The 52,963-nt window shown below is 31.5% G+C and carries 43 protein-coding genes, 2 tRNA genes, 6 pseudogenes and 1 riboswitch (1 of these 52 only partly in view); of the genes and pseudogenes, 41 read left to right on the plus strand and 10 right to left on the minus strand.

Features of this window, described 5'->3' with window-relative positions; all coding sequences use genetic code 11:
* The 8 genes and pseudogenes from B2G86_RS05865 to B2G86_RS05900 all read left to right on the plus strand — a co-directional run.
* Positions 1 to 322: the 3' portion of an AzlC family ABC transporter permease gene (locus tag B2G86_RS05865; RefSeq protein ID WP_078357203.1), read on the plus strand. Its footprint begins 374 nt before the window's first position; the window shows 322 of its 696 coding nt (coding positions 375-696); its start codon lies beyond the left edge, outside the window; its stop codon occupies positions 320 to 322.
* Positions 319 to 645: an AzlD domain-containing protein gene (locus B2G86_RS05870; protein ID WP_078357204.1), complete on the plus strand. Its 327-nt coding sequence runs from the start codon at positions 319 to 321 to the stop codon at positions 643 to 645. The genes B2G86_RS05865 and B2G86_RS05870 overlap by 4 nt, the downstream gene beginning before the upstream one ends.
* 66 nt (positions 646 to 711) lie before the next feature.
* A riboswitch (SAM riboswitch) is annotated at positions 712 to 813 on the plus strand.
* 67 nt (positions 814 to 880) lie between these two features.
* Positions 881 to 1,852, plus strand: a complete 972-nt coding sequence (gene metX, locus B2G86_RS05875) for a homoserine O-acetyltransferase MetX (RefSeq protein WP_078357205.1) — start codon at positions 881 to 883, stop codon at positions 1,850 to 1,852.
* An 81-nt stretch (positions 1,853 to 1,933) separates the two neighbouring features.
* Positions 1,934 to 2,851 carry a DUF2232 domain-containing protein gene (locus B2G86_RS05880; protein ID WP_241837736.1) on the plus strand — a complete coding sequence of 306 codons (918 nt, stop codon included), beginning with the start codon at positions 1,934 to 1,936 and terminating at the stop codon, positions 2,849 to 2,851.
* 14 nt (positions 2,852 to 2,865) lie between these two features.
* A pseudogene (locus B2G86_RS05885) lies at positions 2,866 to 4,829 on the plus strand (DHH family phosphoesterase).
* Complete coding sequence (gene rplI, locus B2G86_RS05890; protein ID WP_078357207.1) at positions 4,829 to 5,275, plus strand: 50S ribosomal protein L9; 447 nt, start codon at positions 4,829 to 4,831, stop codon at positions 5,273 to 5,275. Before B2G86_RS05885 ends, rplI begins: the two are co-directional and overlap by 1 nt.
* A 99-nt stretch (positions 5,276 to 5,374) precedes the next feature.
* Positions 5,375 to 6,775 carry a replicative DNA helicase gene (gene dnaB / locus B2G86_RS05895; protein WP_198931322.1) on the plus strand — a complete coding sequence of 467 codons (1,401 nt, stop codon included), beginning with the start codon at positions 5,375 to 5,377 and terminating at the stop codon, positions 6,773 to 6,775.
* A gap of 285 nt (positions 6,776 to 7,060) precedes the next feature.
* Positions 7,061 to 8,347 carry an adenylosuccinate synthase gene (locus tag B2G86_RS05900; protein WP_078357209.1) on the plus strand — a complete coding sequence of 429 codons (1,287 nt, stop codon included), beginning with the start codon at positions 7,061 to 7,063 and terminating at the stop codon, positions 8,345 to 8,347.
* 396 nt (positions 8,348 to 8,743) lie between these two features.
* On the opposite strand, the gene B2G86_RS05905 is transcribed toward B2G86_RS05900, so the two are convergent.
* Positions 8,744 to 9,628, minus strand: coding sequence for a YitT family protein (locus B2G86_RS05905; RefSeq protein ID WP_078357210.1), 885 nt, complete (start codon positions 9,626 to 9,628; stop codon positions 8,744 to 8,746).
* 108 nt (positions 9,629 to 9,736) lie between these two features.
* On the opposite strand from B2G86_RS05905, the gene B2G86_RS05910 reads away from it, so the two are divergent.
* From B2G86_RS05910 to rlmH, 8 genes are all read left to right on the plus strand, one after another.
* Positions 9,737 to 9,811, plus strand: a tRNA-Glu gene (locus B2G86_RS05910).
* A 20-nt stretch (positions 9,812 to 9,831) separates the two neighbouring features.
* Positions 9,832 to 9,904: transfer RNA gene (locus B2G86_RS05915), tRNA-Asp, on the plus strand.
* 168 nt (positions 9,905 to 10,072) lie between these two features.
* Positions 10,073 to 10,774, plus strand: coding sequence for a response regulator YycF (yycF, locus tag B2G86_RS05920; protein ID WP_078357211.1), 702 nt, complete (start codon positions 10,073 to 10,075; stop codon positions 10,772 to 10,774).
* Between the two features lie 9 nt (positions 10,775 to 10,783).
* Positions 10,784 to 12,625: a cell wall metabolism sensor histidine kinase WalK gene (gene walK / locus B2G86_RS05925; protein WP_078357212.1), complete on the plus strand. Its 1,842-nt coding sequence runs from the start codon at positions 10,784 to 10,786 to the stop codon at positions 12,623 to 12,625.
* Positions 12,618 to 13,940 (plus strand): YycH family regulatory protein, encoded by a 1,323-nt coding sequence (locus tag B2G86_RS05930; protein ID WP_078357213.1) that lies wholly within the window; start codon positions 12,618 to 12,620, stop codon positions 13,938 to 13,940. Before walK ends, B2G86_RS05930 begins: the two co-directional genes overlap by 8 nt.
* Positions 13,940 to 14,731 carry a two-component system regulatory protein YycI gene (locus B2G86_RS05935; RefSeq protein ID WP_078357214.1) on the plus strand — a complete coding sequence of 264 codons (792 nt, stop codon included), beginning with the start codon at positions 13,940 to 13,942 and terminating at the stop codon, positions 14,729 to 14,731. Before B2G86_RS05930 ends, B2G86_RS05935 begins: the two co-directional genes overlap by 1 nt.
* 40 nt (positions 14,732 to 14,771) lie before the next feature.
* Entirely contained in the window at positions 14,772 to 15,554 is a 783-nt protein-coding gene (locus tag B2G86_RS05940; RefSeq protein ID WP_078357250.1) for an MBL fold metallo-hydrolase, read from the plus strand.
* Between the two features lie 295 nt (positions 15,555 to 15,849).
* Positions 15,850 to 16,329, plus strand: a complete 480-nt coding sequence (rlmH, locus tag B2G86_RS05945; protein ID WP_078357215.1) for a 23S rRNA (pseudouridine(1915)-N(3))-methyltransferase RlmH — start codon at positions 15,850 to 15,852, stop codon at positions 16,327 to 16,329.
* 354 nt (positions 16,330 to 16,683) lie between these two features.
* Here the strand turns inward: rlmH and B2G86_RS13500 are convergent.
* Positions 16,684 to 17,640: pseudogene (locus tag B2G86_RS13500) on the minus strand (DUF3387 domain-containing protein); the annotation flags it as partial.
* A 115-nt stretch (positions 17,641 to 17,755) separates the two neighbouring features.
* Between B2G86_RS13500 and B2G86_RS05955 the strand changes: the two are divergent.
* The 5 genes from B2G86_RS05955 (at position 17,756) to B2G86_RS05975 (ending at position 22,623) form a co-directional block, all read left to right on the plus strand.
* On the plus strand, positions 17,756 to 18,352 hold the full coding sequence (locus B2G86_RS05955; RefSeq protein ID WP_078357216.1) for a class F sortase: 597 nt from the start codon (positions 17,756 to 17,758) through the stop codon (positions 18,350 to 18,352).
* Positions 18,353 to 18,407: 55 nt separating this feature from the next.
* Positions 18,408 to 18,965: an RNA polymerase sigma factor gene (locus tag B2G86_RS05960; RefSeq protein WP_078357217.1), complete on the plus strand. Its 558-nt coding sequence runs from the start codon at positions 18,408 to 18,410 to the stop codon at positions 18,963 to 18,965.
* A gap of 1 nt (position 18,966) precedes the next feature.
* Positions 18,967 to 19,713 carry an anti-sigma factor gene (locus B2G86_RS05965; protein ID WP_078357251.1) on the plus strand — a complete coding sequence of 249 codons (747 nt, stop codon included), beginning with the start codon at positions 18,967 to 18,969 and terminating at the stop codon, positions 19,711 to 19,713.
* A gap of 88 nt (positions 19,714 to 19,801) precedes the next feature.
* Positions 19,802 to 21,058, plus strand: coding sequence for a copper amine oxidase (locus B2G86_RS05970; RefSeq protein WP_078357218.1), 1,257 nt, complete (start codon positions 19,802 to 19,804; stop codon positions 21,056 to 21,058).
* A gap of 89 nt (positions 21,059 to 21,147) precedes the next feature.
* On the plus strand, positions 21,148 to 22,623 hold the full coding sequence (locus tag B2G86_RS05975; protein WP_078357219.1) for a Mur ligase family protein: 1,476 nt from the start codon (positions 21,148 to 21,150) through the stop codon (positions 22,621 to 22,623).
* 214 nt (positions 22,624 to 22,837) lie between these two features.
* On the opposite strand, the pseudogene B2G86_RS05980 reads toward B2G86_RS05975, so the two are convergent.
* A pseudogene (locus B2G86_RS05980) lies at positions 22,838 to 23,224 on the minus strand (recombinase family protein); the annotation flags it as partial.
* Between the two features lie 235 nt (positions 23,225 to 23,459).
* Between B2G86_RS05980 and B2G86_RS13605 the strand changes: the two are divergent.
* Both B2G86_RS13605 and B2G86_RS13610 read left to right on the plus strand, forming a co-directional pair.
* On the plus strand, positions 23,460 to 23,576 hold the full coding sequence (locus B2G86_RS13605; protein ID WP_411818377.1) for an IS3 family transposase: 117 nt from the start codon (positions 23,460 to 23,462) through the stop codon (positions 23,574 to 23,576).
* 70 nt (positions 23,577 to 23,646) lie between these two features.
* Positions 23,647 to 23,868 (plus strand): IS3 family transposase, encoded by a 222-nt coding sequence (locus tag B2G86_RS13610; protein WP_078357221.1) that lies wholly within the window; start codon positions 23,647 to 23,649, stop codon positions 23,866 to 23,868.
* Positions 23,869 to 24,397: 529 nt separating this feature from the next.
* Here the strand turns inward: B2G86_RS13610 and B2G86_RS06000 are convergent.
* Together B2G86_RS06000 and cstR are read right to left on the minus strand one after the other, a co-directional pair.
* Positions 24,398 to 24,724: pseudogene (locus tag B2G86_RS06000) on the minus strand (TSUP family transporter); the annotation flags it as partial.
* A gap of 32 nt (positions 24,725 to 24,756) precedes the next feature.
* On the minus strand, positions 24,757 to 25,017 hold the full coding sequence (cstR, locus tag B2G86_RS06005; protein WP_070373493.1) for a persulfide-sensing transcriptional repressor CstR: 261 nt from the start codon (positions 25,015 to 25,017) through the stop codon (positions 24,757 to 24,759).
* 94 nt (positions 25,018 to 25,111) lie between these two features.
* Between cstR and B2G86_RS06010 the strand changes: the two are divergent.
* The 8 genes and pseudogenes from B2G86_RS06010 to B2G86_RS06045 form a co-directional block, all read left to right on the plus strand.
* A pseudogene (locus tag B2G86_RS06010) lies at positions 25,112 to 25,675 on the plus strand (sulfurtransferase TusA family protein); the annotation flags it as partial.
* Between the two features lie 335 nt (positions 25,676 to 26,010).
* A complete protein-coding gene (locus B2G86_RS06015; RefSeq protein WP_078357224.1) occupies positions 26,011 to 27,405 on the plus strand; it encodes an NAD(P)H-binding protein in 1,395 nt (464 codons plus the stop codon).
* 642 nt (positions 27,406 to 28,047) lie between these two features.
* The gene (locus B2G86_RS06020; protein ID WP_078357225.1) at positions 28,048 to 28,548 is read left to right on the plus strand and encodes a TspO/MBR family protein; all 501 of its coding nucleotides are present in this window, start codon (positions 28,048 to 28,050) and stop codon (positions 28,546 to 28,548) included.
* A 4-nt stretch (positions 28,549 to 28,552) separates the two neighbouring features.
* Complete coding sequence (locus tag B2G86_RS06025) at positions 28,553 to 29,026, plus strand: glycosyl-4,4'-diaponeurosporenoate acyltransferase CrtO family protein (protein ID WP_078357226.1); 474 nt, start codon at positions 28,553 to 28,555, stop codon at positions 29,024 to 29,026.
* Entirely contained in the window at positions 29,027 to 30,523 is a 1,497-nt protein-coding gene (locus B2G86_RS06030) for a phytoene desaturase family protein (RefSeq protein ID WP_078357227.1), read from the plus strand. It abuts the gene before it with no gap.
* Positions 30,524 to 31,627, plus strand: coding sequence for a glycosyltransferase family 2 protein (locus B2G86_RS06035; RefSeq protein WP_198931320.1), 1,104 nt, complete (start codon positions 30,524 to 30,526; stop codon positions 31,625 to 31,627). It abuts the gene before it with no gap.
* A 57-nt stretch (positions 31,628 to 31,684) separates the two neighbouring features.
* On the plus strand, positions 31,685 to 32,566 hold the full coding sequence (locus B2G86_RS06040) for a phytoene/squalene synthase family protein (protein ID WP_078357228.1): 882 nt from the start codon (positions 31,685 to 31,687) through the stop codon (positions 32,564 to 32,566).
* Positions 32,563 to 34,068: a phytoene desaturase family protein gene (locus B2G86_RS06045; protein WP_078357229.1), complete on the plus strand. Its 1,506-nt coding sequence runs from the start codon at positions 32,563 to 32,565 to the stop codon at positions 34,066 to 34,068. Before B2G86_RS06040 ends, B2G86_RS06045 begins: the two co-directional genes overlap by 4 nt.
* A 47-nt stretch (positions 34,069 to 34,115) precedes the next feature.
* Here the strand turns inward: B2G86_RS06045 and B2G86_RS06050 are convergent, their stop codons facing one another.
* Positions 34,116 to 34,541 (minus strand): pyridoxamine 5'-phosphate oxidase family protein, encoded by a 426-nt coding sequence (locus tag B2G86_RS06050; protein WP_078357230.1) that lies wholly within the window; start codon positions 34,539 to 34,541, stop codon positions 34,116 to 34,118.
* Between the two features lie 225 nt (positions 34,542 to 34,766).
* Here B2G86_RS06050 and B2G86_RS06055 point away from each other — a divergent pair, with 225 nt between their 5' ends.
* The 5 genes from B2G86_RS06055 to B2G86_RS06075 all read left to right on the plus strand — a co-directional run bounded on the left by B2G86_RS06055 (position 34,767) and on the right by B2G86_RS06075 (position 40,776).
* Positions 34,767 to 36,140, plus strand: coding sequence for a cryptochrome/photolyase family protein (locus B2G86_RS06055; protein ID WP_078357231.1), 1,374 nt, complete (start codon positions 34,767 to 34,769; stop codon positions 36,138 to 36,140).
* Between the two features lie 30 nt (positions 36,141 to 36,170).
* A complete protein-coding gene (locus B2G86_RS06060) occupies positions 36,171 to 36,602 on the plus strand; it encodes an antibiotic biosynthesis monooxygenase family protein (protein WP_078357232.1) in 432 nt (143 codons plus the stop codon).
* A 683-nt stretch (positions 36,603 to 37,285) separates the two neighbouring features.
* A complete protein-coding gene (locus B2G86_RS06065; protein ID WP_198931321.1) occupies positions 37,286 to 38,020 on the plus strand; it encodes an FtsW/RodA/SpoVE family cell cycle protein in 735 nt (244 codons plus the stop codon).
* A 133-nt stretch (positions 38,021 to 38,153) separates the two neighbouring features.
* Complete coding sequence (locus B2G86_RS06070) at positions 38,154 to 39,710, plus strand: MFS transporter (RefSeq protein ID WP_078357233.1); 1,557 nt, start codon at positions 38,154 to 38,156, stop codon at positions 39,708 to 39,710.
* An 88-nt stretch (positions 39,711 to 39,798) separates the two neighbouring features.
* Entirely contained in the window at positions 39,799 to 40,776 is a 978-nt protein-coding gene (locus B2G86_RS06075; protein ID WP_078357234.1) for an alpha/beta hydrolase fold domain-containing protein, read from the plus strand.
* 172 nt (positions 40,777 to 40,948) lie between these two features.
* Here the strand turns inward: B2G86_RS06075 and B2G86_RS06080 are convergent, their stop codons facing one another.
* From B2G86_RS06080 to B2G86_RS06095, 4 genes and pseudogenes are all read right to left on the minus strand, one after another.
* Entirely contained in the window at positions 40,949 to 41,911 is a 963-nt protein-coding gene (locus tag B2G86_RS06080; protein ID WP_078357235.1) for a tRNA dihydrouridine synthase, read from the minus strand.
* A 211-nt stretch (positions 41,912 to 42,122) separates the two neighbouring features.
* The gene (locus B2G86_RS06085) at positions 42,123 to 43,163 is read right to left on the minus strand and encodes an NAD(P)-dependent alcohol dehydrogenase (RefSeq protein ID WP_078357236.1); all 1,041 of its coding nucleotides are present in this window, start codon (positions 43,161 to 43,163) and stop codon (positions 42,123 to 42,125) included.
* A 114-nt stretch (positions 43,164 to 43,277) separates the two neighbouring features.
* Positions 43,278 to 43,421 (minus strand): annotated as a pseudogene (locus B2G86_RS06090) (tRNA-dihydrouridine synthase); the annotation flags it as partial.
* A gap of 57 nt (positions 43,422 to 43,478) precedes the next feature.
* Entirely contained in the window at positions 43,479 to 43,955 is a 477-nt protein-coding gene (locus tag B2G86_RS06095; RefSeq protein ID WP_078357237.1) for a nucleoside deaminase, read from the minus strand.
* Between the two features lie 171 nt (positions 43,956 to 44,126).
* Here B2G86_RS06095 and licT point away from each other — a divergent pair, with 171 nt between their 5' ends.
* The 5 genes from licT to B2G86_RS13165 all read left to right on the plus strand — a co-directional run.
* A complete protein-coding gene (licT, locus tag B2G86_RS06100) occupies positions 44,127 to 44,969 on the plus strand; it encodes a BglG family transcription antiterminator LicT (protein WP_078357238.1) in 843 nt (280 codons plus the stop codon).
* A 177-nt stretch (positions 44,970 to 45,146) separates the two neighbouring features.
* Entirely contained in the window at positions 45,147 to 47,021 is a 1,875-nt protein-coding gene (ascF, locus tag B2G86_RS06105; protein ID WP_078357239.1) for a PTS cellobiose/arbutin/salicin transporter subunit IIBC, read from the plus strand.
* Entirely contained in the window at positions 47,018 to 48,445 is a 1,428-nt protein-coding gene (gene ascB / locus B2G86_RS06110) for a 6-phospho-beta-glucosidase (RefSeq protein ID WP_078357240.1), read from the plus strand. The genes ascF and ascB overlap by 4 nt, the downstream gene beginning before the upstream one ends.
* Positions 48,446 to 48,677: 232 nt before the next feature.
* Complete coding sequence (locus B2G86_RS06115; RefSeq protein WP_078357241.1) at positions 48,678 to 49,616, plus strand: TDT family transporter; 939 nt, start codon at positions 48,678 to 48,680, stop codon at positions 49,614 to 49,616.
* A gap of 323 nt (positions 49,617 to 49,939) precedes the next feature.
* The coding region (locus tag B2G86_RS13165) for an Ig-like domain-containing protein (RefSeq protein ID WP_158079024.1) at positions 49,940 to 52,963 on the plus strand (3,024 nt) is incomplete at its 3' end.

The raw sequence follows: 52,963 nt of genomic DNA on the forward strand, positions 1-52,963 counted from the left end.
TTTAAATGCTACGTGGATGCACGGTTTAAATATTTCTGCTTATTTATTGTGGATATTGACTTCAATAATAGGTGGTTTAGTAGGAAACTTGATTCCGAAGCCTGAAGCTTTTGGTTTAGATTACGCTTTAACAGCGATGTTTATATTTTTACTCGTCGCACAGTTTGAAACAATACATAAAACCAAAGTTTTCTTTTATATATTTTTAATTGTCTTAACAACCATTTGTATGATAATTCTTACATGTTTTATGCCGACTTATTTATCTATTATTTTAGCGACGATCATTGCTTCAGTCGCAGGGGTGGTGTTTGATAAATGAGTATTTCAATGTATTTAATGCTTATTATTTTGGGTTGTTTTATTTTAACGTGGGTTATAAGGGTATCGCCCTTTGCATTTTTATCAAAGGTTGAATTTCCTAAAAGTGTGATTAAATGGCTGCAATATGTGCCTGTATGTTTATTTACAGCATTGATTGTTGAAGGTATGTTAAATCAAGAAGGTCATTCTGGGTTCACATTCAACTACGAAAGTATTTTCGTTGCCATTCCAACATTGATGATAGCTTTAATTTCTAGAAGTTTAACGATATCAGTTATAGCAGGAATGTTCATCATGGCGATTGTTCGATTAGTCTTTTAATTTCATTCGTTAACTTATTGAAAGAAATGCACTTTTCTAGTATTCTTAATATAAATTATATAGCAAAGCTTATTCAGAGAAGTTAAGGGATTTGGCCCGATGACACTTCAGCAACCGGTCGTTTAAGATACGGTGCTACTACCAACGAGTTTACTCGCATAATAAGGATGATGAGGACTTCTTACTTCTTTAACGAGTAAGAAGTCTTTCTATTTAATAACAAGGAGGTTCTAATATGCTTATTTCTCGAGACACAGGTTTAGTTGAACTAGGACATTTCGAAACAGAATCTGGTGAAGTGATAGATAATTTAAAGCTTCAATATGAATATGTAGGTCACAAAGGACAGCCTTTAGTTGTTGTTTGTCATGCTTTAACAGGGAATCATCTTACTTATGGAGATGATGAAAATCCAGGTTGGTGGAGAGAAATTATTGATGGTGGTTATCTTTCAATCAATGATTATCAGTTTATAACATTCAATGTGATTGGTAGCCCTTATGGTTCAAGCTCTAAATTGAATACGCCCGACTTTCCTGAGAGATTGTCTATGAGAGATATTTCTAAAGCAAATATTTTAGCGTTAAAACATTTTGGCTACGAAAAAATAGATGTATTAATTGGTGGTTCTCTAGGTGGAATGCAAACTTTAGAAATGCTTTATGACGGATCTATTGAAGTTAAAAAAGCAGTTATATTAGCAGCTACAGAGAAGACTTCATCATATAGTAGAGCGTTTAATGAGATTGCTAGACAAGTTATAAATATGAATGGACAAGATGGCTTAAGTATCGCAAGACAGATAGGCTTCTTAACTTACCGTTCAAGTAAAGATTATGAATCGAGATTTTCAGCGGATGATGTAGTGAGTTACCAAAAATATCAAGGTAATAAATTTAAAGATGTCTTCAATAAAGATTGTTATTTAACATTGTTAGATGTATTAGATAGTCATGACATATTTAAAGGTCGTGATGATGTCGAAGAAAGGTTACAACAACTCGAAACGAAAGTATTAACTTTAGGGTTCGCTGATGATTTATTGTATCCAGATGATCAAGTTAGAGCTTTAGGTAGATTCTTTAAATATCATAGACATTTCTTCGTACCAGACAATGTTGGCCATGATGGATTTCTATTAAACTTTGGAGATTGGGCACCTTACGTATATCACTTCTTAAAATTACATAAATTTAAAGCGCGTTAATATCATCTGAAAAGTCACGTACGTTGTTTTAAGCGTTAAAAATCTGTAAAATAGAGAAAGATGTTTAAATTAGATTGGGAAGTGAAAAATTTGTCTTTTAAAGTCGATATAAAAGCGACAATTATTGCAACATTAGTACTTGTGCTTAGTGTGATTGTCATGAGTCTTGTACCATATTTAGCGATTATTATATTACCGTTCATTACGATACCCGGAACAATACTCTGGTATCGATCTAAACCGTCATTTTTTGTGACAGTCGTCGTGACCTTATGTGCGACCGTATTATTTAATAATGTATTTTTATTAACAGTCATGACGCTTATGATATTTATGAGTGTTTTCATAGGTCAATTGCTCGTTGAACGTACATCAAAAGAACGTATTCTATACTTAGTGACAACGTTTATGAGTATTTTAACAATAGGTAGTGTATTAATTTTACAAATTACGGGAAACCTACCTTTAACAAGCAAGTTTTTCAGTCAGTATCATGATGTTTTAATTTCTTACTTTGAAATGGGTGGAAATTTAACGACTGAAATTGAAGAAACATTACAAACTTCATTAGAAATATTACAAGCAAGTATTCCTGGGTATATAGTATTATGGGTATTTTTATTAGTATTTGTTAATTTACTTGTGACATTCCCTATACTAAGAAAATTCAAAGTAGCGACACCAGTATTTAGACCATTATTTATGTGGCAAATTAATAGAAGTGTAGCTTTTGTATTTGTGATAACCGTGCTGATAAGTTTGTTTGTAACGAAAGAAAATGTTGTGATGTATGGCATAGTCACTAACTTACAATTTGTGTTAGAATGGGTTATATTTATTCAAGCATTATCGTTGTTCCATTTATTTGTAAAAGTGAAAAAACTACCTGTTGTTGTGGGAGTTTTGATATTTGTATTGGCATTTGTGTTTAAACCATTTGCGTACTTATTTGGATTGATGGATATTTGGTTTAATTTAAAACAACGCATAAAAAAGTAAATTGAGGTGAGTTTATGAACCGTCAATCAGTTAAGAAAGCCCTAATATTTCCGTACATAATTATGATGATATTAGCTTTAGTGATACTTGTATTCAGTTTTTTTAATTCTATATATTGGGCGATTATTTCGACGGTTGTTACAGTAATTCTAATTGCAGTGAGCATATTTTTTATTAGAAAGAGCTTCTTAAAATTAGATTTATATATTGGGAGTTTAGCCGGAAGAATTACTAAAAGTAAAACGAGTGCTGTCAGTGACTTACCAATAGGTGTAATACTATTAGATAAAAAAGATCATATCGAATGGATTAATAATTTTATAAATAAACGTATAGAACGAGATGTTTTAGACGAACCAATTAATGAAGTTTTTCCAAATATTTTAAAAAGATTAGAAAACACACATGAAGTAGAGATTGAAGAAGGTTCTTATAAATATAAAGTTACATATACTGAAGATGAAAAAGCTATTTATCTGTTTGATATAACAGAGTCTTCACATGTATATGAATTATATGAAAATGAAAAACCGATCATAGCGACAATTTTCTTAGATAATTATGACGAAATTACTCAGAACATGAATGATTCTCAACGTTCTGAAGTCAATAGTATCATTACACGTGTTATAGACGATTGGTCATCACGTTATCAACTATTTATTAAACGATATAGTTCTGATCAATTTATAGCATTATTAAATAACAGCATTCTAGAAGATATTGAAACATTGAAGTTCAATTTATTAGATGACTTAAGAGATAGAACAAGAGAAATTGGACACCAGTTAACATTGAGTATCGGTATTGGTGAAGGTAGTGAGAACTTAATTGAATTAGGTGAGCTATCACAATCAAGTTTAGACTTAGCGCTCGGACGTGGTGGAGACCAAGTTGCAATTAAGAATAGTAATGGTAATGTGAGATTTTATGGTGGTAAAACAGACCCAATGGAAAAAAGAACAAGAGTCCGTGCCCGTGTTATTTCACATGCATTAAGAGATATCTTAATTGAAGGTGACAAGGTTATTATTATGGGTCATAAATCACCTGATATGGATGCAATCGGTGCAGCAATCGGTGTTTCTCGTATAGCCAAAATGAATAATTTAGAGTCTTATATTGTGTTGAATGACTCTGATATTGATAGTACATTAGAACGTGTTATGACTGAAATAGACGAGAAGCCTGACCTTAAGGAAAGATTTATTACTTCAGAAGAAGCATGGCATGAAATGACACCACGTACAACGCTAGTAGTTGTAGACACGCATAAACCTGAACTAGTAATAGATGAGAACTTGTTGAATAAAGCAAATAGAAAAGTAGTGATCGACCATCATCGTCGAGGAGAAAGCATTATATCTAGTCCGCTACTTGTTTATATGGAGCCTTACGCAAGTTCAACTGCTGAACTTGTAACAGAATTGCTAGAATATCAACCAACAGAACATCGTTTAACGAGAATAGAATCAACCATCATGTTAGCAGGTATTATTGTCGATACACGTAACTTTACGTTAAGAACAGGATCACGAACATTTGATGCAGCGAGCTTTTTAAGAAGTCATGGCGCAGATACAATTCTTTGTCAGCATTTCTTAAAGGATGATATAGATACGTACATTAAACGTTCGGATTTAATTAAGACAGTTAAACTGTTACGCAATGGTGTCGCAATTGCTCATGGAGAAGATCATCAAACTTATCACCCTGTTACAGTTGCACAGGCTGCAGATGAGTTGCTAGGCTTAGAAGGTGTGGAAGCATCTTATGTAGTAGCAAGACGATCTGAAGATACAATTGGTATTTCCGCACGCTCGTTAGGTGAAGTGAATGTACAATTAACAATGGAAGCATTAGGTGGAGGCGGTCATTTATCAAATGCGCAACACAAATTAAAAATACATCAGTAGAGAAAGCAATCGAAGAATTAATTAAGGTTGTTGAATCAGACGAAAAAGGAGTGGAAGAATAATGAAAGTTATTTTCACACAAGACGTTAAAGGTAAAGGTAAAAAAGGCGAAGTAAAAGACGTACCAGTAGGTTATGGTCAAAATTACTTAATAAAAAATAATTTTGCTGTTGAAGCAACTCCAGGTAATATGAAACAATTAGAACAACAAAATAAACGCCAAGAAGAGTTGAAACAACAAGAAATAGATGATGCAAAAGCACTTGCAGAAAAATTAAAAGAATTAGAAGTTGAAATTTCTGCTAAAACAGGTGAAGGTGGTAAATTGTTTGGTTCAGTAAGTACTAAACAAATTACACAAGCATTAGAAAAACAACACCAAATTAAAGTAGATAAACGCAAAATGGACTTACCTAATGGCATTCATAGTTTAGGTTATACAAATGTTCCTATTAAACTTCATAATAAAGTTTCTGGAACTTTAAAAGTACACGTTGTTGAAGCTTAAGTAATCCATTAAAATGGTCGGTATTTGATTTACCGACCTATTTTAATGCGTTATAATAAAAAATATTAAAAACGGAAAGGAGTAATCAGTATGGATGGTATGGATAATATGATGAATGCGAAACAAATGCCCCATAGTATAGAGGCTGAACAATCTGTTATCGGTGCAATCTTGATTGATCCTGAACTGATTAACTCAACAGGTGAAACATTAATACCTGAAGCTTTCTATCGTGCAAATCACCAACATATTTTTAGAGCAATGTTGATGTTAAGTGAGCAGAATAAAGAAATTGATTCGGTAACACTGATGGATGAGTTAGCAGCTGAATCTTTGTTAGAAGAAGCGGGTGGCCCAGCATACTTAGCTGAATTAGCAAACAATGTCCCAACAACTAGAAATATTCATTTCTACATAGATATAGTATTTAAACATGCAGTGAAACGTCAATTGATTCGTGTAGCAGATAGTATCGCTGAAGATGGGTATAATCCAGAGCTTGATTTAGAATCGTTGCTAGGTGACGCAGAAAAAAGAATATTAGAGATTTCTGCTTCAAGAGGTACAGAAGGATTCAAAGACATAAAAGATGTCTTAAGTATAGTATTTGATAATGCTGAGCAACTAGACCAAAACAGTGGTCAAACGCCAGGAATACCAACAGGATATAGAGATTTAGACCAAATGACAGCAGGATTTAACCGCAATGATTTAATTATTATTGCGGCACGTCCTTCTGTCGGTAAGACTGCCTTCGCATTAAATATTGCTCAACAAGTAGCAACACATCAAGATTTATACTCTGTTGGAATCTTCTCGCTCGAAATGGGTGCAGATCAGCTGGCAACACGTATGATTTGTAGTACGGGTAATGTTGATTCAAATAGATTGCGTACAGGTTCAATGACAGAAGAAGACTGGAGCAGATTTACAGTTGCAGTAGGTAAACTGTCTCGTACAAAAATATTTATTGATGATACACCAGGTATTCGTATAACGGATATTCGTGCAAAATGTCGTAGACTGAAACAAGAGCATGGATTAGATATGATTGTGATTGACTACCTACAGTTAATTCAAGGTAGCGGTTCACGAAGTTCAGATAACAGACAACAAGAAGTATCTGAAATATCTCGTATGCTTAAAGCAATAGCAAGGGAATTAGAGTGTCCAGTTATCGCATTAAGTCAGTTATCTCGTGGCGTTGAGCAAAGACAAGATAAGAGACCGATGATGAGTGATATTCGTGAATCAGGTTCTATTGAGCAAGATGCTGATATTGTTGCCTTCTTGTATAGAGATGATTATTATTCAAGAGGCGGAGAAGACGAAGATGGTGAAGCAGTTGATGCTGGTGCACAAGATGATAATGGTGAAATAGAAATTATCATTGCTAAACAACGTAACGGTCCAACCGGCACAGTTAAACTGCATTTCATGAAACAATACAACAAATTCACAGATATCGATTATCAACATGCAGGAATGGAATTTGAATAAAAAAGTTTTTAGGCATAAAGACGTACATTTATAGAACTTTCTATTATAATGTACGTCTTTTGTTTTGTGTAAAGACACTATTATTTCTTTATGTTTGTGTTTTTATAGTTAGTGATTTTGGTTTAAAACCTTTTAATTACTATGGTTAAGGCGTTTATTAGACATTGTGATGTGATTACAAAATGTAAAAAAACACTCATAACTAATGTTCGTTTTTAGTTTGCAATTTAGTTATAGGACTGATAGAATACTTAATGGTTAATGAGAAAAAGCGGAGGTGCTCACATGTCATCAATCGTAGTAGTTGGGACGCAATGGGGAGACGAAGGTAAAGGTAAAATTACAGATTTCTTAGCAGAGGATGCAAACGTTATTGCACGTTTTTCAGGCGGTAACAATGCAGGTCATACAATAAAATTTGATGGAGAAACTTATAAATTACACTTAGTACCATCAGGTATATTTTATAAAGAGAAATCAAGTGTTATCGGTAATGGCGTAGTAGTTGATCCAGTAGCTTTATTAAAAGAATTAGATGCTTTAAACGAACGCGGAGTTGAAACAAACAACTTGAGAATTTCTAACCGTGCACAAGTAATCTTGCCATATCATTTAAAACAAGATGAACTAGAAGAAGAAAAACGCGGTGATAACAAAATTGGTACAACTAAAAAAGGTATCGGTCCAGCTTATGTAGACAAAGCACAACGTATCGGTATTCGTATGGCTGATTTATTAGATAAAGAAACATTTGAAAAGCTTTTAAAAAATAATCTTGAATATAAAAATGAACTATTTGAAAAAATGTTCAATGCTGAAGGTTTCACTTTTGAAGAAATCTTTGAAACATATTTTGCTGCAGGTCAACGTTTGAAAGATTACGTTACTGACACAGCTAAATTATTAGACGATGCTTTCGTAAACGAAGAAAAAGTTTTATTTGAAGGTGCACAAGGTGTTATGTTAGACATCGATCATGGTACATATCCATTCGTAACTTCAAGTAATCCAATTGCTGGTAACGTTACAGTAGGTGGCGGAGTTGGTCCAACATACGTATCAAAAGTTATCGGTGTATGTAAAGCTTATACATCACGTGTAGGAGACGGTCCATTCCCAACAGAACTATTTGATGAAGATGGTCATCATATCCGTGAAGTAGGTCGTGAATATGGTACAACAACAGGACGTCCTCGTCGTGTAGGTTGGTTTGACTCAGTAGTATTACGTCACTCACGTCGTGTAAGTGGTATTACAGACTTATCAATCAACTCAATTGATGTATTAACAGGACTTAAAACAGTTAAAATTTGTACAGCATATGAAATTGATGGCGTAGAAATTACAGAATACCCAGCAAACTTAAACGAATTAGAACGTTGTAAACCAATCTTCGAAGAACTACCAGGTTGGGAAGAAGACATTACAAGTTGTCGTTCATTAGATGAACTACCAGATAACGCACGTCGTTACTTAGAACGCATCTCTGAATTATGTAACGTGAAAATTTCTATCTTCTCAGTAGGACCAGATAGAAACCAAACAAACTTATTAGAAAACTTATGGAACTAAGTTTTTATATAGATAAAGTAGGAGGCAATTCAGCATATAGCTGAATTGCTTCTTTTTTGTTTGGATAAGACGTATTTAGTGTTTCTGGACCGATAAAAATAAATAGCGGTCCAGAAATGAGAAATACGGACCGATAAATAAAATTACCGGTCCAGAAAAACGAAATACAGGCCGATAAAAATATTTATCGGCCTGTATTTCTCATAATATATTAATCACTACATAAAATTGGAATAAAAAAGCACAAGAACTCAATTTGTAAGAACAACTATGACTGTAGACATGAATCTCAACCATCTACTATGTAACTAACCATTCTTTAGACTACCCGCTCACATAGATGTCTAAAAAAACGATAGTGTAATCATTAATTCTCATGCGTTTTTAGTCAATTTGTTAATGGATTTCTCTCTTTTTAAAGCGTCCACCTTTTACTTCGCTTACATCTCCTATTGATAGGAATGCTGTATTGTCTATTTCTGTAACGATATCCTTTAATTTAGATTCTTCTAATCGTGTGATTACGCAGAACACTACTTTTTTATCTTCTCCTGTATATGCGCCTTCTCCATTAAGGTATGTAACACCTCTACCTAGACGGTCGTTGATTGCTTCTCCTATGTCTCGATATGTATCACTGATTATCCATACTGCTTTAGATTCATCAAATCCTTGTACTGTCACGTCAATCATCTTAGCTGCTATAAAATATGCTATAACCGAAAACATAGCTGACTCCCAATTGAATACAAAGCCTGCAGCTGTGAATATGAAACAATTAATAAGCATCACGATTTCTCCGACTGAAAACGGTGCTTTACTACTTATCAATATTGCACTGATTTCTGAGCCGTCTAAAGATCCACCATATCTAATAACTAGACCGACGCCTAGTCCTATAATTGCCCCACCGAAAATAGTAACTAGAAATGTCTCTTTGATAAATGGGTCAAAATGATGTAAATAAGCAGTTGTAATTGATAAGACTGTTATGGCATATATTGTTGAAATCGTGAATGTTTTACCAATTTGTTTATAACCTAAAAAGAAAAAGGGGATATTTAGTAAGAATATAAATAGTCCGAGTTTCAAATTTGTTAAATGGCTTAAAATAATCGCAATCCCTACAATTCCTCCATCGAGTAATTTGTTTGGTACTAGGAATAGTTCTAACCCGACACCCATTAAAACACTCCCGATTGTGATAAAAATGAACCGTTTAAGGATTTCTCCTTTACTTAATTTACGGTGTCCTTTTTTAATAACTTGCGCTTGCTCCATATCATCATCCCTTTTTATTACTTCTATTTTATATTATATAAAAAATTTAAAATAAAATCTTGTCTTCTGTATAATAGTCATGCTATAATCAATCTTGTGTCTAATATAGGCCCCTTGGTCAAGCGGTTAAGACACCGCCCTTTCACGGCGGTAACACGGGTTCGAGTCCCGTAGGGGTCACCATCTAAATTATATACATATAAGGTCCCGTGGTGTAGCGGTTAACATGCCTGCCTGTCACGCAGGAGATCGCGGGTTCGATTCCCGTCGGGACCGCTTTTAATGCTTATCGTAATAACGATAAGCATTTTTTTGTTGTTCAATTATAGAATAACATCAAACAATAGAATTAATGGACAAATAGTGTTAAATTATAGTATAGGATATCATGCACAATTGTGTGCTTGAAGATACTTATTTTCAAAAAGAAATGAGGTAAATAGCATGGCTAGAAAAATAGTAGTCGTTGATGATGAAAAACCAATTGCAGATATACTTGAATTTAACTTAAAAAAAGAAGGTTATGATGTTTATTGCGCGTATGACGGTGATGACGCAGTAGATTTAATATATGCAGAAGAACCAGACATAGTGCTCTTAGATATTATGTTACCTGGTAGAGATGGCATGGAAGTATGTCGAGAGGTTCGTAAGAAATTTGAAATGCCAATCATTATGTTAACAGCTAAAGACTCAGAAATTGATAAAGTTTTAGGTCTTGAGCTTGGTGCAGATGATTATGTAACTAAACCATTTTCAACACGTGAATTGATTGCCCGTGTTAAAGCGAACTTGCGTAGACATTATTCACAACCTACTCAAACTGAAGATGAAGAAACAAATGAAATTGTTATTAAAGATATTACAGTATACCCGGATGCATATTCAATTAAAAAACGTGGTGTGGATATCGAATTAACACATCGTGAGTTTGAATTATTCCATTACTTAGCTAAACATATTGGACAAGTTATGACGCGTGAACACTTACTTCAAACAGTGTGGGGTTATGATTACTTCGGTGATGTGCGTACTGTTGACGTGACAATACGTCGACTACGTGAAAAAATCGAAGACGATGCATCTCACCCAGAATATATCGTTACGCGTAGGGGTGTGGGTTATTTCCTACAAACTCAAGAGTAGGCTGATCATATGAATTGGCTAAAGAAATTTCAGTCCTTACACATTAAACTTGTCGTCATTTATGTTTTATTAATCATTATTGGTATGCAAATTATCGGTTTATATTTTACAAACAGCCTTGAGAAGGAACTGACACGTAACTTCAAGACGAACATCGAACAACACGTGAAACAGATTAATTACAACATAAAGAAAACGTACAATTCAGAAGATCCTAATCGGAACTTCCAAAAAGAGATACAAAGTATATTAGATGACTACGCAAACCGAACTGAAATTGATGAGATTAGGTTTATTGACCAAGATCAAATCATCGTTGCGACATCTAAAGCTACAAATCAAAATACCGTCAATCAAAAAGTAAACGATAGCTCTGTAAAAAAGGCGTTATCATTAGGAAAAGCAAATGATAAAATCGTTTTGAAAAATGATTCCTCGGATAGTAACCGAGTATGGATTAAAAATAAACCTGTTGAATACGAAGGTAAAGTTGTTGGGGATATTTATGTAGAATCAGATATTGATTCTGTATATGAACAGTTAAACAACATTAACCAAATTTTCATTATAGGTACAGCAATCTCATTATTGATCACAATTGTGCTCGGTTTCTTTATTGCGAGAACAATTACGAAACCAATATCAGATATGCGTAACCAAACTTTAGAAATGTCTAAAGGTAACTATACACAGCGCGTTAAAATATATGGGAATGATGAAATTGGCGAACTTGCACTTTCATTCAATAATTTATCGAAGCGTGTACAAGAAGCTCAAGCGAATACTGAAAGTGAGAAACGACGACTTGATTCAGTTATTACACATATGAGTGATGGTGTATTAGCGACAGACAGACGTGGTCGTGTACGTATTATCAATGAAATGGCGCTTAAAATGTTAGGTTTAGAGCGTTCAGATGTAGAAGCTAAACATATACTAGACATTCTTAATATTGATGATAATTATTCATTAGATGATTTACAGGAGAATAATGATAGCTTCATTATTGATGTAAACGAAGAAGAAGGCATAATCGCTCGTGTTAACTTCAGTACAATCATACAAGATACAGGCTTTATAAATGGTTATATTGCGGTATTACACGATGTTACTGAACAACACATTCTAGAAAATGAACGACGCGAATTTGTTGCGAATGTTTCACATGAATTACGTACGCCTTTAACATCAATGAGAAGTTATATTGAAGCACTAGAAGAAGGGGCTTGGCGTGATCCAGAAGTTGCGCCAACATTCTTAAATGTTACGCGTGAAGAAACAGATCGTATGATTCGTTTAGTTAACGATCTATTACAACTATCTAAAATGGATAGCTCAAGTGATCAGATGAATTCAGAGTTGATTGACTTTAATATGTTCATTAATAAAATTATTAATAGACATGAAATGACTCAAGGTAAGAATGTAACGTTTATACGTGACATACCTGTTAAAGGATTATTTGTTGAAATCGATCCTGATAAAATGACTCAAGTGTTTGATAATGTTATTACAAATGCGATTAAATATTCTCAAGAATCTCATAAACGTGTAGAGTTTCATGTGAAACAAAATACGTTATATAACAGAATGACGATACAGATTAAAGATAATGGTATCGGTATTCCAGTTAATAAAGTTGATAAAATATTTGATCGATTTTATAGAGTAGATAAAGCAAGAGCACGTAAGATGGGCGGCACTGGATTAGGTTTAGCGATTACTAAAGAAATCGTAGAAGCACATAAAGGTAGAATATGGGCGAATAGTAAAGAAGGTCAAGGCACATCCATTTATATTACTTTGCCATGTGAATTCATAGAAGATGAGTTTGGTGATTGGGATGCGTAATAGAGAAGTTATTAAATCTGTTATTCTCATAATTCTCGTTCTAATTAGTGTGTTTATGACATACCGTGTATGGACATTTACACCTGAATTGACTGACTTGGAAACGGATGTTAATGCTGATACACCTTCTATTGGACCTAAGATTAGTAAGCCTATCGATAGTGTGATTATGCCTTTTAGAATGATTAATCGTAATGGTACGGACGTGAAAGGGACGTCTAATATGAAAGATATCAAAAAGGTAACGGATCAAATGTTGAGTAAAGAAGTTAAGAAGGTAGATGTCTTAAGTAGCGAGTCAGTTGTGCAACTTGAAGATTTATCTGAACGCTATACAATTTTAGACTTCCCTGACAGTGTCCCTAGTGAAATGTATTTGAATCAAGTATTAGGTATGAATATGAGTTATTATCCTAATGTTAATTTTGATAGAATTTTAGTAGATACGAAGTCAACAAATGAAGCGAATGTTTATTTGTTAAGTGAGAATAAGCAAAAAGCAGTAAAGTTACAGACAACGATGAAAAGTCATAAATTTGATCAAATGAATAAAGAAGTTGCGAAAGATTTAAAACCTTATACAGGCATTATTACGAATGAAACAACGACGAATGAAATTAATCAAATTTATGCACCTGAAAATGCTTATAGCATGAATGTATATCGTTATGTGACTAACAAAATATCTGTATCTGATTTAAATGATGTCATCCTTGGAGATTCTGTTATTGCGCGCAGTAACGAAGATCAAGTTTCAACGTATAATAATAACACGGGTATTTCTACAGTAAACGAAGAGAAACAAACATACCGTTATACAAATTTATCCGAAGATGAAAATCAGCAAAAAGATATTTCTAAATCTATTACGAATTCATTTAAATTTATTAATGAACATGCAGGGTATACAGATGAATTCCGATTATTTAATACAGATCAAAAGACAGGTAAAATAGATTACCAAATGTTCTTAAACAACTACCCAGTATTTAATGATGATAAGTTATCTTCAATTGAAGCTGTGTGGGGTAAAAACGCGATTAATGAATACAACAGAGGCTTAATTACAACAGGTGTAGCTGTGCCATCTAAAAAAGAAGCAGATGAATTACCTTCATCTGAAGAAGTTAGATATGGTTTAGCTTCTAATGGAGAAATAGATTTCAATAAAGTTACGAATATGGCAATTGGATATGATTTATCATTACCAAATGATGAACTTGATAACTTACAAGATACAATTGAATTCACGCCAAAATGGTACATTAAATATGACGATGAATGGAAAAGATACGAGAATGGAGGGCTAGCTTAATGGATTGGAAACATGCCAAGTCACTCTTCATTATTGTGTTCATTCTAATCAACATTGGATTAGTCGTTGTTTACTTTAATAAAGTGAACAACTCGATAGTCCAAGAATCTAATGCACAATCAGAGGTAAACTTTTCAAAAGAAGGAATAGATATTCCACAGTTACCAGATTATAAAGATAAAGAAATGCAAGCTATAACAGGAAGCAGTAAGTCATTTAATGCTGATGAGCTTGAAGGTGTGTATTCACTAACTGAAAAAGACACACAGATTAATAAAGATATAAATGTAGATCTAGATAAAGATAGTAAACAAGAATCGTTCAAAAACTTTATCAACAAAGAATCTTTTAAAGGTAAAGAATATCAATATCAGAACAACAACTCGAATAAAAATAAAGTAGTCTACGAACAAAATTATGAAGATTTGCCAATACTAAATAATAGTAAAGGTCAAATCGTCTTTGAAATGGAAAACGGTAAAGCAAATAAATATACACAAACATATTTAGATAAACTTAAACCTGGTAATGGAGATAATAACAATAAGCAAAAAATTGTAAACGCTAAGACAGCTTTAGAAACATTGTATTACAACACATACCTAAAAAAAGGTGATAAAGTAGAATCCGTGAGATTAGGTTATTACAGTGTCGTTAAAGAAATTGGAGGACAAGTACTAGTACCTTCATGGGAAGTGAAAATTAAATCCGAAGAAGACGGCAAAAGTAAAACAAAAGTATTGTACATCGATGCAATCAAACCTGAATCAACCGTACTAGAAGAATCTTAAGAGAAGCAGTAATTAAAGGAGATGAACACTTGTGATCGCAATGAGCGTACTCGCAAGTGGCAGTACAGGAAATGCCACTTATATAGAATCAGATAATGGAAGCCTACTCGTAGACGCTGGATTAACAGGTAAAAAATTAGAAGGCCTGTTTCAACAAATAGACCGTAATATCAGCGACTTAGAAGGCATCTTAGTAACCCACGAACATATCGATCACATAAAAGGATTAGGTGTGCTTGCAAGAAAGTATAAATTACCTATCTATGCCAACAAGAAGACATGGCAAATGATAGATGCTAAAGATAAAAATATACCACTTGATCAAAAGTTCAACTTTGAACCATATGAAACAAAGACATTAGCAGGTATTGATATTGAATCATTCAGTGTGTCACATGATGCAATAGATCCACAATTCTACATCTTTAATCATGACTATAAGAAATTAACAATGATTACAGATACAGGATACGTGTCAGACAGAATGAAAGGTATGATACATGGAAGTGATGCATTTGTATTTGAAAGCAATCACGATGTAGATATGTTAAGAATGGGTAGATACCCATGGAAGACCAAACAACGTATATTAAGTGATATGGGTCACGTATCAAACGAAGATGCAGCACATGCTATGTGTGATGTGATAACAGGAAGTACGAAGCGTATTTATCTATCTCACTTAAGTCTAGATAATAATATGAAAGACTTAGCAAGAATGAGCGTAGGACAAGTATTAAATGAAAATGATATAGATACAAATAAAGAAGTCATACTGTGTGACACAGATAAAGAAAAAGCAACACCAATATATTATATATAAACAAAAGATATCCCCAATTTCAGAATTGGGGATATCTTTTTAGTTTGTGCACATATATACCCACAGTTATACACAACTGTCCACAATCTGTGCATAAGTAAGTAGGTTATCCACTGATTTATCCACAATGTATATAATTCAGTGGATAAATCACAACAAAATGTATAAAAATAAACAACTAAATATTAAGAAAACATTCACAAATTTTCGATTGTTGATATAATAAGAAATAAAACTGTGTATAAGTTAATAACTTGTGGATAACTTTTAAGATAATGAATAAAGGTGGATAATGATGAAAATAACAATCATAACAGTCGGCAAACTAAAAGAGAAATACTGGAAACAAGCCGTAGAAGAATATAATAAAAGACTAGGTGCCTATACCAAAACTGAATTAATCGAAGTTGCAGACGAAAAAGCACCAGACAATATGAGTGAAAAAGACATAGAAATCGTGAAGGAAAAAGAAGCGGACAGAATCATGTCTAAAATCAAACAAGACAGTTACGTTATTACCCTGGAAATACAAGGTAAAATGCTCACAAGCGAACAACTCAGTAAAGAAATCGATAGCCTGATGACAAGAGGAAACTCACACATCACATTTATCATCGGCGGATCAAACGGATTACATAGCAAAGTATTAAAACGCAGCAACTACGCACTATCATTCAGCAAAATGACATTCCCACATCAAATGATGAAAGTCGTGTTGATGGAGCAAGTATATAGAGCATTTAAGATAATGCGAGGGGAAAGTTATCATAAATGAAACTTTAAAATAAGTTGTGAATAATACATCAAAATTTAAATAATTTATAGATATACAGTATTCTTTACTCTTGAATAAATATTAATGAGGTGAAAAATGAGCATAAATGATTTTGAAAAGGAAACAAGAAAAATTATAAATGACAAGTTAAAGCAAATAATGAATGATAAAAAAATAGTAAATGAAGAAGATTTAGAAAAATAATTTTAAAAATTGTACTCATCTGTCCTTATATACATAAAGAACGCCATAAACTGTCACTGGCACTGAACCCCTAAAATGGAAACTTAATAAAAACACTATTTTCTGAAGATTTGATGGATATCCATATTTCTTTAATAATCTGCGCACTTACACTCTCATTTTAGCTTTGGTACTATAACGTATAGGCCAATCCACATTCATATTATCCTTAACTTTTTTTGTTAATTCATGAGCAATGGCTCTTAATTCTTTATGATCCATTGCTTCTTTTGCTGTTTCATGTGAAGATAATACATCATAAAATGTAATTTCTTAAGTACTTAAGCCTAAGTCTTTACCTCTTTTTTGTTCCTGCTTAATTTCTTTGGGTATTTGAAATAATTCTTCAATTACTTTTGATGCTTCAATAGAACGGTTATTGTATTTTTTTGATTTATTTAGCATCTCAGAAAATCTTTTAGATATAGTAGGGTTTGTTTTCATTAATGACTTAACTTGTCCTTAAAGTAATTTATTCAACAATTCAACTGTTACACTTTTTTACTGTAGTCCTTCTACATCTTTTAAGAAATCATCTGACAATATTGAAATATTTGGATTTTCTATTTCAAGTGACTGCTATATTTACAACTTCTTCAGTTATGACTGATTTTGAAATTAATTGATTTATCTCTGCTTCTGTATCAGCAGGTGTCTTTTTATGCTCACTTCCATCACTAGATGGGGCTAACAATTTAACAATCCATGATTTTACAGCTTTTAAAACCGTCATTTCACTATTCAGTTCTTGAGTAGCTTTCCCTGTTACATATATTGCAATCCCTTAGAAAGCTCAGTCACTGTTTCACAAATTGCTCTCTCTTTCTTTCTCACTAATCCAATGTTATAATCCATCGTATTTGAGCTTGCATTATAGCGGTTGAATTGATCTTCTGACTAATGATTATATAGCATATCTTGAATGATATATAATTTCATTAACACAACTTCAAGAGCTTTATTAGTATCTATACCTGTTTGTTCTCTATCAGATTCCGTATATTAATTTAACGCTTCCTACAGATTTTCCACAATACTTACATAATAAACAATTAACCCGGTATTTTTATGGTTTTATTTGCACGATTCTACAAATTAGTCACTTTTTAAAATTCGATTCTTAAAAAAATATGTAATCCAAAATTGATTATAAAACGTATATGTTATAAAGGATGTGACTTTGATGAGAAAAATCGTGGTACTTTTAATAAGCATATTATTGTTAAATGGCTGTATCAACAATAAAGAGCATGTGAATACTAACGATAAAAAAATTAATAAACACGAAAATGTAGAAAAATTAAATCAAATAGATTTTGAGGTTTATGATAATGAGATAATCCCGTCTAGAATAAATATACCTGGCTTAAATGTTGATGAAAGATTAGACCATACAAGTACCAATGAAAAAGGAGAAATGTCCGTACCTCATGACATTAATACTCCTGCATGGTTTAAAGATGGGTATAAAGTAGGAGAACTTGGTAATGCTGTGATTGCCGGACATGTTGATGATGGTGTGAATCCGGGTGTATTTACAAATCTTCATAAACTTCAAAAAGGTGATAAAGTTGAGGTTAGTGATAGAAATAATAAGAAATTAGTATTTAAAGTATATGATAAAAAATTATATAAATTAAGAGATGCGCCAGTAGAAAAAATCTTTGGATTTTCTAGTAATAGACATTTAAATTTGATTACTTGTGAAGGGGACTATAATAATTCATTAGGAAGTACACCAAATAGATTAGTAGTTTATACAAAATTAATAAATGGTTGAAATTATGCATATGACATTTGCTAACATATAATAGTAAATGTCGGGGGGTATAACAATGCGAGAGTTGGATATAGATTTATACGATAAAATAGTATCTAGAGATACAAATAGCTTAGAAACATTATATGATCGTTACGAATCGCTGCTATACAGTTTTATTTATAAAATCACACAAGATAAGCAATCGAGTGAAGAAGTACTTCAAGATGTATTTATGAAAATTTGGAATCAAAAAGCTCAATTTGATAGTAGTAAGGGTAAGATGTCGACATGGCTTATTACGATTTCACGAAACTTAGCAATTGATTATATACGTAAGAGAAAAACAACGCCTTATGAATATGATGAAGAAAGGGATAATATAAAGACGGATAATATACCTGAATCAGAACTAATAACTAAAGAAGAAGCTGAACAGATTAAAGGATGTATAGATGAGTTAGACGCAAAGCAACAAGCAATTGTGTATTTATTTTATTTTAAAGGTTTCAATCATAAAGAAATATCGAACACGCTTGAAATACCTTTAGGAACTGTAAAGAGTAGGCTAAGATTATCTATTCAACATTTAAAGCATAAATTAAAAATAAACAAGAAGGGAGAGAGGAAATAATATGGAATGTGGAAAATTATATGATTATTTCAATAATCAATTAAGTAAAGAAGAAAAACAAAAATTTGAAGAACATTTAAAAACTTGTAAAAATTGTCAAGAAGAACTAGATGAGCTGAATATATTAAATGAATCTCTTCCTTATCATGTTGCAAATATTGTTCCTCCTAAAGGTATGAAAAGTAGAATAATGAATAATATTCTAAATGATGAAAATAACGAAGGTCATTCAGCTCAAGCATATAATGATAACAGTCAGCATAAACCATTAAAAACAAAGCAAAATATAATTAAAAACGTATCTCTCATTAGTATGGCCGCATTATTATTAATATCTATAGTAGGAAATTTATATCAGTTTAATATAAAAGAACATGGAAGTAAGAATAAAAACCATCATTTAATAAATAAAAGCAGTGCACAAATAATAAAGTTAAAATCTACTAAAAAAGAGCAAGTTCAAGGCGAAGCATTTATAGCTAAAAATAAAAAAGAAAGACAATTAGTAATACAAGCACAAAATTTACAAGAAACGAAAGGCAATGAAGCATATCAAGTTTGGATTCTTAAAGGAGAAAAGCCATATCGAGCAGGTACTTTTGTTTCTAGTAAAAATTCTGGAATAGTTATCTTTGATTTAAGTGATATCGAATTAGATAAGCAAGATAAAATAGCAATTACTTTAGAACCATCACCAAATAATCAGGCCCCTGAAGGTGATATTATAATGGCTGGTGAAAAAGGTTAGATATTTTTAGAGATTACATTAATTAATGTGATCTCTTTTTTTATTTATTGCGTATACCATATGAACAAAAAAACAAAGGAGTGATTGGATGAATATTTCACAGAAAGTATTAGCTATGTCATTATCGGTTTCATTGTTAGGAGCTGGAACAAGTGTGTCGCAAATTGCACAAGCACATGATGCATCACATGAATCTGTTACAAAAACAGATAGTAAAGCAGTTGAATTAAGAAGTAATTTAGATATGTTGCTAAGTGAACATGCGTATTTAGCTACTGATACAATGAGAAAAGGTGCAGAAGGTTCTAAAGATTTTGATGCGTCGGTTAAATCACTTAATATGAATACAAAGGATTTATCTAAAGCTATTGGTGATGTGTATGGCCAAGAAGCAGGTAAAGAGTTTGAAAAAATGTGGGCAGAACATATTGGCTACTTTGTAGATTATGTGAATGCTACAAATGATAATGATGAAAATGCACGACAAGAAGCATTAAAGAACTTAGATAATTATAGAGAACACTTCTCTCAATTTTTAGCATCAGCAACAGATGAAAAATTAGAAGCGAAAGGTTTATCAGAAGGTTTACAAATGCACGTGAATCAATTAGTAAGCGCATTTGATGCCTCAGTAAATGGGGACTATGACAAAGCTTACAAATACGAAAGAGAATCCATTCATCACATGTATATGGTTAGTAAAGGATTATCAAATGCTATAACACAACAATTTCCTGAAGATTATCACCATACAAGTGCAACAACAAAAGCAGCCGACTTAAGATCAGATTTAAATTATTTAATGAGTGAGCATGCCATCTTAGCAGCCGATGCCATGCAAAATGGATATGATGGATCTAAAAATTACAAAGCCTCAGTAAAAGCGTTAGAAATGAATACAAAAGATTTATCAAAAGCAATAGAAGGTGCGTATGGTAAAGAAGCGGGTATGGAATTCGATAAAATGTGGACAGAGCATATTGGGTATTTCGTTGATTATGTAGAAGGTTCAAAAAATAAAGACGAAGACGATAAAAAAGAAGCAAAAAGTAATTTAGATAATTATAGTAAAGAATTTGGCGCATTTCTATCTAAAGCTACAGATAATCAATTAAAGAGTGATGATTTAGCTGAAGGATTAGGTATGCACGTGAATCAATTGTTAGCCTCATTTGATGCGTATACTAAAGGAGATTATAATACATCAACAGTGAAAGTAAGAGAAGCATATGCGCATATGTTTATGCCAGCTAAAGGTTTAAGTCAAGCAATAGTAATGCAAAATAAATCAAAATTTGAAATGAATATGCCAAAAGAAATGCCGGATACAGGTGCACAAAAATAGGCTCTTTATATAAAATAAAGAAAACTAAATTTAAATTTAGTTTTCTTTTAAATTTTTAAGGGTACAATATTTATTAAAAGGGAGAAAATATGAAAATATTCGATGTAATCTCACAAATTGAACAAGAAATATTAGTTAGCAATAATAATTATAAAATCAATATAGATAAAGATTGTACTGATATTACAACAATGTACCAAAATATTAAAAGTTCCTCTGTTTTTATATTAAAGGCGTCTAATCGCTCTAAAATTTATGCAGAAAAAGCTATAAGTAAAAATCCAATATTAATATTGACGAATATGGAACCAAACAGTTTGGATGATATCAAATGTGATATTCCAGTTATATATTTATCTAACTATGAATCAGCGATAAATAAATTAGTACATTTATTTTATGATAAATATATCGAAAGCTTAAAATTTATTGCAGTAACGGGTACTAATGGTAAAACAACTACAAGTCATATGGTAGGAAAAATATTATCAAAACTAGATAAACGAGTAGCTGTTGTAGGTACATTAGGCGTTTATGATTCTAAATTTAACAAAATTAATTTTGACCATACTACACCAACTACACCAATGCATATTGAATTTGCTGAAATAATAAAGTATTTTGCAGAAAAAAACTATGACTATATTGTATATGAAGCTACATCCATTGCTCTAGACCAAAAAAGGGTTAATTTTATATATAACGAACTAGCAATATTTACTAATTTTAGCTCTGAGCATCTTGAGTATCATCATACACTTGAAAATTATTTAGAAGCTAAATTAAAACTGAATGCGTTAAGTAAAAAAAGTATTGTCAATTATGATAGCAAAGAATATAGAAAAATAGCTTATGATAGGTATCACTTTTCTAATGACCAAAAAAATGATATGTATTATAAATATTCTATAAAGGAGAATAAGTTATCTATTTGGATAAACGGAAATGCTTATCAAATCAATATAGCATTGAATGGAATTCATAATTATATTAATCTGGCTATTAGTATAATTGCAATACATAAATTGAATTTTGATATAAAAAATATTTTAGAGGTAGTTAAATATATCAAACCACCTGAAAATAGATTTGAGATATTTAAAATAAGAGAATTTGAATTTATATTAGATTTTGCGCATACACCATTAGCAATTAATGAGTCAATTAGCGAAGCAATAAAATATTCTTCAAAAAAGAAAAAAAAGCTAACAGTATTGGTTACAGGTATAGGCCTACGTGGTCTAGATAAAATAAGAAATACAATGAATTTAATTCCTAATAATATAGATCAAATTGTTTTAGCTTCCGAACAAGTAGGTTTTGAAAATGAAAACCATATTATTGCAACGATGATTAAGTATTTACCGAAATATTATGATTTAAATAATATTATGATTGCAAGTTCAAGAATGGAAGCAATAAAAAAAATTGTTGAGGATACTAAAATTGATGAAAGTATTATTTTACTAACGGGCATCAATGAACCACAGCATTATAGAGGCAATTTAATCAATCATGACGATAAATCGTATATTAAGATGTGTATAAATAATTTGAATACATAGTTTTATTTATGGCTAAAAAGTAAAATACAATGCTTTTTATATCATCGAATATTTTTTTGAGAAGTTGTGTTTTCTGGTTTTGATATTTCTATGGTTTTATTTATGCTATTTAAATTTTCTAGGCTATATTTTATCTTTATTATTAAAATGGCTATAGTTAATCATACTTTGAGTAACACTATTTTGCGATTCTAGATGTTGGTATTGTTTGAGTTAATACCTGATTTTTTCTTATTATAGTCATATTTGTTAGTGTCGAATGACAACAGAAACATTTTATTTTTCTTTTGAGCTGATTAACTGACTCTAAACGAATGACTTGTTTCTGGGTGCGTATTGTTTGAACACGTTCATATATAGCTGTACTCAAAATAGGTGGAAACATATTGTTAGATTGACCATATTGATTGGTGGCAAGTCCGCAGTAATTAGGATTTATGATAATATTACGTACTTGATAAGTTTTGCGCTTAATTAGTAGCTTATCTTCTTCTATGTATTGCGAGGGTTTTATGTATCCACTACTTAAAAGGTAGTAGTTAAATACCACTTTTACTGTTGGTGCTTCGTCTGGATTGATTGTAAACTGACCACTATGAAACAACGGGTTCTTTTAAGCATCGGGATAATCTAAGTGAAGATGAAAAAGAGTTGAAAAGGTTACGTAAAGAAGTTAAGTATGGAAACAGATATTTTAAAGCAAGGAGCCTTGATAATGGGGCGAAAATTAAAGTTATTAGACAAAATAGCGATGATTACTCGGTATCACCCATGTGTAAAACCCTTAAAATATTACTATGAAGTAAATATCGTGTAAAAAAGCACGCGAACAGCAGCTGACAGAAACTATTATAAGTATATTTAATAAAAGTAGAAAATGTTATGGATCCAGGAAGGTTAGAAAATTGTTGAAAAACAAGGGGTTAGTTGTTTCAAAAAGAAAATCATTATGATTAACAAGAGCAATTTTCCAGTTTCAGAGTATAACAAAACCTGATACAAAAGTAAAGTTATAATGAAGAATTGATAGACAATAAACTTAATCGAAAGTTCAACAAAAACCATGCAATAGAAGAATCAACATTTAAGGCTGTAAAAACTGAGCTTGTGTATCCTAATAAGGTTAGAGCACTAGACGAAATGAATCTACAACTATCAGATTATATTAATTGGTTTAATCATCATAGAATACATTCTCCATTGAACTTTCAAACGCCTGTTAATTATAAATTAAGTACCATATAAAAAATGTCCAGTTTACTGTTGACATACCATTTGTTGTTCCATGTTGACGATAATGATATTCCTTTAATATAAAGTGTTCAAACTGATTATTAAGGTCTTACAAAGTAAGATGTTTTCTTGATTTTTTATTTTTCCATAATCAGGAAGTAATTCAAAAAACTTTAAATTAACTATTTGAAAAATGTTCTATTTTTTACACAGCCTTTTTGAATATATCAGTTCTATTTTGAAGTTAGCTGATACTTGTTGCATATAATCTTTGCCATCATCAGTATAGAATTTTTCTGGAATGCCACAAATTGTCCAATTTGAATTTCCTTTTTCATATTATTTGCCTTAGCACAAGTATTGTTCTTTCAGTGTTTGGTGCTCCAAAATCTATTCTGAAAACTGCAATTGCTCTGCTATAATCAATTTGCCACGTCTCATTAGGACGTTTCAACTCACATGTATATATGCCATCTTATTTTCAGCATACTTTTTTGAATTCATATTTGAATAAACTTTAAATATTCAGGTACTCGTTTATTTATAAAACAATTTGAATAATTGCAATAATGATTAAAGCACTAATAATCCACATTTGTATTGATCTTGGAACTTTTTTACTTAATTTCAAACCTAAGGGAGCAAAGACAATACTCCCTATTATTAGAAATAATGCGTCTTCAAAAGGAACAAACCCCTGTATAAGCTTAATAATAAAGGCACCAATTGAAGATATAAAAGCAATTACTATACTATTAGCAACCACCGTATTCATTGGTAATTTGAATAAAACTAATAATATAGGAATGATAATAAAGGCACCACCTATACCGACTAAACCAGATATAAATCCTCCGAACACTCCGATGAGTAACATAATAACAACTGTAACAATCTCCATTATTTACTTTTCACCAATAAGTTAACTGCTTCATTAATTAATTCTTGAGAGTTTTCTCCATTTTGCTCGGCTGCTTTTACACATTCTATTAAATTTTCACTAATAATAATGCCCATTAAACGCTGTAGGGAACTTTTGGATGCACTGATTTGAGTGATTACATCTTTACAATCTTTTCCTTCTTCCATCATTTTTACAACACCATTTAATTGTCCTTGTACTCTATTAATACGATTAATCATTGTTTTATCATAATTCATGGTTAATTCCTCCACTGTTAATTGAATAAAATCATAATAAATGATTAAAGCACCTTTGTCAAATACCCCTATAGGTATTTATAAGGAGGTCATTATGAATACCTATAGTGAAAAGCATATCAATGAATTAAGTAAAAAAGAATTAGAAAAACTAGCAGGACAAAGACAATTAATTGATGTCAGAACAGAAGAGGAATATGAGCTGGCACATATAAAAGGTGCGACATTACATCCTGTAGATAAGATTGAATCGTTCAATAAAGATAAAAACAAAACCTATTATATTCACTGTAAAAGTGGTAATAGAAGCGCCAAAGCAAGTGAATATTTAGCTAAACAAGGCTATGATGTTGTAAATTTAGACGGTGGCTATAATGCTTATGAAGAACAAAATAATAATCACGATACACAAGAAGAAAATATAAATGTAGAAATCAAACCAGAGCGTAAACAACTTAACTATAGTGGTCTTCAATGTCCAGGTCCAATTGTCAATATCAGTAAAGAAGTGAAAAATATTGGAGTAGGTGACCAAATCGAAGTTACAGTAACAGATCCTGGATTCCTTAGCGACATTAAAAGCTGGGTAAAACAAACAGGACATACGTTAGTTAAACTTGATGAAAGTAATAATGGAATTAATGCAATTATTCAAAAAAATCTTGTATCCGAAGATATGGCTGAACACAAATAGATATACAATAAATTTATTACAAAAGAACAAAATAAGATAATATGATTATCCAAATTTGGAAAAAAGGCGCATAAAGTTAGTTAATGATAAGCATAACATTTCGCAGGTATTATAAAGTTAATTTGTAAATTTAAATGCTATTACCTAAATATTTGTTAAGGAATATTTAAAAAGGGTAAATATTCTATAGTATGAAAAAGAGTAAAAATTAAGTATGTAAAAAATCAATGATTTAATAAGAATAACCCAAACTATTTAAAGTAAGAACTATAATTTAAAAGTTGAAAGGAATGAATGTTATGGCGCGTATATTATTAACAGGTGCTTCTGGATACATTGGAAGTAATTTGATGAAAAAATTAAAAGTTGAAAATGAAATAATTGCTATATCAAGAAATATTGAAAATAAAGTAGATGAGAAAAATGTAACTTGGAAGAAAGCAGATATATTTTCATTAATTGATGTTGAAAATGTTATGAAAGATATTGATATTGCTATTTACTTAGTCCACTCAATGATGCCAAACTCTAAGCTTACACAAGCTAAATTTGAAGATATGGATTTTTTATTAGCTGATAATTTTGGAAGAGCTGCTAAAAAAGAAGGTATTAAGCACATCATTTATATGAGTGGTCTTGTACCAAACGAAGAGAATCTTTCTCGACATTTAGAGAGTCGATTAGAATGTGAAAAAGTACTTGGTTCATATGGAGTGCCAGTCAGTACACTTAGAGCAGGTTTAATAGTAGGATCGAACGGCTCTTCATATCCAATTTTAAAAAAATTGACACAACGATTGCCATTATTGTTGTTACCTAAATGGGCAAATAATATAACACATCCTATCTATATTGATGATGTCATAAATTCAATTACTAAAGTCGTATCAAGAAGGCCTAAACTAAATGAATCAATTGATGTTGGTGGTCCAGATGAGTTGACATATAAGGATTTATTTAAGCAAACGGCTAGTGTTTTAAATAAAAAAATGCCAATGTTTAATTTGCCGATTATACCTTTAGTCCTCTCTAAATACTGGATAAGACTTATTAGTGGTGAAAAGAAAGAAATTGTTTATCCTCTTATGGATAGTTTAGTTCATGATATGAGAATGGATAATAAAAATTATATAGAAGGAATATCCGATGGAAAAACTTCATTTAAGGAAAGTGTTAAATTAGCATTAAAAAATGAATCATCGAGTAAGAAAAAGAAAAACAAAAGTAAAACGATAAAAAATGTGAAATCTGTTCAAAGGATCCGAATACCTAATCATATGACTATAGAAGATGTAGCAAATGATTATATGGAATGGTTAAATAATCTTAATAATAAAATAATATCTACTGAATACATTAACGGTAGATATATGATTTCACTTTTTCCTATAAAGAACCCTATATTGATATTAGAAAAGTCAGACTCCCGTTCAGATGAAAATAGGCAACTTCTCTATATAACAGGGGGAGGATTTTCAAAAAATAGAAATAAAGGTAGAGCGAGAATGGAGTTTCGTAGAGTACTAAATAAAAATGAATGTATAGTAGCTATTCATGAATATGAACCTACACTTCCATGGATTATTTATAAACTAACGCAAGCCAGAATACACTTGTACGTTATGACTTTATACAATATACATCTAAAATCAATAGAATATAAAGTTAATAAATTGAATTTAGATAAGGTTTAATATCTTTGAATCATAGTGAATATTCAGGGGGATATATATGAAAATCTATATTACATTCTTAAAAATTTTAAGGTTTTTTATAAAACAATTTTTAAAAATTTATTGGACTATATGCGGAATAGTATCTTACGTTTTGATCAAATATAAAAAAATTAAGCTAATACTATGTTTAAAGTTGTTATTAAAAGGTAATATAGGATTAAGAGACTAGAGCTCTTGTCATAATAAGTGAAAGCGAGTTGAAGGATTAATTCCTTGCTCGCTTTTTATAAAACTAATTAAATGAAAAATATTAATTTAGCTGACTTTAATATAAATGACATCTATTTAAAGCCTATCAATTAAAAAATATTTTATCAATAAAATAGCACCTCACTAATCAGTGAGGTGAAAAGGGTTTTTTAAATATGAGTTGAATAAATAACAGATATAAAACATTCAACCTACATATATTATATATTAAAAAAGATAAATTTAAATAAATCAACCTATTTTTATATAAAATACTATGAAATTTTTTAAAAGGGAATAGATTTTAACTTATATAGATTGAAAAGTGTTTAGCTAGAAAAATAACATGTCTAATAGAGATGTGTAACGTCTAGAGATAAAAGTAAGTTACTCTAAAAAAGGAGAATGATCATGAAAGTAATTGAAACAATAAAATCAATCATAAAAGTTATAACACCAATTATCGGGGGTAAATTTATAGGTAAATTTGCAGTGAAAAACGCGCGAAAAGATTATAAAAAAAATGTAAAACCGCCTTTTTCACCTCCTGGTCGTGTATTTCCAATTGTTTGGCCAATACTATATATAACAATGGGTGCAGCTTATGCATTAGTAACTAATAAATCTGATAATAAGACTTTGAAAGGTTTTTATTATACACAATTAACTCTGAACTATTTATGGTCTATATTATACTTCAAATATAAATTACGCTTCAGTGCGTTAATAGAGAGTATTGTGTTACTTGGTACTGTAGTTGGAACAACTGTAAAATTTTTCAGTGTAAAAAAAATAGCTGGCTTTTTATTATTACCATATTTACTTTGGAGTACTTTTGCTACCTATTTAACAATAGGTAACTGGTTTTTAAATAAAGATACCTCAAGTTATACTGGAAAAAACGGGAATTAAATTAATGAAAAAGATTATATATAACGCACTTTATTGGTTTATAGTTCAGATGATTATTGCCCAACTTGGTACGCGTATAAGTTATAAATTTTTAGAAAAAGATAATAAGTATTTTAGAAGTTGGAATTTTGAAAAAGAGGGTCAATTATGGCAACAATTAGTTAAAGTGCAATATTGGAAAGATCATTTGCCAGATGGTCAACATATTAATTCAGATATTAAGAGTAAATCGACTTTTGATTTATCTAAAAATGTAAATGAAATACAGCAATTTATATTAGAAACTAGACGTGCAGAAATTGTTCATATGCTGTCAATATTTTCTGTTATCGCGTTTTATAAATCATCAAAAAGTGTTAAAATTATTAACTTCGCATATGTAGTGATAGCAAATGTTCCCTGTATGATTGTACAGCGCTATAATCGCCCTAAGTTAATACGTATTTATAACAAATTATTAAAAAGAAAAGGTGATTAAATGAGCAATAAAAAAGTTGTTGTTATAGGAGGTGGCTTAGGAGGGATTTCTAGTGCAATTTGTATGGCTAATGCAGGCTATGAAGTAGACTTATATGAACAAAATAAGCATATAGGTGGAAAGGTAAATAGGTTAGAAATAGATGACTATGGATTTGATCTTGGGCCCTCTATTTTAACTATGCCCAAAATATTCCAACGCTTATTCAAACAATGTGATGAAAAGCTAGAAGATTATGTAAATATTCGTAAGTTATCATTACAGATTAGAAATGTGTATCCAGATGGCCAAATAATAGATTTATACGAATCCATTGAAGATATATTAGTAAATAACGAATCATTAACAAATAAAGATATAGAACAACTTTCCTCATTTTTTAGTTATGCTAAAAAGATATATAAAGTTGCTGAAAAAAGCTACTTTGATAAGGGGTTAGATACGATGTATGCAATCATACGTTATCATGGCCCATTTTCAGCTTTAAAACAATTCGACTATTTTCACACAATGCAACAAGCCATTAATAAAAGGGTTGATAACCCATATTTAAGAGAAATGTTAGGTTATTTCATAAAATATGTGGGATCCTCATCTTATGATGCTCCGGCTGTATTAAGTTTATTACCTCAAATGCAACATGAGGAAGGTTTGTGGTACGTAGATGGTGGCATTCATAAGTTAGCAGAAGCGATGGAACAATTAGCAAGGCAATTAGGTGTAAATATACATTTTAACACCCCTGTAAAACGTATAAATTATAATATGCAAAATAAGGTGACGGGGATAACAATAGAAAATAATGAGGAAATATATGCAGATTACATTATATCTAATATGGAAGTAATCCCTGTTTATAAATATTTATTGAATTTTGATGCAAACCAAATAAACAAATTGGAACATAAATTCGAGCCGGCTAGTTCAGGTTATGTCATGCATCTTGGTGTGGACAAAAGTTATCCAGAACTTCAACATCATAACTTTTTCTTTTCGAATCATTCTAAAGTTAATTATGATCAGGTTTTTCAGCAGTATGTTTTGCCTGAAGATCCCACAATATATGTAGTGAATACTAACAAAACAGATAACACGCAAGCACCAGAAGGACACGAAAATATAAAAATATTACCACATATACCCTACATCCAGAATCAACCATTTAGCGAAGCGGAATATATGCAGTTTCGAGAACGTATATTGAATAAATTAGAGTCCATGGGCTTAAAAGATTTGAGAAAGCACATTGTATATGAAGATATATGGACACCACATGACATTGAAAATACATACAATTCTAATAAAGGAGCTATATATGGCGTAGTTTCTAATAAGAAGAAAAATAAAGGTTTCAAGTTTCCTAAAAAAAGTCAATATTTTAAAAATTTATATTTTGTAGGTGGATCCGTAAATCCTGGCGCAGGCATGCCTATGGTCACTTTGAGTGGTATGCAAGTAGCAGAAGCTATTCTTAATGGAGAAAGTAGTGGAGATTAAATGATATTTTATATAATAGCAATAGGATTAACGTTATTATCAGTAATTAGTGGCATGTGTATGTATACACGTCGAGCGCTGATAAGTAACTCCGAAAAAGACAGCGGTCAGACAGCGGTCAGTGTTATTGTGCCTGCTAGAAATGAAGCGGAGAATTTACCTAACTTACTTAGTAGTATAAGTAAAGAACAAGCATTAGAAGTAATTGTGATGAACGATGGTTCAATCGATGAGACGCTAGCTATTGCTAAATATTATGGTGCGAACGCATATACTGTTGAAAATGATACTACATGGCAAGGTAAGTCCCATGCTTGTTGGCAAGGAGTTAAATACGCCACTCATGATTTATTAATGTTTGTTGATGCTGATGTTCAATTTAATTGTGATAACAGTATTCAACGCATAATCAATCAGTATAATTTACAAGATGGTAAAGGCTTGTTATCAATACAACCTTATCACAAGATAAAAAAGTTATATGAAAATATATCGGCGATCTTTAATTTAATGACAGTCCTAGGTATGAATAAATTTTCAATCACGAAATCAGCAGGTAATGAGCAAGGTGCGTTTGGACCAGTCCTTGTGACGAATAAGCAAGATTATAAATTGACACAAGGACATTTGAAAGCTAAAAATCATATCATTGAAGGTTTTGCAATAAGTAAGGCATATCATGAATATGATTTGCCAGTGAATTTGCACGAAGGTCAAGGTGTGGTCAATTTTAGAATGTATCCTCAAGGATATAAAGCTCTATTAGAAGGGTGGAGTAAACACTTTGCACTTGGCTCTCAAATAACTAAAACATCTACACTTATGTTTGTATTTTTATGGTTATTTGGTTCACTTGGATCAATTTTAGCAGTGCTTTTTTCAATTAATTTAAGTTTATTATATATATTATTAGGTATTACTTTATATTTTATTTATGCTATACAGTTTCATATATTTATTCGAAGAACAGGAAATTTTAATCTCGTTGCGAGTTTATGTCATCCACTGCTTTTTACATGCTTTGTCGTAATATTTTTTAAATCATGGTTAGATATAAATGTATTTAAACGTATACATTGGAAAGGCCGTAGAATAGATTTATAACTTTAGTTTTTTTATATAAGTCCCAAGCAGTTCTAGGCATATTGAGGAGGCCAATAAATGAATCAACTAGAGAGAGATTATAACCACTGCCATAACATAATGAAAACACATTCGAAAACGTTTTCATATGCCTTTGATTTTTTGGATATAAAAAGGAAAAAAGCAATTTGGGCAATTTATGCAGTTTGTAGAATTATTGATGACAGTATTGATAAATACAAAGACCTTGAGCAACTAGACAGCATAGCTAGAGATTTAGATGTGATTTATATTGATTATGATTATATTCAAGCGTATCAAAGTGATAAAGCTATTATGAATGCTTTAAGTAACACTTTGGATACATATACAATACCTAAAAAACCTTTTGAATCTCTTATTCAATATGTGAAAGAAGATTTAGATTTAAAAGTAATCCAAACTGATTCAGATTTATACGATTATTGCTATGGTGTTGCAGGTACTGTCGGTGAATTGTTAACTCCTATATTAGCTTCATCAAATAAAAATAGATTTGAGCAAGCTAAAGAAGCTGCGATTGCTTTAGGTAAGGCACTGCAAATAACTAATATTTTAAGAGATGTTGGTGAAGATTTTCAAAATGGAAGAATTTACCTTAGTGCAGAAAAGTTAGTTGAATATCAAGTTGATTTGCAATCTGTATATCATGAAGGCATTACGTCAAATTATATTCAACTATGGGAAAGTTATGCTTTAAAGGCAGTTAGTTTATATGATGTTGCATTAAATGGTATCAATTATTTTGATACAGAGGTACGTTACATTATAGAACTAGCTGCGACTGCCTATCTTGAAATACTTGAGGAAGTAAGAAAATCAAACTATACGTTGCATAAGAAAGTATATGTGAGTAAATTGAAAAAAATGAAAATTTATCGTGAAATCAGTGAGAAATATAATAGGAGTGAACCTTTATGAAGATTGCAGTTATAGGCGGTGGTGTTTCAGGGTTAGCTGCAGCTTCAAGATTAGCAGCAAACGGTCACCAAGTAGATTTATATGAAAAAAACCAACAGATAGGCGGCAGGATGAATCAAATTAAGCAAGATGGTTTTACATTTGATATGGGACCAACTATTGTAATGATGCCTGAAATTTATCGAGATGTTTTTAATTATGCAAAAAAAAATATGAATGATTACTTAGAAATTAAACAATTAGCACATATATATGATGTTTATTTTAGTGAAACAGATCAAATTCGCGTTCCTACAGACCTTGCTCAATTAAGAGAAATGCTTGAAGGTATTGAACCTAACTCTACACATGGTTTTATGTCCTTTTTAACAGATATATACGAAAGGTACGAAATAGCACGAAAATATTTTCTAGAACGTACTTTTAGGAAGCCTACAGACTTTTATAATCCTTTTACTATATATCAAGGTATAAAACTTAAAACTTTTGATAAAGCAGATAATTTAATTGAAAAATATGTTGATAATGAAAAAATTCAAAAAATCTTAGCATTTCAAACATTATATATAGGTATCGATCCTAAACGAAGTCCTTCATTGTATTCAATTATACCTATGATAGAGTTGATGTTTGGTGTTCATTTTATAAAAGGTGGTATGTATAGCTTTGTTAAAGCACTTCAAACACTAAATGAAGAATTGAGTACTCAAATTTATACAAACGCAAATGTTGAAGAAATAATCATTGATAGCAGGTATAAGCGTGCGGAAGGTCTAAAAGTAAATGGACGTATAGAAAAGTATGACAAAATAATTTGTACTGCTGATTTTCCATATGCTACCTCATCTTTAATTAAAAATGAGCATCATCCTAAGAAGTATACGACACAGAAAATTGATAATATGGATTATTCTTGCTCAGCCTTTTTAATGTATATAGGGGTTGATAAAGATTTGTCAGAAGATATCTTGTTACATAATGTTATATTTTCAAAAGATTTTGATAACAATATCAATGAAATATTTTCAGGGGAAATATCCCAAGATCCTTCAATATATGTATATGCTCCTAGTGTGGAAGATAAGTCGTTAGCACCAGAAGGACAGACAGGTATTTATGTGCTTATGCCCGTTTCAGAATTGAAAACAGGCGATACGGATTGGTCTGATGAATCAACAATCACACAAGTGAAAGATATTATTTACAGTAAGCTTTCTACGATTAAAGCGTTAGAAGACTTGAAAAAGCAAGTTGTGACAGAAATTATTTATACTCCTAAAGATTTTGAAGGAGATTATAATGCTAAATTTGGAGCGGCCTTTGGTTTAATGCCTACTTTAGCGCAAAGTAACTATTACAGACCGCCTAATGTTAGCAGAGATTACAAAAATTTGTACTTTGCTGGAGCTAGTGTTCATCCTGGCGCAGGCGTACCAATTGTATTGACGAGTGCTAAAATTACAGTTGATGCTATTTTAGCAGATATTAATGATGGTATATAAATAACGCTTAAAATCACTTTATAAAGTGATTTTAAGCGCTTTTTTAACTAATTGAACGTGATAGTTAACGGTGTGTCTAATTTTTTATCATTCATAATCTTTATGGAATTAGGAATTATTTTAATTACACACAAGTTTGGATCATCTTTAGAGTCAAAAAATGACTTATCTTGTTTGTCCCAAATCCAATCAATAGTTTCTTGATCTTTTAGTATTTCAACAGTCGCATCAATTTCTAGAAAACTACGATTATTCGTTTCGTTGTAACCTATTAGTACATGTGCTTTAGGATTGTCTTTAAATTCATCAATTTTTTTGGACTCAATGCTTGTCTTAGTATAAAGTATGTGTCCATCATTATAAAATACCATGTATCTACTATTAGGTGTATTGTTATGGGCTGTAGACAGTACGCCTATTTTTGATGTATTTAATATATTTTTAATTTCATTTTGTAATTGTTCGTTATTCATAATTTAATCACCTCTAATAATTATATACCCTAAACTTGCGTATAATATGTACAGTTTTAAAATTAATTTTATTATTTAGAGAATTATATACAAGTTATAACGGGTATATGATTAAAAACATAAGTCTATGTTAAAGGACTATTATAAAATTGAATACCTTTATTAACCAAGTTTATCTACTTTCTATAAAGGGAATTTGTAAAAAATAATCTGGGAGGCAATAAAATGCATTTAGGAGTTATACTTAACAGAGTTTTTAGAACGAGAGATAATCCACTTTTTCATTATATAGAGAAGCATCAAAACGAGATAAATAAATTGTATTTTATCTTACCTTTAGAAGATTTATCTGACGCATCAGAAGTAAAAGTTGACTATTATCATAAAGTTGTAGCAGGTTTTATAAATGCTTTAGATAAGTATGATATACAACCACATATTGTCACATATGAAATGCTAGGTGAATTAGCTGATACATTGGCCTTATCTCACGTATTAGTAGCAAAAGATATTATGAGTTATCACAAAGAAATATATGACTATCCTCATGTAAAACAAGCTTTTGAAAATCACCAAGTTATAGTAATTGGCCAGCGAGTGAATCATTATTTTGAGCCAACAAAGACTTTTAATAAACAACAACTGCCTTATAAAGTATTTACCAGTTTTTATAAAGCAAATCGTCAGGATTTAGTACATACCCCTAAGAAAATTTATCAATTTAAGCATTTGTCTCAAATTGCGGAAAAGGGGTCAAATCAAAGTGACTTAAAATTTGAAAATCATAATGATACAGAAAAGTTAGCACGTAAAGCTTGGGATGATTTTTTAAATGCTGACATAGCTCATTATGATAAATTGATTGACGATGTATCGCAGGATTTTGTAAGTGGATTAGGTAAATATTTAGCGTATGGTCTACTCGATATTCCCGAAATTATAAACGATTTACTTGAAGGTTATGATAGCGATGAAACAAATTATGAAGATTTTATAAGAGAGGTTGTATTCCGTGAATTTTATTATGTATTAATGACACAATATCCAGAAACTGCAACTAAATCTTTTTCTGAAAAGTATCGAGGCATGGAATGGTCTTATAATAAAGCACATTTTGAAGTATGGAAAAATGGTCAAACTGGCTACCCATTGGTTGATGCTGCAATGAAGAAGCTTAATCGTACAGGATATATGCATAATCGCTTGAGAATGGTCGTATCTCAATTTTTAACGAAAAATTTATTTATTGATTGGACTTGGGGTGAGGACTACTTTAGACAGTATTTGATAGATTATGATAATGCATCTAATGTACATGGATGGCAGTGGTCAGCATCAACAGGGACGGATGCAGTGCCTTATTTCAGAATGTTTAATCCTATACGTCAAAGTGAGCGTTTTGATGCACAGGGTTATTTTATTAAAACACAACTAGAAATATTTAATGATGTGACTAGTAAGTATATTCATGATCCAACTAAATATAAAGATAAGATACAAGAGATTTATCATATTAAAATTGGAAAGGATTATCCAGAGGCTATGGTGAATCATAAAAATAGTAGAGATTATGTTATGGATAAATTTAAGCAATTTTGATATGTAATTCATTAAAAAGGAGAGGTTCAATTGTTGAAAAATGAAGTGCATCGTATTTATTTAGGCAAAAATAATAATGAGATAACTATTAATAGATTTAATGTGATATATCACTATACTATATTAGAACAAATTAATGATTTACCACAATATGGTTATGCAGTTTTAAATCATCTATATGCTAATCCTGGTCTAGAGGAAGACTTCGAGCGTGTGTTCTTAAATAGAGATAAGAACTTAATGAATACTAAAGGGTTTGAAAATCTATTGTTTTTAAAGCCACATAGTACAAATGAGCATTATGTTATTATTACGTTTTGGCAAGATGAAGTAGCTTACAAGTATTGGCAAGAGTCTCAGGAATATAAGGCATCTCATAAAAATAGAGGAACTAAACAAGGCGCTGATAAATCTATTGTAAATAGAAATTTATCATTTAATATTAGTTTAGAATTAAAATAGCATAATTTTTGAATCAAATGAATATTCCTACAAACTTATAGTTGAGTTATTTAAATACTAACTTACCTAATTTTTTTAGCAATATAAAATTTTTAGTGAAATCACTGATAGGGGGATAGTTATATTGTTATTTTTATTTTCAATTTTTTCTTAATCTATCTGATCAACTTTAAGACAATAGCTTTTTGGATAATAATTTTGAAATTGTAAAGCTTCATTTTAATTTTTTCTAAGTTATTATCCTATTGTTTTGGAGTTGATAAATAATATTAGAAAAATGGAAAAATTAACACAGCTAGTTCTGTTACTTACACTTTTAGCTTCTATAGCATCCTCAATCATATCTCTGGTTAAATATAATAATTTATTCGAAACTACACTACTAGATGCTAGCATCAATTATCAGATTTATGCTTTATTATAATAATTGTTTTTGTAACAAATAAAAAGGCTCCTAAATTCTTAGTGAATTAGGGAGCCTTTAATATTATTTTGAACAAAATGAATTGTTTGAGTTTGCGTTATTCATCATCCTTTCTACTATTTTTTAACACTACTCACCAAATATTTTTAGGTCAACCTAAAAATATTTGTCAACAAACAAAAAATGTGTGACAATTGTTAAGATATTTTTAAGAAAGGGTAAAATAAAGTTAAGAATAATAAGAAGCATTAGAATTCGCATGAAGTATTTAGATTTAGGCATTATGTCTTGTTTTATAATTCTAAGTATTATAGGTGTGGTTATGATTTATAGTGCGAGTATGGTAGCTGCTTCAAGAGGAAGTTTAACTAATGGAGTGCCGGTAGAGGCTAATTTTTTTATGAAAAGACAATATATTTTTGTAATTTTAGGGTTTATTTTACTTTTAATTATTAGTATGTACTTTAATATCAACGCTCTTAAAAATAGTAATATGCAAAAGTTAATTGTTTTGGGAACAATCGCATTACTATTTCTGACATTGATAGTAGGTAAAGAGATCAATGGCTCAAAGAATTGGATTAACTTAGGACTATTTAGTATTCAAACATCAGAATTTCTAAAGTTAGTGGCTATTTTTTATCTTGCATTTATATTAGATAAACTTCTAACAAATAGGCGAAGTTATCAATTGAAAAATTTGGTTCCACCATTATCTATATTAGGTTTAGTACTTGTATTAATACAAGGAGATTTAGGTGGAACATTGCTAACATTGGCAATTATTGCCTCTATTTTAATATATTCTGATATTAAAAATAAAATAAAATTGCAGATATTTATAAACTTGGGCGGTATATCAGGACTCATACCATTAACAGGTGTAACGCTACCGTTATTAAGTTATGGATGCTCATCCATGCTGAGCATCAGTATAGCACTAGGAAGTATGCTAGCAGTAATAAGACAAATTAAGAAAGAGAAGTTTATATAAATACAAAAATATCAATTTTAATTTTCATCATATCATTTTTCTTTCAAATTGAATTTGTTCATAATGAGTTCATATAATAGGTGTTAAATAAGTATATGAAATTTGGAGCAAATAAACGAAAGAAGGCTTGAATATGAAAGAGAAAAAATATGATATTGTTGTAGTATTTTTGTTGATTGGTGTATTTATGGCCGCGCTTGATAACGGGATTATTAGTGCAGCATTAACTACAATTAACCAGTCTTTTGAAATTACGGCTCAGATGGGGTCGTGGGGTATTACGATTTATACGTTAGGTATGGCAATATCAACACCTATTGCCGGTAAACTTGCTGATATGTTTGGTCGAAAAAAAGTGTTTATAGTTGAAGTGATATTATTCGGTTTAGGATCATTACTTGTGGCACTGAGTCCAAATTATACATTCTTCATCATTGCACGATTAATTCAATCATTTGGTGGCGGGGGTTTGTTTGTAATTGCGAGTTCGCATATTATCTTTGCTTACAAAAAAGAAAAACAAGGAAGCATGCTCGGTGGTCTTGGTGCAATGAATGGTATAGCATCAGTACTTGGACCTAATATAGGTAGTTTGCTCATTAATGTTAGTGGAACATGGCATTGGTTATTCTTAATTAATGTTCCAGTAGCAATTATGATTGTTATCTTTATGATGATCAAAATGCCTGAAAAACAAGAGAAAGTTAGAACTAAAATTGATAAATATGCAATAATGCTATTCTCATTTTCTACTTTATTAATGATGTTTGCGATTAACAATATTCAAACTGGGAACATCACTGGAAGTATATTTAGTTTGTCAGTTATCGGATTGATTATACTAGCGATTATTGGATATGCCATCATGATATTAATAGAATATAAAAACGAATCCTCTAATGTAGATTCATTTTTGCCTTACTTTTTATTAAAAAAACCAGCATTTTCAATTACTTTAATCATGGGTGTATTATCTGGAATGTTAATCGGCGCTATTATCTTTATTCCATCATTCGTTGAAAATGTATTACACGTAAGCGCCGCTAATAGTGGTTATTGGATGACACCACTTGCTTTAGCTTCAGGAGTTGGTGCTTCAATGGGCGGTAAAATTGTAGATAAAAAAGGGCCAATATTTGCCCTAGTTGTTGCCAGTATTGTAAGTATTATCGGCTATGGTGGCTTAGCACTCTTTACGTATGAAGCCGTTGCGTTTTTTGTATTTTCAATTATTGCAGGACTAGGATTTGGCTTTATAATTGGAGCGCCAATGACAGTATTAGCAACACGTTCAGCAGACTCTAGTAAAAACAATAGCACAGTTATTGGTACTTTATCCGTATCGAGACAAGTAGGTATTACAATTGCACCAACACTATTTGCTACATTTATACAGGTTGGTTTCAGTCAAACGGGAACTAAAATAAAAGAAAACTTAAGTCAAGCACACTTTAATATAAAGGATATACCACATAAATTTATGAATTCAATGCAACCTGATTCAGGTAGTATATCTAAGACACTAGATCAAATTAATCAGATTCCAAATAAAGCAATGAGAGATGCTATTACAAACGGTATTATAGAGGCAACACATTTAGCTTATATGCCAGTATTTTTGACAGCAGCAATTGCATCAATGATTATTTTGATACTTGTTATCGTCTTTAAAAAAGAATTTAAATATTAATGTTGATTTCACTGATACTTATGAAGATATGCTAAAGCTTTAAATGAACAAGGTGCAACGATATAATGAATGATATGGGGGTTATATTTTGTTTAAGAAGATAATTGTATTCATTAGTTTAAGTGTTATGGCTTTGTTTGGTTATGTTAGATTGAAAGAAAAGCGTAGTTTTAAAAGTTTTCTTTATGAAATGATGATTAGAATAATGAAAATGAAGAAACCTTACTTAAGTATAGAAAATGCTAAAAATGAAATTAATAAAGTAAAGTATCAAACGGCTGGAGAATTTGAAGGGACAAATTATAAATTCAAAAATAGTGTCCAAGTAGAAACGTTACAAGGGTCGAAGATATATATTGTGAATGATAAACCTAATTCGAAGCAAAAGGTTGTTTTATATATACATGGTGGCGCTTGGTTTAAAGATCCTTTCAAAGCTCATTTTGAATTTGTTGATAAACTTGCGACAGAAATAGATGCTAAAGTGATGATGCCTATATATCCTAAAACACCTCACGCTACGTACAAAGAAACATTTGACTTACTCGAAGAAATTTACAAAAATGATATTTTGAATAATGAGGACACAAGTCAAATTATAATTATGGGAGATTCTGCAGGTGGACAAATATCATTATCATTTTCTCAATATATTAAAACGTTAGGATTAGCGCAACCGAGTAATATTGTATTAATTTCGCCAATTCTCGATGCTACATTATCTAATCCCGAAACGTATGTATATGAAAAAATCGATCCAATGTTAGCTACACCAGGAAGCAAATATATTATAGAACTCTGGGCAGGAGATACGCCGATTGATAATTGGAGAATTTCTCCAATGTTCGGAGATCTAGAAGGCTTAGGTCATATTACAATTTCAATAGGTACGAAAGAAGCTTTATATCCAGACGCAGTTAAATTTTCTAACATGTTAAATTTAAAAAACATCGTGCATGATTTCTTACCAGGACTGAATTTGTTCCACGTTCATCCAATATTAAATATACCGGAAAGAACGCAATTTTTAGAACAAATTAAAGATATTATCGAGAGAACTGAGTAATGGAAATTAATTATGTATATAAAAAAGAGCTCATCTGTAATATCAGATGAGCTCTTTTTGAGTGTCGACAAAGTCTTATACTTTGCCGGCATTTTTTTATGCGCATGCTTTCCGCGGGCATGTTCTCAGTCTGTAGTCTTCGAATCGCTATAATTAAAATTTATATAACAGTTTACATTTGTGCTTCAAACTCATCGAGTAATGCTCGAACTTCGTCTGCTGTGTTTGTATTCATCAATTGATTGCGCAGTTCGCCAGCACCTCTCATGCCACGTACATAGATTTTAAAGAATCTGCGTAAACTTTTAAATTGTTTAGCTTCATTTGTAGAATATTTTTCGAACAATGTTAAGTGTAATCTCAACAGATCTAATAATTCTTTACTCGTATGTTCGCGTGGTTCTTTTTCAAAGGCAAAGGGATTATGGAAAATACCTCTTCCAATCATTACACCATCAATGCCATATTTTGTTGCAAGTTCAAGACCTGTTTTTCTATCTGGTATATCACCGTTTATCGTTAGCAATGTATTTGGTGCGATCTCGTCGCGTAAATTTTTGACTGCTTCGATTAATTCCCAGTGTGCATCTACATTACTCATTTCTTTACGCGTACGTAAGTGTATAGATAAGTTTGCTATGTCTTGTTCAAAGACATGCTTTAGCCAATCTTTCCACTCTTCTATTTTATAGTAACCGAGGCGAGTTTTAACACTTACCGGTAGACCACCCGCTTTAGCTGCTTGAATAATTTCAGCTGCAGTTTCAGGTCTTAGAATCAAGCCAGACCCTTTACCTTTGCCAGCAACATTAGCTACAGGACAACCCATATTCAAATCAATACCTTTAAAGCCCATCTCTGCCATACCGATACTCATTTCTCGGAAATGCTCAGGTTTGTCTCCCCATATATGAGCGACAATAGGCTGTTCATCTTCACTAAAAGTTAAGCGACCACGAACACTGTGTATACCTTCAGGGTGGCAAAAGCTTTCAGTATTTGTAAATTCAGTGAAAAACACATCTGGTCTAGCAGCTTCACTGACAACATGACGAAAGACGATATCAGTTACATCTTCCATAGGTGCCAATATAAAAAATGGACGTGGTAATTCACTCCAAAAATTTTCTTTCATAATATATTTAAACCTTCTTTTCTATTAATATCTCGACTTTTTGTCCATGATGATATTACCACAAATTTTCAATTTACACAAAAGGATGTTGACCAGTCACATACTAAAATGAAGAGATGTTTTTAGCTAAACAATAAGAATAAATGCATTTTAATCATTTTATTTATAAAAAAATAATGCCCATATATTATGGACACCATTTTTAAAAATATTACATTGTACTTGTATCAATAACGAAACGATATTTAACATCTGAAGATAATACTCTATCATACGCTTCATCAATTTGATCAGCCGAAATTAATTCGATTTGTGGTTCAATGTTGTGTTTTGAACAGAAATCTAACATTTCTTGTGTTTCTCTAATACCACCAATTGCTGAACCTGCAAATGACCTACGATGTCCTATTAAATTTGCAACTCGTAATGATATAGGCTCTGCTGGAGCACCAACGTTAACGATTGTACCGTCTAATGCTAATAATTTAAGGTAATCATCTATTTTTAAATTAGCACTTACTGTATTAATAATTAAATCAAATGAGCTTGTAAGTTGTTCAAATGTTGCTTCATCACTTGTTGCATAATAATGAGAAGCACCTAATTTCAAGCCGTCTTCTTTTTTATTTAATGTTCGTGATAATACTGTTACTTCAGCACCCATAGCATGTGCAATTTGAACAGCCATGTGTCCAAGTCCACCCATACCGATAACGGCTACATTTTTACCTTCGTATGCTTTCCAGTGATTTAAAGGTGAATACGTCGTAATACCAGCACAAAGTAATGGTGCAGCGGCGTCTAAACCAATATTATCAGGAATGCGTAGTACAAAATCTTCATGTACAACTATATGTGTTGAGTAGCCGCCTTGAGTTGGTTCACCATATCTATCCGTACCTGCATATGTTCCAACGTTTCCTTTTAAGCAGTACTGTTCTTCGCCGTTTTGACAATGTTCACATTCACCACAAGAGTCTACCATGCAACCAACACCGACACGGTCATCGATTTGATATTTACTTACATCAGAACCGATTTCTTTAACAATACCAGCGATTTCATGACCCGGTACTAATGGGTAGTTAACAGGACCCCATTCTCCATGTGCAGTGTGAATATCTGAATGACATATTCCTGCGTATTTAATTTCTATTAAAATATCATGTTTATCAAGATCACGTCTTGTGATTTCTGTAGCGTAAAAATTGGAATCCGGACTGTTTACAGCTCTTGCTTTAGCGTTCATCATAAATTAATTCCTCTCTTAATAATGTGATAGAATATCATAATTAATATTCTTCATTGTACATAATAGACCCTTGAGTATAGGCTACGTCAATTAATATGACTCACATATGAAGTATGTTTTAACACTTACCGGTAGACCACCCGATTTAGCTGCTTGAATAATTTCAGCTGCAGTTTCAGGTCGTAGAATCAAGCCAGACCCTTTACCTTTGCCAGCAGCATTAGCTACAGGACAGCCCATATTCAAATCAATACCTTCACTGATATAAATTATGAGTTTACTTTAATGTGTTATGTTGATGATTAAAAAATCGAATTATTTCTTGTGTAATTTCAAATGTAACGCGTGAACTTTTTCTGCTAATTCTTGAACTGGACCATCGACATCTGCATTTTCAATAATTTGATGGATTGGTAGACTTTTTACTGGTGATGGAGGTGCGCCGATCTCACTTAACCATGTATTTAGTTGTTCAGAAGAACTTGCATAAACGATTCTACCAAGACCTACCCAACCATGTGCAGCGGCACACATCGGGCAGTGTTCACCTGAAGTGTAAACCGTTGCTAGCTTGCGTTCTTCAGGTGATAAATGATTTGCTGCCCATTTTGCTATTTCAAACTCAGGGTGTCTTGTATGATCACCACCACTAACATGATTATGATCTTCAAATATAATGTCACCTTCAGAACTTACTAAAATAGATCCAAACGGTTCATCACCTTTATTCAATGCTTGTTCTGCTAACGCTACACATCGTTTTAAATAAGTAATATCAGATTGACTAATCATCTAATAGCCTCCTTAATTATTATAATTTTAATGAAATACATAGGTAATTACAAATGAATAGTATTTATTTAGATAATCAAAACATAGACATTGGACAACTAAATCCGTTATTATATTGATATTCATTCTATCGTTATGGGACAATGTATTTACTACAATAAGGGGTGTCATATGAAGATAAATAAAATCATTAATAATAATGTGATTAGTGTCACCCAAAACAACCAAGAACGTGTTGTGATGGGGAAAGGGATTGGGTTTCGTAAGCAAGAAGGCGATATTGTAGAGGAGTCAAAGATTGAAAAGATTTTTGAATTAAATAACCAAGAAATATCTGAGCGCTTTAAAACGTTATTAATTGAAGTACCAATTGAAGTTGTTCAAGCGGTCGAAAAGATTATTGAGGTTGCGAAGAATGAATATAATAAAGATTTAAGTGATACGATTTATGTTGCACTTACTGATCATATTAACTTTGCTATTGAACGTCAACGTGAAGGTATGGCTATAAAGAATGGCTTGTTATGGGAAATTAAGAAATTCTATCCTACTGAGTATGAGATTGGTTTACGTGCTTTGGACTGGATTGAAGAAATTGTAGGCGTTAAATTATTAACTGATGAAGCGGGGTTCATCGCAATACATTTATTAAATGCAGAACATAATAATTTTGCAGATTTTAATCAAGTGACAGAAATGGTGCAGAATATTTTAAGTTTAGTGAAGTATCATTTTAGGTTGGATTTTGATGAAGAGAGTTTAACTTACTTTAGATTTATGACGCATTTGAAATTTCTTGCACAGCGTATCATTTCTAAGAAACCGCTGAATACAAACGAATTTGAACTGTTCGATATTGTGAAAGAGAAGTATAAAGATGCGTATAAATGTGTGAAGAAGATTGAAGTATTTTTATTGAAAAAATATCAATATGAAATGACACACGACGAAGCTTTATATTTAACGATTCATATACAAAGATTAATATCTAGAAATGTAAGCGTTGACAATTGATAATTTTGTGATATATTTATGTTAAGAAAAACAAAATAAACAATTAATTGTTTAGGATTGTAACTGTTCGGCAGGCGAGACCTAAACCATTAATAGATGAATTTATCTTAGGATAAGTGTATCTATTTGTGGTTTAGGTCTTTTTTTATTGTTCTAAACAAGACGGGAGTGAAAGTAATGGCAAATGATCAAAAAATGGCTGATGAAATACTAAAAAATATCGGCGGAAGTGGTAATGTAAAGAATTTAACACATTGTATGACACGTTTAAGATTCGTGTTAAAGGATGAGAGTAAAGCAAACGATGAGAACATAAAAAATATTGATGGGGTAATGGGTTTACGTAAACAAGGTGGACAATACCAAGTTATCGTTGGTAATAACGTTTCACAAACATATACTGAGTTAATGAAATTAGGTGTAAGCGGTGGCGCTAAAAGTAACGAACCTGTTGAAAAGAAAAAATTAACATTTAAACAAGTTGGTATTAATATATTAGATGCTATTATTGGTACGATGTCACCATTAATTCCTGCCATTATTGGTGGGTCTATGATTAAATTATTAGCAATGCTTTTGAATATGACAGGCGTATTATCTGTTGATAGTTCAACTTATAATATTTTAAATACTATAGGAGATGCACCATTCTTCTTCTTACCAATGTTAGTCGCAGTATCTGCAGCTAGGAAGTTTAACAGTAACGTATTCTTAGCACTCGCAATAGCAGGCGTCATGGTTCACCCAGTATTTATGGAAATTATGGAAAAAGCAGCTGAAGGAAAAGAAGCAACATTCGCATTTGTTCCAGTTATGTCAGTAAAATATACGTATACAATTATTCCAGCAATTGTTATGACATGGTTGCTGAAATATATTGAAGATTTTGCAGATCGTATTACACCAATTGTAATGAAGAATTTCTTAAAACCAATGCTAATCTTATTAATTGCAGCGCCTATTGCAATTATTATTGTTGGACCGACGGGAATTTTAATAGGTACAGGATTATCTGAAATTGTGTTCTTTGTACATGATAAATTAGGATTCTTAGCAGTAGCCATTGTTGGTGCGTTATGGCCATTATTAGTTATGACTGGTATGCACCGTGTGTTCACACCAACGATTGTTCAAACAATTGCAGAAACTGGTGAAGAAGCTATGGTTATGCCATCTGAGATTGGTGCAAACTTATCTCTTGGTGGTGCTTCACTTGCAGTAGCACTTAAGACAAAAAATAGAGAATTAAGACAAACATCATTAGCAGCAGCGTCATCTGCAATTATCGCTGGTATTACTGAACCTGCATTATATGGGGTAGCGATTCGACTAAAACGTCCAATGATTGCATCAGTTATTACAGGTTTTGTGGCAGGTGCAGTAGCCGGTTTAGCAGGACTTGCGAGTCATTCTATGGCAGCACCTGGACTATTTACGAGTGTTCAGTTTATAGATCAAGATAATCCAATGAGTATTTTATGGGTAGTTGTTGTAATGGTATTATCAGTTGTACTGTCATTTATTTTAACTTTAGTGATTGGATTTGAAGATATTCCAGAATCAGAAGATGAATTATTAGATTTAGGTACGAAAGATAATATTACGGTTGCTTCACCAATTGAAGGTATAATCAAACCAATTTCAAGTGTGCAAGATGATGTCTTTAGTAGAGAAGTAATTGGAAAGAGTATCGCGATTGAACCAACAGGTAATACAATATATGCACCAGTAACGGGTACAGTGACTTCAGTCTTCCCGACTAACCATGCTATTGGTATTACTGGTGATAGTGGAATAGAAGTATTAATTCATGTAGGTATTGATACAGTGAAATTAAATGGTGAACCATTCACAACTGCAGTTGAACAAGGAGACCATGTCAATGTTGGTGATGTAGTTGGAACGTATGATTTAGCTCAAATTATTGAAGCGGGTTATGATCCTACAACAATCGTAGTCATTACAAATACAGAAGACTATGAATCTATTACATCATTTGACAGAGCGGACGTTGAAGCATATACATCAATATTAGGAGCGGTTAAATCATGACAATAAAGACTTTTCCAGAAAATTTCCTTTGGGGTGGTGCTATAGCAGCCAACCAAACTGAAGGTGCATGGACTGAAGGTGGCAGAGGGTTAAGTAATATAGACTTAATCCCTCATGGTGCTAATCGACGAGACATTAAAATAGGAAATAAAAAATCCGAACTAAGTGATGAAGAATATTATCCAAGCCATACTGGTATTGATTTTTATCATCATTATAAAGAAGATATTGCGATGCTTGCTGAAATGGGATTGAAAGTTTTTAGAACATCTATTTCTTGGAGTAGAATTTATCCGAATGGTGATGAATCAACACCGAATCAAGCAGGTATTGATTATTACACTGATTTATTTAAGACATGTAAAGAACATAATATGGCGTTACTCGTAACACTTGCACATTTTGATATTCCGATGGGGATTGTTGAAAAGTACAACGGTTGGAAGAATAGAGAAACAATCGATTTATATGTTAAATTTGCAGAAACATGTTTTGAAAGCTTTGGAGAATACGTGAACTATTGGATTCCATTTAATGAAATCAATGTTGTGTTACACAGTCCATTTTCAGGCGGTGGCTTAAACTTTGATGAAACTGAAAATAGAGAAGAACTATTATATCAAGCAGCACATTATATGTTAGTTGCAAGTGCTAAATCTGTAGAAAGTTGTCATCGTATCACACCGAAAGCACAAATTGGTTGTATGATCGCAGGCGGTAGTTTCTATCCTTATAGCTGTAACCCAGAAGATGTTTGGCAATCAATGAATGATGAGAGAACAAATACATTCTTTGTAGATGTACAAGCAAAAGGAAAATATCCTTATTACATGGATGCATTCTTTAAATCTAAAGGAATCAATATTGAAATCAGTGAAAGTGATAAAGAAATATTAAAGCAAACCGTTGATTTTGTCGCGTTTAGTTATTATGCATCTCGAACATCTATTGCAGATATATCAAGAGTAGAAGCAAACGAAGGCAACATTATTGTATCCGCCAAAAACCCTTACTTAAAAATGAGTGATTGGGGATGGGTCATAGATCCACTTGGATTAAGAATTACAATGAATCAAATATATGAAAGATTTGAGAAACCACTATTTGTCGTAGAAAATGGATTAGGAGCAAAAGATAAAATAGAAGCGGACGGTACTATACAAGATGATTACCGAATTGATTATATGCAACAACACATCGACGCAATGTATGATGGCATACAAGATGGCGTACCACTACTAGGTTATATCAGTTGGGGAATTATTGATTTAGTATCAGCATCAACAGGCGAAATGAGTAAACGATACGGTATGATTTATGTTGATAAAGATAATGCTGGTAACGGAACATTAGAACGAAGAAAGAAAAAATCATTTGATTGGTATAAACAAGTGATAGCACAAAATGGAATAGAAATAAATTGATGAGTTAAGGCAAAACTTCTGGATTGCGCAGAAGTTTTGCTTTTTTATTTTTTTATATAATTATATTTCTGTCCCGCTCTCTTATTTGATTTATACTTAAGATGGGCAATTATCAAATTAATCATAAATTGTTCAGCAGAAACTTCTGAAATATATTAGTATAGAATAATAGATAACAAATGTAAGATATTAGACAACGTTTTATCAATATAATAATGAAAGGGTATTGGTTATGTTAAAAAGTACCTTAAAAAAGATACCAATTGCTATAAGTGGGTTAGCATTGGGAATCATGGCGTTAAGTAATCTGCTTTACCATATACATTTACCGTCAGTTGGAATGATTTTCTTTATTATTTCCTGTGCAATAATTTTAATCTTTAGTTTGAAATGGATCATTTATCCTAAAATGTTTTTACAAGAACTTAAAAATATAAATACATTCGCAATTCTACCTACTTTTCCTATGGCATTAATGCTATTAGTGTTTATAGTTAAGTCAGAATTTATGGTAGATAATGTTGTTCTGAGTATAATTTGGTACGTTTCTATTTTATTGCATGTGAGCTTTATTGTTCTATTTATTAGTTTTTATGCTTTTAGAAATTATAAGTCATTACCAAATACGAGTTGGTTTGTAATGTTTGTTGGAATAGGTGTTATCGGTGAAACATCATCAGGTTTCAATATTAGTATTGGTCATATATCAACTATTCTTGGGTCTATATTTTTAATATTGATACTTGGTTATGTGTTAATTAATAAAGCGTGGCAACACTATAATCAAGAACAATTTCCTATGGTAATTATTATGAGCGCACCTGCAGCATTATGTTTAAATGGATGTATCTTGAATAATGAAAGTTATGCTATGTGGTATGTATGGATGTTTCTAGTTCTTTCACAAATATTATTTTTATTTACTTTAATATTTTTACCTAAAATTATTCAAAATGGATTTAAAGTTTCCTTTTCAGCACTAACATTCCCATGGGTCACAACGGCAGCCTCATTATATAATGTGAGTCATAAAATTTATTTTATTGATATATTATCTAGCGGTTTCAATGTGCTATTCGTTATAGAAATTATATGGGCAGGAATCATCGTGCTCTATGTCTTATACAAATATATTTTGTTCTTAATTACTAAAGATGTCGTTTATAGTTAAACTGATCATTTATTATATGCTCTCTACCTTGATAAATAAATTGAGGTAGAGAGCTTTTGTATTAATTGTCTAAATATTAAAAAATAATCTACACTTTTTAAAATATGTAGATTTTTAATAAAATTTGATATTTATTAAAAAAAGTAGTGGAAAATTACAAGACAATTATGTAATATAAAAAAGCATGAATTTTTAAACGACAAATTATTGCGAATAAAATATCATGTAAAACACAAAATAAAGTTTAATTTTTATTTTTGTGATATTTATTAACTTAATTACGGGAGATTCATTCTAAATAAAAAAATATGGAGGTAGGGTTTTTGAACAATAAAAAGAACAACAAACGACTTGATTTTTTGCCTAATCGCATTAATAAGTACTCAATTCGTAAATTTTCAAACGGGATAGCATCAGCACTTGTAGGTGCATTAATGGTCATTGCATTATCAAATGATAATAAGGCAGAGGCATCGGAAGAACAGCAAGTAGTAGATTTCAATAAGGTTCATCAAGAAAGTAATAATGGGAACGTTGAAATATCACCAGCTAGAGAAGAAATAAAGCCAAGCATAGATCAAAAAGCTAGTGAACCAGTACAAGAAACAGAAGATGTGAAACCGGAAGTAAGCTCGGAAGATAATAAAGCAGTACAAGAAACAGAAGCAGTAAAACCAGAAGTAAACACAGAAGATAAAGAAGCAGTACAAGAAACAGAAGCAGTAAAACCAGAAGCAAACACAGAAGATAAAGAAGTAGTGCAAGAAACAGAAGCAGAAAAACCAGAAGTAAACACAGAAGATAAAGAAGTAGTACAAGAGACAGAAAAAGAAAAGCCGGAAGTAAACACAGAAGATAAAGAAGTAGTACAAGAAACAGAAGAAGTAAAACCAGAAGTAAATACAGAAGATAAAGAAGTAAACACAGAAGATAAAGAAGTAAACACAGAAGATAAAGAAGTAGTACAAGAAACAGAAGAAGTAAAACCGGAAGAAAAACCAGAAGACAATAAAGTAGTTCAAGATAAAGAACAAGAAAAACCAGAAGTAACTACTAAAGAAGAAGAAAAATCGAATGAAACACCAGTGAAAAAAGAACCAATTCAAATAACAGAAGAAAAATCGAAAAGTAGAAGCAATACGCCTTCTGAGAAAAGCACTGTTTCTCAACCTGCTAGTAGAAACGAGAAAATAGTGAATGGTTTCTATACAGAGAACAACATTGGCAAAGATGACCAAGCTAAGATTAATAAATATTTACCTAAAAATATAAGTGAATTATCAGAAGAAGAAATTAAAAAGCAAATTTTGATGCTTGCTTTGAAATATAATGTTCTGAAAGAAGAGACTACACCAACTGTAACAACAAGTTCTGTAAAAAAAGAAAGTTCAAGTTTGAGATCTAAAAGAAGTCTAAGTGCTAATGCAAGTGGTAATAATGTGACAAATCAAATAGATTTTACTAACACTACAATAAACGTAAAAAATAATACAGTTAAACCTTTAAATGCTGAAAGTTATAATCTTTTAACTTCGTTCAAAACTAATTCTTCAGTTAAAAAAGGTGATTATTTTATTATTAAAGGTTCTGCTAACACTATTAATGACGATTTAAATCATCAAAATTCAAGTGCACCAGTAATTAAAGATAAGAATGGCAATATTATAGCTATAGGGATATATGATCCTAAAACAAGAGAATATAAATATACATTTACTGATTTTGTAGAAGATAAAGCGAGTATTAGTGGTAGTTTGAAATTTTCACAATATATCAATAGAGATACTGTTCGAAATAATTCAAACGAAACGATTACTTATACTTTTGGTGATAATGTAGTATCAAAAAATGTTAGAGTTATTTACGAAAACGGTATTATAGAAGAAGCATCATCAAATATTGGTTCATCGTATACGCACTATAATAGCGAGACAAAAAAATACGAACAAACGATTTATATTAATCCTAAGAAAAAGAATGCATATTATTCTGAAGTGTACATTAGAGGTTACAAGAATGATTTAGGTGATAGTTCAGCCCAAATAAATTCAAATACTCAAATTGTGATTTATAAAGTTAAAAATGGCGTTGCTTTAAATGACAGTTATTACAATGATGCTGAGAATCTTATTGATGTAACTGATCAATTTTATTTTACAAATTATCAAAATGCTGTTGGCATAAACTTTGGTAATATATATGGCACAACATATATAATAAAAGTAATCTCTAATGAAAATGAAGCGGTCAATAAAGACTTAATACAGTCAGTAGATATGCACTCTACAAGTCAAAATGGAATATATAACTCAGTGAGTTTTTATAATTATATTGAATTAACGGATAACTCAGCAGAAGGTGAAGGAGAATCCCAATCAATAAGCGAATCGATCAGTGAAAGTATATCTATAAGTGACTCAGAGTCAGTTAGTGAAAGTGAATCATTAAGTGAGTCAGAATCAATTAGCGAAAGCGAATCATTGAGTGAGTCAGAATCAATTAGCGAAAGTGAATCATTGAGCGAATCTGAATCTATTAGTGAAAGTGAATCATTAAGTGAGTCAGAATCAATTAGCGAAAGTGAATCATTGAGTGAGTCAGAATCAATTAGCGAAAGCGAATCATTGAGTGAGTCAGAATCAATTAGCGAAAGTGAATCATTGAGCGAATCCGAATCTATTAGTGAAAGTGTGTCTTTAAGTGACTCAGAGTCAGTTAGTTTGTCACAGTCAATAAGCGAATCAGAGTCTATAAGTGAGTCAGAATCAATCAGTGAATCTGAATCTATAAGCGAATCCGAATCAATCAGTCAAAGTGTGTCTTTAAGTGACTCAGAGTCAGTTAGTTTGTCACAGTCAATAAGCGAATCAATCAGCGAATCTGAATCTATAAGCGAATCCGAATCAATTAGTGAGTCAGAATCAATAAGCGAAAGTGAATCAATTAGTGAGTCCGAATCTATTAGTGAATCAGAATCAATTAGTGAGAGCGAATCAATTAGTGAAAGTGAATCATTGAGTGAATCCGAATCAATAAGCGAGTCAGAATCATTAAGTGAATCGGAATCAATCAGTGAATCAGAATCTATAAGCGAATCCGAGTCAATCAGTGAAAGTGAATCAATTAGCGAAAGTGAATCGATCAGTGAATCAGAATCAATTAGTGAGAGCGAATCATTAAGTGAATCAGAGTCAATCAGTGAATCAGAATCAATTAGCGAGTCCGAGTCATTAAGTGAGTCAGAATCTATTAGTGAATCCGAGTCAATCAGCGAATCGGAATCTATTAGTGAATCCGAATCGATCAGCGAAAGCGAATCATTAAGTGAATCCGAGTCTATCAGTGAA

Source organism: Mammaliicoccus fleurettii, assembly GCF_002018435.1.
Taxonomy (GTDB): Bacteria; Bacillota; Bacilli; order Staphylococcales; family Staphylococcaceae; genus Mammaliicoccus; species Mammaliicoccus fleurettii.

What these genes read in the sequence shown, in the direction of transcription:
- B2G86_RS06030 (WP_078357227.1), top strand. Translation starts at nt 29,027, where the DNA reads ATGAGCAATAAAAAAGTTGTTGTTATAGGAGGTGGCTTAGGAGGGATT.
- yycF (WP_078357211.1), top strand. Translation starts at nt 10,073, where the DNA reads ATGGCTAGAAAAATAGTAGTCGTTGATGATGAAAAACCAATTGCAGAT.
- B2G86_RS05930 (WP_078357213.1), top strand. Translation starts at nt 12,618, where the DNA reads ATGCGTAATAGAGAAGTTATTAAATCTGTTATTCTCATAATTCTCGTT.
- cstR (WP_070373493.1), bottom strand. Translation starts at nt 25,017, where the DNA reads ATGAATTATGATAAAACAATGATTAATCGTATTAATAGAGTACAAGGA.
- B2G86_RS06080 (WP_078357235.1), bottom strand. Translation starts at nt 41,911, where the DNA reads ATGAAAGAAAATTTTTGGAGTGAATTACCACGTCCATTTTTTATATTG.
- walK (WP_078357212.1), top strand. Translation starts at nt 10,784, where the DNA reads ATGAATTGGCTAAAGAAATTTCAGTCCTTACACATTAAACTTGTCGTC.
- ascF (WP_078357239.1), top strand. Translation starts at nt 45,147, where the DNA reads ATGGCAAATGATCAAAAAATGGCTGATGAAATACTAAAAAATATCGGC.
- ascB (WP_078357240.1), top strand. Translation starts at nt 47,018, where the DNA reads ATGACAATAAAGACTTTTCCAGAAAATTTCCTTTGGGGTGGTGCTATA.
- B2G86_RS06065 (WP_198931321.1), top strand. Translation starts at nt 37,286, where the DNA reads ATGAAGTATTTAGATTTAGGCATTATGTCTTGTTTTATAATTCTAAGT.
- B2G86_RS05940 (WP_078357250.1), top strand. Translation starts at nt 14,772, where the DNA reads ATGAGCGTACTCGCAAGTGGCAGTACAGGAAATGCCACTTATATAGAA.
- B2G86_RS06025 (WP_078357226.1), top strand. Translation starts at nt 28,553, where the DNA reads ATGAAAAAGATTATATATAACGCACTTTATTGGTTTATAGTTCAGATG.
- B2G86_RS05905 (WP_078357210.1), bottom strand. Translation starts at nt 9,628, where the DNA reads ATGGAGCAAGCGCAAGTTATTAAAAAAGGACACCGTAAATTAAGTAAA.
- rlmH (WP_078357215.1), top strand. Translation starts at nt 15,850, where the DNA reads ATGAAAATAACAATCATAACAGTCGGCAAACTAAAAGAGAAATACTGG.
- licT (WP_078357238.1), top strand. Translation starts at nt 44,127, where the DNA reads ATGAAGATAAATAAAATCATTAATAATAATGTGATTAGTGTCACCCAA.
- B2G86_RS06050 (WP_078357230.1), bottom strand. Translation starts at nt 34,541, where the DNA reads ATGAATAACGAACAATTACAAAATGAAATTAAAAATATATTAAATACA.
- B2G86_RS06020 (WP_078357225.1), top strand. Translation starts at nt 28,048, where the DNA reads ATGAAAGTAATTGAAACAATAAAATCAATCATAAAAGTTATAACACCA.
- B2G86_RS06070 (WP_078357233.1), top strand. Translation starts at nt 38,154, where the DNA reads ATGAAAGAGAAAAAATATGATATTGTTGTAGTATTTTTGTTGATTGGT.
- B2G86_RS05935 (WP_078357214.1), top strand. Translation starts at nt 13,940, where the DNA reads ATGGATTGGAAACATGCCAAGTCACTCTTCATTATTGTGTTCATTCTA.
- rplI (WP_078357207.1), top strand. Translation starts at nt 4,829, where the DNA reads ATGAAAGTTATTTTCACACAAGACGTTAAAGGTAAAGGTAAAAAAGGC.
- B2G86_RS05975 (WP_078357219.1), top strand. Translation starts at nt 21,148, where the DNA reads ATGAAAATATTCGATGTAATCTCACAAATTGAACAAGAAATATTAGTT.
- B2G86_RS06095 (WP_078357237.1), bottom strand. Translation starts at nt 43,955, where the DNA reads ATGATTAGTCAATCTGATATTACTTATTTAAAACGATGTGTAGCGTTA.
- B2G86_RS05960 (WP_078357217.1), top strand. Translation starts at nt 18,408, where the DNA reads ATGCGAGAGTTGGATATAGATTTATACGATAAAATAGTATCTAGAGAT.
- B2G86_RS06040 (WP_078357228.1), top strand. Translation starts at nt 31,685, where the DNA reads ATGAATCAACTAGAGAGAGATTATAACCACTGCCATAACATAATGAAA.
- B2G86_RS05900 (WP_078357209.1), top strand. Translation starts at nt 7,061, where the DNA reads ATGTCATCAATCGTAGTAGTTGGGACGCAATGGGGAGACGAAGGTAAA.
- B2G86_RS05970 (WP_078357218.1), top strand. Translation starts at nt 19,802, where the DNA reads ATGAATATTTCACAGAAAGTATTAGCTATGTCATTATCGGTTTCATTG.
- B2G86_RS06115 (WP_078357241.1), top strand. Translation starts at nt 48,678, where the DNA reads ATGTTAAAAAGTACCTTAAAAAAGATACCAATTGCTATAAGTGGGTTA.
- B2G86_RS05955 (WP_078357216.1), top strand. Translation starts at nt 17,756, where the DNA reads ATGAGAAAAATCGTGGTACTTTTAATAAGCATATTATTGTTAAATGGC.
- B2G86_RS06045 (WP_078357229.1), top strand. Translation starts at nt 32,563, where the DNA reads ATGAAGATTGCAGTTATAGGCGGTGGTGTTTCAGGGTTAGCTGCAGCT.
- B2G86_RS06035 (WP_198931320.1), top strand. Translation starts at nt 30,524, where the DNA reads ATGATATTTTATATAATAGCAATAGGATTAACGTTATTATCAGTAATT.
- B2G86_RS05870 (WP_078357204.1), top strand. Translation starts at nt 319, where the DNA reads ATGAGTATTTCAATGTATTTAATGCTTATTATTTTGGGTTGTTTTATT.
- dnaB (WP_198931322.1), top strand. Translation starts at nt 5,375, where the DNA reads ATGGATAATATGATGAATGCGAAACAAATGCCCCATAGTATAGAGGCT.
- metX (WP_078357205.1), top strand. Translation starts at nt 881, where the DNA reads ATGCTTATTTCTCGAGACACAGGTTTAGTTGAACTAGGACATTTCGAA.
- B2G86_RS06015 (WP_078357224.1), top strand. Translation starts at nt 26,011, where the DNA reads ATGGCGCGTATATTATTAACAGGTGCTTCTGGATACATTGGAAGTAAT.
- B2G86_RS06085 (WP_078357236.1), bottom strand. Translation starts at nt 43,163, where the DNA reads ATGATGAACGCTAAAGCAAGAGCTGTAAACAGTCCGGATTCCAATTTT.
- B2G86_RS05965 (WP_078357251.1), top strand. Translation starts at nt 18,967, where the DNA reads ATGGAATGTGGAAAATTATATGATTATTTCAATAATCAATTAAGTAAA.
- B2G86_RS06055 (WP_078357231.1), top strand. Translation starts at nt 34,767, where the DNA reads ATGCATTTAGGAGTTATACTTAACAGAGTTTTTAGAACGAGAGATAAT.